This window comes from Streptomyces mabaensis, assembly GCF_053763515.1.
The window spans coordinates 57672-113383 of sequence record NZ_JBSOPZ010000009.1; the positions used below are offsets into that span (position 1 = coordinate 57672).

53 protein-coding genes, 1 tRNA gene and 1 pseudogene (2 of these 55 cut by a window edge) are annotated in these 55712 nt (G+C 71.3%); 26 read left to right on the forward strand and 29 right to left on the reverse strand.

The window, feature by feature from the left end:
- From ACWV17_RS10055 to ACWV17_RS10065, 3 genes and pseudogenes are all read left to right on the forward strand, one after another.
- Positions 1 to 324: pseudogene (locus ACWV17_RS10055) on the forward strand (pyridoxal phosphate-dependent aminotransferase); its annotated part reaches 771 nt to the left of the window's first position; the annotation flags it as partial.
- Between the two features lie 242 nt (positions 325 to 566).
- On the forward strand, positions 567 to 1790 hold the full coding sequence (locus tag ACWV17_RS10060) for an MFS transporter (RefSeq protein ID WP_455359452.1): 1224 nt from the start codon (positions 567 to 569) through the stop codon (positions 1788 to 1790).
- A 118-nt stretch (positions 1791 to 1908) separates the two neighbouring features.
- Positions 1909 to 3000, forward strand: coding sequence for an esterase-like activity of phytase family protein (locus ACWV17_RS10065; protein ID WP_455359357.1), 1092 nt, complete (start codon positions 1909 to 1911; stop codon positions 2998 to 3000).
- A gap of 126 nt (positions 3001 to 3126) precedes the next feature.
- Here ACWV17_RS10065 and ACWV17_RS10070 read toward each other — a convergent pair whose 3' ends face one another.
- The 7 genes from ACWV17_RS10070 to ACWV17_RS10100 all read right to left on the reverse strand — a co-directional run bounded on the left by ACWV17_RS10070 (position 3127) and on the right by ACWV17_RS10100 (position 12657).
- Positions 3127 to 3738, reverse strand: a complete 612-nt coding sequence (locus ACWV17_RS10070) for a peptidase inhibitor family I36 protein (protein WP_455359358.1) — start codon at positions 3736 to 3738, stop codon at positions 3127 to 3129.
- A gap of 275 nt (positions 3739 to 4013) precedes the next feature.
- Positions 4014 to 5768, reverse strand: coding sequence for a carboxyl transferase domain-containing protein (locus tag ACWV17_RS10075; RefSeq protein WP_455359359.1), 1755 nt, complete (start codon positions 5766 to 5768; stop codon positions 4014 to 4016).
- Positions 5761 to 7266: an acyl-CoA synthetase gene (locus tag ACWV17_RS10080; protein ID WP_455359360.1), complete on the reverse strand. Its 1506-nt coding sequence runs from the start codon at positions 7264 to 7266 to the stop codon at positions 5761 to 5763. The genes ACWV17_RS10075 and ACWV17_RS10080 overlap by 8 nt, the downstream gene beginning before the upstream one ends.
- A gap of 143 nt (positions 7267 to 7409) precedes the next feature.
- Positions 7410 to 10169 carry a SpoIIE family protein phosphatase gene (locus tag ACWV17_RS10085; protein WP_455359361.1) on the reverse strand — a complete coding sequence of 920 codons (2760 nt, stop codon included), beginning with the start codon at positions 10167 to 10169 and terminating at the stop codon, positions 7410 to 7412.
- A 55-nt stretch (positions 10170 to 10224) separates the two neighbouring features.
- On the reverse strand, positions 10225 to 10770 hold the full coding sequence (locus ACWV17_RS10090) for a thioredoxin family protein (protein ID WP_455359362.1): 546 nt from the start codon (positions 10768 to 10770) through the stop codon (positions 10225 to 10227).
- A 60-nt stretch (positions 10771 to 10830) separates the two neighbouring features.
- The gene (locus ACWV17_RS10095; protein ID WP_455356247.1) at positions 10831 to 11868 is read right to left on the reverse strand and encodes a rod shape-determining protein; all 1038 of its coding nucleotides are present in this window, start codon (positions 11866 to 11868) and stop codon (positions 10831 to 10833) included.
- Positions 11869 to 12072: 204 nt separating this feature from the next.
- The gene (locus tag ACWV17_RS10100) at positions 12073 to 12657 is read right to left on the reverse strand and encodes a hypothetical protein (RefSeq protein ID WP_455359363.1); all 585 of its coding nucleotides are present in this window, start codon (positions 12655 to 12657) and stop codon (positions 12073 to 12075) included.
- A gap of 103 nt (positions 12658 to 12760) precedes the next feature.
- On the opposite strand from ACWV17_RS10100, the gene ACWV17_RS10105 reads away from it, so the two are divergent.
- Entirely contained in the window at positions 12761 to 13492 is a 732-nt protein-coding gene (locus ACWV17_RS10105; RefSeq protein ID WP_455359364.1) for an SCO2400 family protein, read from the forward strand.
- A gap of 38 nt (positions 13493 to 13530) precedes the next feature.
- On the opposite strand, the gene ACWV17_RS10110 is transcribed toward ACWV17_RS10105, so the two are convergent.
- The gene (locus ACWV17_RS10110; RefSeq protein ID WP_455359365.1) at positions 13531 to 13950 is read right to left on the reverse strand and encodes a MarR family winged helix-turn-helix transcriptional regulator; all 420 of its coding nucleotides are present in this window, start codon (positions 13948 to 13950) and stop codon (positions 13531 to 13533) included.
- A 110-nt stretch (positions 13951 to 14060) separates the two neighbouring features.
- Between ACWV17_RS10110 and ACWV17_RS10115 the strand changes: the two genes are divergently transcribed.
- From ACWV17_RS10115 to ACWV17_RS10125, 3 genes are all read left to right on the forward strand, one after another.
- On the forward strand, positions 14061 to 15080 hold the full coding sequence (locus ACWV17_RS10115) for an NADP-dependent oxidoreductase (protein WP_455359366.1): 1020 nt from the start codon (positions 14061 to 14063) through the stop codon (positions 15078 to 15080).
- 63 nt (positions 15081 to 15143) lie between these two features.
- A complete protein-coding gene (locus ACWV17_RS10120; RefSeq protein WP_455356252.1) occupies positions 15144 to 15572 on the forward strand; it encodes an organic hydroperoxide resistance protein in 429 nt (142 codons plus the stop codon).
- 290 nt (positions 15573 to 15862) lie between these two features.
- Positions 15863 to 16684 carry an EI24 domain-containing protein gene (locus ACWV17_RS10125; protein ID WP_455359367.1) on the forward strand — a complete coding sequence of 274 codons (822 nt, stop codon included), beginning with the start codon at positions 15863 to 15865 and terminating at the stop codon, positions 16682 to 16684.
- On the opposite strand, the gene ACWV17_RS10130 is transcribed toward ACWV17_RS10125, so the two are convergent.
- The 4 genes from ACWV17_RS10130 to ACWV17_RS10145 all read right to left on the reverse strand — a co-directional run bounded on the left by ACWV17_RS10130 (position 16674) and on the right by ACWV17_RS10145 (position 19866).
- Positions 16674 to 17078, reverse strand: coding sequence for a DNA-binding protein (locus tag ACWV17_RS10130; protein WP_455356254.1), 405 nt, complete (start codon positions 17076 to 17078; stop codon positions 16674 to 16676). The two genes, ACWV17_RS10125 and ACWV17_RS10130, sit on opposite strands and share 11 nt — an antisense overlap.
- Positions 17075 to 17335, reverse strand: a complete 261-nt coding sequence (locus ACWV17_RS10135) for a hypothetical protein (protein ID WP_455359368.1) — start codon at positions 17333 to 17335, stop codon at positions 17075 to 17077. Before ACWV17_RS10135 ends, ACWV17_RS10130 begins: the two co-directional genes overlap by 4 nt.
- A 77-nt stretch (positions 17336 to 17412) precedes the next feature.
- Positions 17413 to 18657: a pyroglutamyl-peptidase I family protein gene (locus tag ACWV17_RS10140; RefSeq protein WP_455359369.1), complete on the reverse strand. Its 1245-nt coding sequence runs from the start codon at positions 18655 to 18657 to the stop codon at positions 17413 to 17415.
- A gap of 288 nt (positions 18658 to 18945) precedes the next feature.
- Positions 18946 to 19866 (reverse strand): SGNH/GDSL hydrolase family protein, encoded by a 921-nt coding sequence (locus tag ACWV17_RS10145; protein ID WP_455359370.1) that lies wholly within the window; start codon positions 19864 to 19866, stop codon positions 18946 to 18948.
- Positions 19867 to 20146: 280 nt separating this feature from the next.
- Here ACWV17_RS10145 and ACWV17_RS10150 point away from each other — a divergent pair, with 280 nt between their 5' ends.
- Positions 20147 to 20641: a DUF3145 domain-containing protein gene (locus ACWV17_RS10150; protein WP_455356258.1), complete on the forward strand. Its 495-nt coding sequence runs from the start codon at positions 20147 to 20149 to the stop codon at positions 20639 to 20641.
- A gap of 82 nt (positions 20642 to 20723) precedes the next feature.
- Here the strand turns inward: ACWV17_RS10150 and fabF are convergent, their stop codons facing one another.
- From fabF to ACWV17_RS10175, 5 genes are all read right to left on the reverse strand, one after another.
- Complete coding sequence (gene fabF / locus ACWV17_RS10155) at positions 20724 to 21986, reverse strand: beta-ketoacyl-ACP synthase II (RefSeq protein ID WP_455356259.1); 1263 nt, start codon at positions 21984 to 21986, stop codon at positions 20724 to 20726.
- Positions 21987 to 22065: 79 nt separating this feature from the next.
- Positions 22066 to 22323: an acyl carrier protein gene (locus ACWV17_RS10160; RefSeq protein WP_455356260.1), complete on the reverse strand. Its 258-nt coding sequence runs from the start codon at positions 22321 to 22323 to the stop codon at positions 22066 to 22068.
- Positions 22324 to 22383: 60 nt separating this feature from the next.
- A complete protein-coding gene (locus ACWV17_RS10165) occupies positions 22384 to 23385 on the reverse strand; it encodes a beta-ketoacyl-ACP synthase 3 (RefSeq protein ID WP_455356261.1) in 1002 nt (333 codons plus the stop codon).
- 14 nt (positions 23386 to 23399) lie between these two features.
- Entirely contained in the window at positions 23400 to 24335 is a 936-nt protein-coding gene (locus ACWV17_RS10170) for an ACP S-malonyltransferase (protein ID WP_455356262.1), read from the reverse strand.
- 89 nt (positions 24336 to 24424) lie between these two features.
- Positions 24425 to 25627: a PucR family transcriptional regulator gene (locus ACWV17_RS10175; protein WP_455356263.1), complete on the reverse strand. Its 1203-nt coding sequence runs from the start codon at positions 25625 to 25627 to the stop codon at positions 24425 to 24427.
- A gap of 59 nt (positions 25628 to 25686) precedes the next feature.
- Between ACWV17_RS10175 and ACWV17_RS10180 the strand changes: the two genes are divergently transcribed.
- Positions 25687 to 26355 carry a pirin family protein gene (locus tag ACWV17_RS10180; protein ID WP_455359371.1) on the forward strand — a complete coding sequence of 223 codons (669 nt, stop codon included), beginning with the start codon at positions 25687 to 25689 and terminating at the stop codon, positions 26353 to 26355.
- Here the strand turns inward: ACWV17_RS10180 and ACWV17_RS10185 are convergent.
- The gene (locus ACWV17_RS10185) at positions 26347 to 27165 is read right to left on the reverse strand and encodes a serine hydrolase domain-containing protein (protein WP_455359372.1); all 819 of its coding nucleotides are present in this window, start codon (positions 27163 to 27165) and stop codon (positions 26347 to 26349) included. The genes ACWV17_RS10180 and ACWV17_RS10185 overlap by 9 nt on opposite strands.
- A 106-nt stretch (positions 27166 to 27271) precedes the next feature.
- On the opposite strand from ACWV17_RS10185, the gene ACWV17_RS10190 reads away from it, so the two are divergent.
- A complete protein-coding gene (locus ACWV17_RS10190; protein ID WP_455359373.1) occupies positions 27272 to 27655 on the forward strand; it encodes a MerR family transcriptional regulator in 384 nt (127 codons plus the stop codon).
- A 5-nt stretch (positions 27656 to 27660) separates the two neighbouring features.
- Entirely contained in the window at positions 27661 to 28680 is a 1020-nt protein-coding gene (locus tag ACWV17_RS10195) for an aldo/keto reductase (protein WP_455359453.1), read from the forward strand.
- A 36-nt stretch (positions 28681 to 28716) separates the two neighbouring features.
- Here ACWV17_RS10195 and ACWV17_RS10200 read toward each other — a convergent pair whose 3' ends face one another.
- The 3 genes from ACWV17_RS10200 to ACWV17_RS10210 form a co-directional block, all read right to left on the reverse strand.
- Complete coding sequence (locus tag ACWV17_RS10200; RefSeq protein WP_455356290.1) at positions 28717 to 29592, reverse strand: DUF4429 domain-containing protein; 876 nt, start codon at positions 29590 to 29592, stop codon at positions 28717 to 28719.
- A 76-nt stretch (positions 29593 to 29668) separates the two neighbouring features.
- On the reverse strand, positions 29669 to 30880 hold the full coding sequence (locus tag ACWV17_RS10205) for an alpha/beta hydrolase (RefSeq protein WP_455359374.1): 1212 nt from the start codon (positions 30878 to 30880) through the stop codon (positions 29669 to 29671).
- A 108-nt stretch (positions 30881 to 30988) separates the two neighbouring features.
- Positions 30989 to 31663, reverse strand: a complete 675-nt coding sequence (locus tag ACWV17_RS10210) for a TetR family transcriptional regulator (protein WP_455359375.1) — start codon at positions 31661 to 31663, stop codon at positions 30989 to 30991.
- Between the two features lie 119 nt (positions 31664 to 31782).
- Between ACWV17_RS10210 and ACWV17_RS10215 the strand changes: the two genes are divergently transcribed.
- Positions 31783 to 33390, forward strand: coding sequence for an MFS transporter (locus tag ACWV17_RS10215; RefSeq protein WP_455359376.1), 1608 nt, complete (start codon positions 31783 to 31785; stop codon positions 33388 to 33390).
- A gap of 176 nt (positions 33391 to 33566) precedes the next feature.
- Positions 33567 to 33944 (forward strand): peptidase inhibitor family I36 protein, encoded by a 378-nt coding sequence (locus tag ACWV17_RS10220; protein WP_455356270.1) that lies wholly within the window; start codon positions 33567 to 33569, stop codon positions 33942 to 33944.
- Here the strand turns inward: ACWV17_RS10220 and ACWV17_RS10225 are convergent.
- Together ACWV17_RS10225 and aceE are read right to left on the reverse strand one after the other, a co-directional pair.
- Positions 33925 to 34728: a potassium channel family protein gene (locus tag ACWV17_RS10225; protein WP_455359377.1), complete on the reverse strand. Its 804-nt coding sequence runs from the start codon at positions 34726 to 34728 to the stop codon at positions 33925 to 33927. The two genes, ACWV17_RS10220 and ACWV17_RS10225, sit on opposite strands and share 20 nt — an antisense overlap.
- Positions 34729 to 34959: 231 nt before the next feature.
- Positions 34960 to 37692 carry a pyruvate dehydrogenase (acetyl-transferring), homodimeric type gene (gene aceE, locus ACWV17_RS10230; RefSeq protein ID WP_455359378.1) on the reverse strand — a complete coding sequence of 911 codons (2733 nt, stop codon included), beginning with the start codon at positions 37690 to 37692 and terminating at the stop codon, positions 34960 to 34962.
- A 456-nt stretch (positions 37693 to 38148) separates the two neighbouring features.
- Between aceE and ACWV17_RS10235 the strand changes: the two genes are divergently transcribed.
- From ACWV17_RS10235 to ACWV17_RS10260, 6 genes are all read left to right on the forward strand, one after another.
- A complete protein-coding gene (locus tag ACWV17_RS10235; protein ID WP_455356273.1) occupies positions 38149 to 38589 on the forward strand; it encodes a DUF3052 domain-containing protein in 441 nt (146 codons plus the stop codon).
- A gap of 108 nt (positions 38590 to 38697) precedes the next feature.
- Entirely contained in the window at positions 38698 to 39171 is a 474-nt protein-coding gene (locus ACWV17_RS10240) for a peroxiredoxin (protein WP_455359379.1), read from the forward strand.
- A 108-nt stretch (positions 39172 to 39279) separates the two neighbouring features.
- Positions 39280 to 39855, forward strand: a complete 576-nt coding sequence (locus ACWV17_RS10245) for a TerD family protein (RefSeq protein ID WP_254373981.1) — start codon at positions 39280 to 39282, stop codon at positions 39853 to 39855.
- An 89-nt stretch (positions 39856 to 39944) separates the two neighbouring features.
- On the forward strand, positions 39945 to 40520 hold the full coding sequence (locus ACWV17_RS10250; RefSeq protein ID WP_455359380.1) for a TerD family protein: 576 nt from the start codon (positions 39945 to 39947) through the stop codon (positions 40518 to 40520).
- Between the two features lie 59 nt (positions 40521 to 40579).
- Entirely contained in the window at positions 40580 to 41722 is a 1143-nt protein-coding gene (locus tag ACWV17_RS10255) for a DUF475 domain-containing protein (protein ID WP_455356276.1), read from the forward strand.
- 99 nt (positions 41723 to 41821) lie between these two features.
- Positions 41822 to 42559: a TerD family protein gene (locus tag ACWV17_RS10260; RefSeq protein WP_455356277.1), complete on the forward strand. Its 738-nt coding sequence runs from the start codon at positions 41822 to 41824 to the stop codon at positions 42557 to 42559.
- A 69-nt stretch (positions 42560 to 42628) separates the two neighbouring features.
- Here the strand turns inward: ACWV17_RS10260 and ACWV17_RS10265 are convergent, their stop codons facing one another.
- Positions 42629 to 43450 (reverse strand): TerD family protein, encoded by an 822-nt coding sequence (locus ACWV17_RS10265; RefSeq protein ID WP_455359454.1) that lies wholly within the window; start codon positions 43448 to 43450, stop codon positions 42629 to 42631.
- A 186-nt stretch (positions 43451 to 43636) separates the two neighbouring features.
- Here ACWV17_RS10265 and ACWV17_RS10270 point away from each other — a divergent pair, with 186 nt between their 5' ends.
- Genes ACWV17_RS10270 through ACWV17_RS10285 form a run of 4 tightly spaced genes read left to right on the forward strand, consistent with a single transcriptional unit; the run spans position 43637 to position 49387 of the window.
- Positions 43637 to 44800, forward strand: a complete 1164-nt coding sequence (locus ACWV17_RS10270; RefSeq protein WP_455356278.1) for an HpcH/HpaI aldolase/citrate lyase family protein — start codon at positions 43637 to 43639, stop codon at positions 44798 to 44800.
- Entirely contained in the window at positions 44801 to 47857 is a 3057-nt protein-coding gene (locus ACWV17_RS10275) for a phosphoribosyltransferase (protein ID WP_455359381.1), read from the forward strand.
- Positions 47854 to 48762: an HAD family hydrolase gene (locus ACWV17_RS10280; protein ID WP_455359382.1), complete on the forward strand. Its 909-nt coding sequence runs from the start codon at positions 47854 to 47856 to the stop codon at positions 48760 to 48762. The genes ACWV17_RS10275 and ACWV17_RS10280 overlap by 4 nt, the downstream gene beginning before the upstream one ends.
- Entirely contained in the window at positions 48728 to 49387 is a 660-nt protein-coding gene (locus tag ACWV17_RS10285) for an O-methyltransferase (RefSeq protein WP_455359383.1), read from the forward strand. Before ACWV17_RS10280 ends, ACWV17_RS10285 begins: the two co-directional genes overlap by 35 nt.
- Before the next feature lie 62 nt (positions 49388 to 49449).
- Here ACWV17_RS10285 and ACWV17_RS10290 read toward each other — a convergent pair whose 3' ends face one another.
- The 4 genes from ACWV17_RS10290 to ACWV17_RS10305 all read right to left on the reverse strand — a co-directional run bounded on the left by ACWV17_RS10290 (position 49450) and on the right by ACWV17_RS10305 (position 52613).
- Entirely contained in the window at positions 49450 to 49677 is a 228-nt protein-coding gene (locus tag ACWV17_RS10290) for an FmdB family zinc ribbon protein (protein WP_455356282.1), read from the reverse strand.
- Positions 49678 to 49720: 43 nt separating this feature from the next.
- Complete coding sequence (locus tag ACWV17_RS10295; RefSeq protein ID WP_455356283.1) at positions 49721 to 50287, reverse strand: DUF4383 domain-containing protein; 567 nt, start codon at positions 50285 to 50287, stop codon at positions 49721 to 49723.
- Positions 50288 to 50408: 121 nt separating this feature from the next.
- A complete protein-coding gene (locus tag ACWV17_RS10300) occupies positions 50409 to 51776 on the reverse strand; it encodes a hypothetical protein (protein WP_455356284.1) in 1368 nt (455 codons plus the stop codon).
- A gap of 72 nt (positions 51777 to 51848) precedes the next feature.
- Positions 51849 to 52613 carry a DUF4097 family beta strand repeat-containing protein gene (locus ACWV17_RS10305; RefSeq protein WP_455359384.1) on the reverse strand — a complete coding sequence of 255 codons (765 nt, stop codon included), beginning with the start codon at positions 52611 to 52613 and terminating at the stop codon, positions 51849 to 51851.
- A gap of 183 nt (positions 52614 to 52796) precedes the next feature.
- Here ACWV17_RS10305 and ACWV17_RS10310 point away from each other — a divergent pair.
- Positions 52797 to 52871: transfer RNA gene (locus ACWV17_RS10310), tRNA-Val, on the forward strand.
- A 147-nt stretch (positions 52872 to 53018) separates the two neighbouring features.
- Here the strand turns inward: ACWV17_RS10310 and ACWV17_RS10315 are convergent.
- Positions 53019 to 53426, reverse strand: a complete 408-nt coding sequence (locus tag ACWV17_RS10315) for a hypothetical protein (protein WP_455356137.1) — start codon at positions 53424 to 53426, stop codon at positions 53019 to 53021.
- A gap of 206 nt (positions 53427 to 53632) precedes the next feature.
- Here ACWV17_RS10315 and ACWV17_RS10320 point away from each other — a divergent pair, with 206 nt between their 5' ends.
- A complete protein-coding gene (locus ACWV17_RS10320) occupies positions 53633 to 54241 on the forward strand; it encodes a PASTA domain-containing protein (protein ID WP_455359385.1) in 609 nt (202 codons plus the stop codon).
- A 197-nt stretch (positions 54242 to 54438) separates the two neighbouring features.
- On the forward strand, positions 54439 to 55712 hold the start of the coding sequence (gene haaT, locus ACWV17_RS10325) for a cyclophane-containing RiPP biosynthesis TPR protein HaaT (protein ID WP_455359386.1). The gene runs 1498 nt beyond the window's last position; the window shows 1274 of its 2772 coding nt (coding positions 1–1274); its start codon is at positions 54439 to 54441; its stop codon lies beyond the right edge, outside the window.

Sequence of the window (55712 nt, forward strand, 5' to 3'; positions counted from 1 at the left end):
GAGAGCGTGGTCTTCATGCTCAAGGAGTACGGAGTGGAGTACCGCCAGAGCCTGGCCCTGCTCGCCCGCGACCGCGCCAACATGTCCCTCGCGCTCGCGGCGGTGCCCGGCCTCACGGTCTTCCTCTCCCAGGGCAACTTCCTCCTGGTGAAGCTGCCCGACGGAGTCGACGGGGCCGCGCTGCGCGACCGGCTGCTCACCGAGCACGGCGTCTTCATCCGCGAATGCGGGAACAAGCTGGGCAGCAGCAGCCAGTTCCTGCGGCTCGTCGTCCGGCCGCACGAGGACGTCCAGCGGCTGCTCGCCGCGCTGCAGTCCTGCCTGCCCACCGGGCCGACGACTCTGTCGCGCCAGCCGTCCCGGGGCGCCCACGCGGCTCACGCCGCCCATGCGCTGCCGACGGCGCTCGCTACCGCGCAGTAGCCCCAGCGGGCCCAAGTAGGCTGATCCGGCGGTTAGCATCCCGTGTGACCCAGACGACCTCTCAGGACAAGCGCGACGGACCGGACGGCGAGAATACGGACGGCGGCGGCGGTGCGGGCGGCAGTGCCCGGCCGCGGCCCCGGATATTCGCCGACCTGACGCCGCTGCGGACCTCACCGCACTACCGGAGGCTCTGGTTCGGCGGCACCATCTCCTGGGTCGGGCAGGCGATGACCGCCCTCGCCGTGTCGCTTCAGGTCTACGACATCACCCGGTCCAGCTTCTCCGTCGGCCTGGTCGGGCTGTGCTCGCTCGTCCCGCTCGTCGCGTTCGGACTGTACGGCGGCGCCATCGCCGACACCGTGGACCGCCGCAAGCTCGGGCTGGCCAGTTCCGCCGGGGCCGCGGCGCTCTCGGTGGGCCTCGCTGCGGCCGCCCTGGCCGACTTCCACCGGGTGTGGTTCCTCTACACGGTCGTTGCGCTGCAAGCGGTCTGCGGGGCGCTGAACTCCCCGGCCCGCAGCTCGATGATCCCCAAGCTCCTGCCGCCCGAGCAGCTGCCCGCCGCCAACGCGCTCGGCTCGATGACGACCACCTCGGGCATGATGATCGGCCCGATGCTCGGCGGGCTCATTGTCGGCCTCTGGGGCTACCAGGCCGCGTACCTCGTCGACGCCGTCGCCTTCAGCGCCGCGCTGTACGCGATGTGGCGGCTCCCCTCGATGCGGCCGGAGCGGGGAGAGGGACCGAAGCGCCGGGCATCCGTCGTGGACGGGCTGCGCTTCCTCGCCACCCGGCCCAATCTGCGGATGACCTTCTTCAGCGACATGTGCGCGATGGTCCTCGCCCACCCCCGCGCCCTCTTCCCGGCCGTGGCCGTGCTCTGGTACGGCGGCGACGCGAAGACCGTCGGGCTGCTGGTCGCCGCGCCCGCCGTCGGGGCGCTGCTCGGCGGGGTGTTCTCCGGCTGGCAGGGGCGGATACGCCGGCACGGCCTGGCGATCCTGCTGTCCGTCGCCGCGTGGGGGACGGCCGTCGCGGTCTTCGGGCTCACCCGCAACCTCTGGCTCGGACTGTTCTTCCTCGCCCTTGCCGGGTGCGCGGACACCATCAGCATGGTGTTCCGCTCCACCATGCTCCAGGCCGCGACCCCGGACGAGATGCGCGGCCGGCTGCAGGGCGTCTTCATCGTGGTGGTCGCCGGCGGCCCCCGGCTCGGTGACTTCCTGGCCGGCGCGGCCGCCGATCTCACCTCGCCGGGCGTGGCCGTGACCGGCGGCGGAATCGCCTGTGTCGTCGCGGTCGGGCTGCTCGCGATGCGCTGGCGAGGTTTCGCCCAGTACGACGCGAGGTCCCCCCAGCCCTGACCGGCACCGGCAGGCAGCAGCCTTGACGCGGGCGGGCGGCGCTCTTCCCATTGCTTTCGGTTAGGCATATGACTATTCGGAGGTTGTCCCCCCGTCTGCCGACCCGAAGAGGTTCGCCGTGCGCCTTCGTGCCCTCGTCACCACCGCAGTTGCGTCCGTCACCGCGCTGACCGCCACCGTCGTCCAGCCCGGTGTCGCGACGGGCGCCACGCCCACCGCTCCTGCGGACCACGCCTGTTCGCCGTACGTGTCCGTGACGGGCTTCTCCGACAGCCTCGACAAGACCACCACCGGGGGCCGCCTGGTCGGCGGGCTCTCCGGCCTCGCCGTGGACCGCGACGGTTCCGTCGCCGCCGTCTCCGACCGCTCGGTGCTCTTCCACCTCGGCGTACGGAACGGACGGACTCCGGATGCCGGCGCCACCGGCCTGGTGCCGCTGGCCGACGAGAACGGCGCTCCCGTGGACTCCGAGGGCATCGCCGTCGACCGGGACGGCACGTACCTCGTCACCTCCGAGACGGACCCCTCCATCCGCCGGTACAGCCGTACGGGGCGGCAGTTGGAGCAGCTCCCCGTACCCGACGCCCTGCGGGTCGCCCCGGCGGGCCGGGCCCGGCAGAACCAGACCTTCGAGAGCCTCACCCTCCTCCCCGGCGGTCGTACGCTCGTCGCCGGCCTGGAGGGACCGCTGGAAGGGGACGGCGCGGACGCCGACGGCCGGACGCTGCAGCGCGTACAGACCTGGGAGCGGCGGGGAGGCGGGCGGTTCGCGCCCGCGGAGCAGTACGGCTATGCCGTGGACCGGGGCCTGGGCCTGGTCGAGGTGGCGCCCACCCGGGATGGCCGCCTGCTCGTCCTCGAACGCGGCTTCACCAGGGAGTTCGCGATCGTCGTCCGGTTGTACGTGGCCGACTGGCGCGGCGCCACGGACACCGGCCGGGTCGAGCGCCTCGGCGGAGCGGCACCGGACGTGCGGCTGATGCGCAAGACGCTGCTCACCGACTTCGACACCTGCCCGACGCTCGGGGCGCCGTCGAAGCTCCCGCAGAACCACGCCCTGGTCGACAACATCGAAGGCATGGTGATCACCGGCGGACACGGCCGGGGCCGGCTGCGACTGCTCCTGGTCAGCGATGACAACGAACTGCCGCAGCAGATCACCCGGTTGTATCGGCTGAGCGTCACCCTGCCGCCGCGGCAGGGCTCCTGACTCCTCGACATGACAGAGCACCGGCCCCCACGTCCGCGGGGAGGCGGGCCGTGAGGGCCGGTGTCGCGCATGCCGCTCCTGGGGGGCGTAGGAGGGGTCGGCGCGGGGAGGGGACGGTTCAGGCGGTCAGCAGACCCACAGGCCGTCGGCCTTGTCGTTGTTGGCGGCGCCGACATTGGAGGAGGACGACGGGGCGGTGGACGCCCACAAAACGGCCCAGGCAGTGCCCGTCCAGTTGTAGACGGTGGTCCGGGTGCCGCGCGACTGGTTGTTGTGCCAGGAGGTGGTCTGGTCGTTGAAGCCCCAGTTGGCGAGGTTCTCGAAGTTGCAGTCCGACCAGGTCAGACGGCGGCCGTCATAGTTGGAGTGCTCGTACAGACAGGTCCAGAGGTAGCGGCAGTTGGGCGTGCCAAGCGGTCCGGCGGCCTCGCCGGCCGCGCGGGCCTGCTTCTCACCGGGTAACGGGAAGGTCATGACGGCCTTGCCGCCCCGCCAGGCGACCTGGTTGACGCCGATCTGCTTGCCGCCGGGGGTGGTGGCGAGCTGCTGGTCGATCTGCTTCTGCAGACCGGCGACCTCGCTCTTGCTGAGCCCGGCCTGCTTCGCCTCGGACGCGATGGTGGCCTCGAGTGCGGTCGGCGCGGTCGGCGCCGCCGAGGCGGAGGTCGGGCTGGCCAGACCCATGACGGCCAGGGCACCGGCGGTGGCGGCAACGGTCAATGTGGTTCTCGTGCGCACAGGAATCGTGTTCCCTTCTGATCACGAAACTCCGCGGTTGTCCGGAGCGCCCCAAACGCTAGTGACGGGGCGGCCGGGGCTCCAGAGGCTTTCTGGTCGTACCGGTCCGCGCGCCACGGAAGCCGGGGTTGCGGCCGGCATCGCGACAACGTTGCCGCCGCCTCCCGCAGGTCGGCGGGCGGGTGACCGCGCGGGAGGCGGCACGGCGTCACGCGGAGGCGGATCATCCACGGCTGTCTGCAACGCCGGTAATGAGCCAATGTGTTGATCGGCCCCTACGTTGCCGGTCCGACGATCCCCCGTGCGACGCCCAGTTCCACCAGATCCTGCGGGCGCAGGCGCAGTTGGTCCGCCGTGGCGGGGGCGTCGGCCGGCGCGCGCTTGAGGATCGCGGCCGCCGCCTCCGGGGCGATGACGGAGAAGTAACTGTCCGGCGTCACCCAGGTGTTGCCGTGGGCGGCCAGTGCCAGTGCCCCACCCGATCCGCCTTCGCCGATGAGCAGGGTGGTGACCGGGATGCGGGCGGAGGCCACGGCAGCGAAGACGTCGGCGATGGCGGCGCCCGCGCCGCTGCGCTCCGCCTCCGCGTCGTTGGCGGCGCCCGGGGTGTCGACCAGGGTGAGCACGGGGATGCCGAGCCGGTCCGCGAGCCGGATCAGCCGGGCGGCGGTGCGGTAGCCGGCCGGCAGGGTCGCGGTGCCGCACTGGGCGGCGTACGCGATGCTGCGGCCCCCGCGTAGGCCGAAGCCGCAGAGCATGCCGGCGTCGGTGCCGCCGCACCGGTCCCCGGCGACGGGCAGCCGGAGGTCGAAGTACGCGTCCAGGTAGGCCTGTGCCCGCGGCCGCCCGGCCGCGCGGGCCTGCTGTACGGCCTCCCACCCGGTACGGGGCAACGCGACGGCCCCCAACGCACCAGGAGGCACCGGAAGCTCCCACGGCCCACCCGCCACCAGCGCCTCGCGGGAGGCCGGCGGGCTTGCGGGCATCGCATGCTCCGGCGGCGGGTGCCCCGCGGGCGCGTGGCCCGGCGCCGGCGGACCCTCCGGCGCGCGCCCCGGTCCCGGCGGGCCCTCCGGTGTGCGTCCCGGTCCCGGCGGGCCTTCCGGAGTGCGCCCCGGTCCCGAAGGTCCGTCCGCCGCGTGACCCGGTCCACGCGGGCCCTCCGGCGCGTGGCCCGGTGCCGCGTCGCCTGAGGGTACGTGCTCCGGCGGGTGGTGCCCCGCGGGCGCGTGGCCCGGTCCCGGCGGGCCCTCCGGCGCGTGCCCCGGTGCCGCAGGGTCCTCCGGCGCGTGGCCCGGTGCCGCATGCCCCTCGGCCCGCTCGGTCGGGCGGGCTTCGGGCGACGCCGGCGTGGTGCCGCCGGTCAGCAGGGTCAGCCAGTTCGCCAGGGTGCCGCGCAGCTCGTCCGGGCGTATCACCGCGTCGACCTGGCCCGCGGCCAGCTGGCCCGCCGCGCTGTACGCCGCCGGGTCGGCGTCCGGCGGGCGGACCCGGGAGCCGGCGAAGCCGATCTGCGCGCCGGACAGCGCCAGGATCACATCCGCGCCCGCGCCGAGGGTGGCCCAGCCCCCGCCCGTCGTCGGATCGCGGAGTACGGAGATCTGCGGCAGCCCCGCCGCGCGCAGCAGCGCCGACTGCCGGGCCACGCGCTGGAGTTGGGTGAGGGCGAGCATGCCCTCCTGCATCCGGCTGCCGCCCGTGGCGACGAGCGAGACGAGGGGGAGCCGGTGCTCACGCGCATGCGTGTACGCCGCCTCCAGCCGGTCGCCGGTCCGCTCGCCCAGCGAGCCGCCCAGGAATCCGAACTCGAAGGAGATCAGCACGGCCGCCCGGCCGCCGATCACCGCGGTGCCGCAGACGACGGACTCCCGCTCCCCGGTCCGTTCCTCCGCGCGGGCGCGCGACGCGTCGTACCCCGCCCAGGCCAGCGGCCCGTCCGGCTGCGGCGCGTGCCGGACCGGGGCGGGGAGTTCGGTGAAGCCGTCGGCGACGACGGCAATGGCCTCGCGGGCCGTCGTGCCGTCAGACATGGAGGGCCCGCTTCATGATCTTGCCCATGTCGTTGCGGGGCAGCGCCTCCAGGAAGCGGACCGTGCGCGGCCGCTTGTGCGGGGCGAGCTGTCCGGCCACATGCGCGGCCAACTCCTCCGCCGACGGCGGGAGTCCGGGATCCACCGGCACCACCCAGGCGACGATCCGCTCGCCCAGGTCGTCGTCCGGCTCGCCGGTCACCGCGGCCTCGCGCACGCCCGGATGGTCGAGCAGCGCGTTCTCGATCTCGCCCGCGCCGATCTTGTAGCCGCCGCTCTTGATCAGGTCCGTCGCCTTGCGGCCCACGATGCGTACAGAGCCGTCCGGATCACGGGTCGCCATGTCACCCGTACGGAACCAGCCGTGATCGAAGGCCGCCGCCGTCGCGTCCGGACGGCCCAGGTACTCCGTGAAGAGGTTCGGCCCGCGCACCTGGATCTCGCCGATCGTCTCGCCGTCGTACGCGGTGACCTCGGCCCCCGCCTCGTCGACCAGCCGCAGTTCCACACCCCGCAGCGGCACCCCGACCGTCCCGCGAGAGGCGGCTTCGCCGTCGGCGCCGATACCTGCCCGGATCGAACACAGCATGAGCGTCTCCGTCATGCCGTACCGCTCGATCACCCGGCGGCCCGTGGCTGCCGCGATCCGTTCGTGGTCGTGGACCGGCAGCGCGGCCGAGCCGGAGACCAGCAGCCGCGCGCCTGCCAGCGCCTTGGCCAGCTCCGGGTCGGAACCGGCCGACTCGGCCAGCCGGTGGTACATCGTCGGCACGCCGAACAGCATCGTCCCGCCGCCCGCGAGCTCGCGCGCCACACCCTCGGTGGTGAACCGGCCCAGATGCCGTACCGAGCCGCCGCGGCGCAGCGGACCGAGGATGCCCAGGATCAGCCCGTGCACATGGAACAGCGGCAGCGCGTGGACCAGGACGTCGTCCGCGGTCCACTGCCACGCGTCCTCCAGCGCGTCCAGGGACGCGGCGATCGCGCGGCGGGACAGCACCGCCCCCTTGGGCGGGCCGGTGGTGCCGGAGGTGTAGACGATCAGGGCGGCGGACTCGGGGGAGGGTTCCGGCGGCAGCGGCACGGCCGGCCCGGGGGTCTCGACCACGACGTCGGTACGGGCCAACTCGCCCAGCAGCGGCGGCAGTTCCGCGCCAGGCTCGGCCAGCACCAGCGCCGGGGCGCTGTCGGTCAGGATGTGCGCCAGCTCGCGCTCGCCGGTCTTGGGGTTCAGAGGTACGGCGGGGACGCCGGCCAGCAGCGCGGCCACCACGCCGACGGCGGTCTCCAGGGTCGGCGTGGCCCAGACCGCGACCCGGCGCGCACCCCGCGCACCGCCCCCGCCGTGGCCGGCACCCGCACCCCCCTCCGCGCCCGCGATCCGGGCGGCCAGCGCGCCCGCTGCGGCGGCCAGCTCGGCGTAGGTCAGCGACCGGTCGCCCAAGCGCACGGCCGTACGGTCCGAACCCGCGTGCAGTGCGGGGAAAAGAGAAGCCACCCCTCGCACCCTACGTGGGCCACGGCAGCGGCAGGGCGATCTTCACCGCATACCCGCGGTGACCAGCCCGTACCCGATCCGTACCCGTTCCGTACCCGATCCGGAACGTCCACGCGCGGGCCGTCGCCGCGATCCGCGTGCCCTCACAGGGCAGGTACGTCGTCCCACATGGCCGGCAGTCCGGCGCCCTCCGCGCCGTCCGCGCCGTCCGCCGAGCCGGGACGCAGGAGTTGCTCGGCCCAGATGATCTTTCCACCGGCCGTGTGCCGCGTCCCCCACCGCTGCGCCATCTGGGCGACCAGGAACAGACCCCGTCCGCCCTCGTCCGTCGTGGCCGCCCGTCGCAGATGCGGTGAGGTGCTGCTGCCGTCGGACACCTCGCAGATCAGGCTGCGGTCATGCAGCAGCCGCACCCGGATGGGCTCGGAGCCGTACCGGATGGCATTGGTGATCAGCTCGCTGAGGATGAGCTCGGTGGTGAACCTCACCCCGTCCAGCCCCCATTCCTCCAACTGCCGGGCGCATGAGGCGCGTACCCGGCCGACCTCCGCGGGATCGTTCGGCACCTCCCAGTGGGCGACCCGGCCCGGGTCCAGCAGCCGGGTGCGGGCCACCAGCAGCGCGATGTCGTCGCTGCGTTCGGCGGGCGGCATGGTGGCGACCACCGCCTGGCAGGTTGCCTCCGGGCTCGGCTCCGCCCCCACGCCGGACAGCGCGCCGCGCAGCCGGTCCAGGCCGGTGCCGATGTCCCGGTCCGGGCCCGCGATGAGGCCGTCGGTGAACAGGACCAGCCTGCTCCCTTCGGGCAGTTGCAGCTCCGCGGTTTCGAAGGGCAGGCCGCCCAGGCCCAGCGGCGGGCTGGCGGGGATCTCGGGGAAGTCCACGGTGCCGTCGGGGCGGATCACGGCGGGCCCGGGGTGACCGGCCCGGGCCAGGGTGCAGCGGCCGGTGACCGCGTCGTAGACGGCGTACAGACACGTGGCCCCGGTGATCTGGGCGCTGTCACCGACGGCGGGCTGGTTCTCGTCGGTCCGGATGACCAGATCGTCCAGGCCGGCCAGCAGCTCGTCGGGGGCCATGTCCAGGGCGGCGAAATTGTGGATGCCGGTGCGCAGCCGGCCCATCGTGGCCACGGCCTGCAGACCGCGGCCGGTCACATCGCCGACCACCAGGGCGACCCGGGCACCCGGCAGGGGGATGACGTCGAACCAGTCGCCGCCCACCGCCTTGGCGGGCAGGTAGCGGTGGGCGATCTCCAGGGCGTCCTGGTCGGGCAGCCCGCTGGGCAGCAGGCTGTGCTGCAGCGTGACGGCCATGGTGTGCTCGCGGGTGAAGCGGCGGGCGTTGTCGATGCTCACCGCCGCGAGGGCGACCAGCTCCTCGGCGAGGGAGACGTCCTCCTCGTCGAAGGGCTCGGGCTTCCCCGAGCGCCAGAAGGAGGCCATGCCGAGGATGATGCCCCGGGCCCGGACGGGCACGGTGATCAGGGAGTGGATGCCATAGCCGACGATCTCCTCGGCCAGTGCGGGGTCCTGCTCCTGCCATCCGGAGAACGCCGGCAGCTCCGCCTCCAGCTCCGTCCGGCCGCTCGCGAAGCCGAATGCCTGCGGGGTGTTCGGCGCGATGCTGATCGGCCGGCCGAGCGGATAGAGGGGGTGGTCGCCCCGGATGCCGCTGAGGGCGATCCGGCGCATCTCCAGCCCCACCGGCTCCTCGCCGTGCAGTACGGGGTCCAGCAGATCGACGCTGGCGAAGTCGGAGAACCGCGGGACGGCCGCCTCCGTCAGCTCCACGGCGGTGCGCACCACATCGAGAGTGGTGCCGATCCGCACACTGGCGTCGTACAGCAGCTTCAGCCGCGTCCGCGCCGCCTCGGCCCGGACGGCGAGCGCCTCCAGTTCGGTGGTGTCCCGCAGTGTCGCCACGCTGCCGGGCAGACCGCCGTATGGGCCGGTCGACCGCACGCTGACGGCCAGCAGCCGCTCCCCGGCCGGGTGCAGCTCATCGGTGGGACTGCGGCCGGAGGTCAGCAGCGCGACGAGGTCCTCGTCCAGGCCCAGCTCGGTGATGCTGCGCCCCTCCGCATCCGCGGGCAGCCTGAGCAGCCGCCGCGTCTCGTCGTTGGCCAGCACCAGCCGGCCGTCCTCCCCGACGATGAGCACGCCCTCCCGGGCCGCGTGCAGGACCGCGTCATGGTGCTCGTACATACGGGCCATCTCGGCGGGGTCCAGATTGCGGGTCTGCCGCCGCAGCCGCCTGCCCACCAGCGCCGAGCCGGCGGCGCCCAGCGCGAGCACGACCGCCGCGCCCCCCAGCAGGGCCGGGAGCTGGCGGTGCACCACGGTGCTCACGCTTTGGACGGTGATCCCGACCCCCACCGTGCCGACAGCCGTGCCGTCAGCCGTGGTGACGGGGACCAGCGAGAGCACGGAGAGCCCCTCGGTGGTCTCGTCTATCTCCGTATAGGCCTGCTTCGGTACCTTGCCGGTGCCGAGGACGCGCTCCCCGATGAGGTCAGGGTCGGGGTGCGTAAAGCGGATCCCCTCCGGGGAGTACGCGACGATGAGGTCCACGCCGGTCTGCTTCCGGATCTGCTCGGCACGCGGCTGCAGCACCTCGCTGGGTTCGGAGCTCGTCATGGCCGCCGCCGTCCCCGGTGCGTGCGCGAACGTCTCGGCGACGGCCAGCGACCGGTCCCGGGCCTCACGCGTGTTCACGCCGCGCGCCTCCACCACCAGCGTCGCGACCGCGGCAGCGACCAGCAGTACCACGACCACCAGCTGCAGCAGCAGTACCTGACCGGCGACACTGCGTACCCCGAGGAAGGAGCGCCGGGGACGCCCAGGGGATCCGCGGGACGACGGGGCCGCAGACCGAACGAAACGCCCGAAACGCCCAATCATGTCCTCTTTCTATCACTCATCTGTCACTCATCGATTGCTGGAGGGCGTGCGCTGGTCATGAGCGCCACTTGACGGAACAGCCCATGCTCGGCCGATGCGGCTCGGGTACCGGCTCACCGGCCAGTACGTGGGCGATCGCGGCATCCAGCAGTTCACCGGTGACCGGCTTGCCGTTCCCCGGCGTGGACTCGTCCATCGCACCGCGGTAGGCCAGCCGGCGCCGGCCGTCGTAGAGGAAGAAATCCGGGGTGCAGGCTGCCTGGTAGGAGCGGGCGACGGTCTGGTCGGCGTCGACCAGGTAGGGGAAGGTCCACGCTGCCCGCCGGGCCTGCTCGCCCAGGCGTTCGGGCCGGTCGTCCGGATAGGCGTCGGCGTCGTTGGCGCACACGCCGACCACCGCCAGGCTCGGGTGCCGGGCGAGTAGGCTGCCGAGTCCGTCCTCGACATGGCGCACATAGGGACAGTGGTTGCACAGGAACGCGACCAGCAGCCCAGGCATGTCCGCGAAGTCGTCGCGGCGGACGGTCCGGCCGGTCAGATTGGGCAGCGCGAAGTCGGGCGCCTGCGTACCCAGGGGCACCATCTGTGAGGAGACAGCCATATCAGCAGCCTAGGGCCTGTCCGGCGGATCAGGGCCTAGTCCTGTCCGGGGCGCCGGCCGTTATTCGGGCAGGGTTTCGAACGCCATCGGGGCGATCTTGCCCTCGATCATCGCGCCCAGCCCCTGCACGGCGCACACGTCCGGCCGTTCCGCGATGCGCACGGGCATCCCGGTCGCATCGCGCAGCATCTGGTCCAGGCCCGGCAGCAGCGCGCTGCCGCCGACCATCATCAGGCCCCGGTCGGTGAGGTCGGCGACCAGATCGGGCGGGCAGTCGCGGAGCACCTTGCCGATGCTGTCGAGTACGGCGGTGAGCGGGGTGTGGATCGCGTCCCGCACGGCGGCGGTGTCGACGTGCACCGAGCGACGCATTCCGGTGGCGACGTCCCGGCCGTGGATCTCGGTGCGCGCCGGGCCCTGCGGGGTGAGGCCGTTGCCGCTCAGGGCCAGTTGCAGCGGCCGTACCGCCTGGCTCGGCAGCATCAGTTCGTGCTGGTGGCGCAGGTGCTGGACGATCGCGTGGTCGATCGCGTTGCCGCCGACCGGGATCCGCTCGGCCGTCACGATCGAGCCGAGCGAGAGCACGGCGACCTGGGTGTTGGCCGCCCCGCACACCAGGATCATCGAGGCGGTCGGCTGCTCGACGGGCAGCCCGCAGCCGACCGCCGCTGCGATCAGCGTGTCGACCAGCTCGACCCGGCTCGCCCCGAGACCCACCAGGGTCTCCACGGCGGCGTGCTGGGCGAGCGGTTCGCTGCCATGCGGGTCGCAGGCCGCGGCGCGCAGCCGCGGCTTGCGGCGCAGCGTGCGGCGGAGCTTGTCGCCGAGCAGGTGGCGGAGCATGCGTTGCGCCATCTCGATGTCGACGACGGTGCCGCCGTGGACGGGGCGTACGACACGGATGTAGTCGGGGGTACGGCCCGTCATCCGCTCGGCGAAGGCGCCGACGGCGATGAGCGCACCGGTCTTGGTGTTCACCGCGGCGACACTCGGCTCGTCGACGACGAGGCCGGCGCCCTTCACGTACACCCGGGTCCGGGCGGCCCCCATGTCGACGGCGAGGTGGCAGCGGCGCAACTGCTCAAGACTGACGGTCACGGCAGGTCCTCCCGAGAGAGCTGAGCGGACGGCCGGACGGCGTCCCTGTTACCGCATCGTGGGGCGAAGCCGGTGGAAGGCGCGCGCTGGGCTGCGCCGGTCGGGGGTGCTGCACAAGGGTGGTCCTGAGCGGGGCCGGTCCCCGGGCAGGGTCCGCGCACGGGCTACGAGAGCCCGATCGGCCCGCGCGGCCCGGGACTTGGGTCAGTGGGCCGACACCCGGTGGGTGCGCTGCAACAGGCCCCACGTGAACTCGGCCACCATCTCGTGCCGTTCACCCGCGTCGTCGGGTGCGGCGAAGGCGAGCCGCCAGCGGGTGGGGGCGGTGCCCTCCATCGGGCGGACCGGGGCGAAGGCCCGCGCCACCTCGTCGACCGTGCACGACCAGGGCCGCAGATCCGCCACCGTACGGGGCACGGACCCGGCGGCGCCCGGAGCGCGGACCAGCCACTCGTTCCACACGGCGCCGGTCGGGGCGGTCAGTACCTCAAAGCGCAGATCCGGCCAGAGCGGCACCGGCCACAGCAGCGCCTCACACTCCAGATCGCCGATTTTCCGCTGTACGGAGGACTCGGGCGCACCGAGCACCGAGCGGTAGCGCCGGGCCGCGCCGCGTCCCCGGGGCGAGCGGACCATGGCCTGCCAGCGGCGGTTGGCCTCGCGCATCTCGGTCAGGGAGGCACCGAGGTCGAGCCGCGCCTGTTCGACCAGTCCGGGCTGGTGATCCGCCATCCGGCGGAGCAGCACGAGCTGGAATTCACGCGGACCGAAAAGTGTCATGGAGTCCATCCTGCCCGGCTTGCGGACAGGCCGGGGAACCCGAGGTTCCACACAGAACCCTCACAGTCTCGGCTCCCGCTCGTGTCTGCGGGCCGCATAGCCTGCGGGCGCCATGGATTACTGCCACGCGTGCCGGAGGCACCTCAACGGCGCCCTCGCCTGTGCCGGGTGCGGAACCCCCGCTGAGGAACTCCGGCGAACCGATGCCGTAGAGCCCGCGGTTCACCACGACTTCGATCTGGGAGTCGTCGAGCCGGCGGGCCACCACCGTGCCTCCCCGCGGCCCGCCGCGACGCGGACGCGGCGGAACCCCGGGCGGGCGGCCGCGCGCTCGCGCCGCCGGCGGAACCGCAAGGTGATGCTCGGCTCGCTGGGGCTGGTCCTCGCGGCCGGCGCGCTGAGCCTTGCCGAGCTGGCGATGGAGGAGCCCGGCGAGGACCGGGCCTCGACCGTCGTACAGGAGGACGACGTGCTGCCGGACCCGCCGGTGATCGAGCCGTCGGGGATCGACGAACCCGAGCCCGTCGAGGACGTGACCGACGAACCGACGGTCAGGTCGTCGGGCAGCGCCGACGCGAGCGCTTCCGCGCCGGCGGGGCCGGGCCCCGCGGAGTCCGCCGAGGTCCTGGAGAGCCCGTCCGCCGTCCCGTCGTCCCAGGCACCGGACCCGGGTCCGGACCCGGATCCCGGCCCCGAGCCGGACACCAGTGAGTCGCGGGGCGGCCCCCGCCCCTCCTCGGACCCGAAGACGCCCAAGCCGGCTCCGCCACCGCCTCAGGCCGACCCCGAGCCGGAGCCGGAGCCGAGTGAGACCTGCGTCCGCTTCCTGTGGTGGTGCGCCTGACCGGGACCGGCTGAGGGCGGGTCGCCCCGCCCCCCGGCTCAGGCCAGCATCCGCTTGAGCAGGTCCCGCAGTACCGTCCGCTCGTCCACCGACAGCCCGGCCAGCGGCTCGCGCGCGAAGTCCAGCGAGTCCCTGAGCCGGGCCGCCGTCTCTCTGCCCTCGGCGGTGGGGGCCGCGAGCTTGATGCGGCGGTCGGCGGGGTCGGGGCGGCGCTCCACCAGGCCGCGCGCTTCGAGCCGGTCGACGATGCCGGTGACGTTCGACGGCTCGCACTTCAGTTTCTGCGCGATGCGGCGCATGGGCATCGGTTCGATGGACAGCAGTCCCAGCACCCGGGCCTGGGCGCCGGTGAGCTGGTGCTTGCCCGCCGCGTGGTCGTACTCCTCGTAGTAGCGGGCCACGACGGTGCCGATGAGCTCGACGACCTCGAGGGTCAGGGGATCTGTACGAGTGGCCATGGGGACCAGCGTACCGAGTTACTTGACAACATGAAATATCTAGGCGCATGGTTGTTTCACGTTGCGAACCATTAGCTGCGTGAAGTACCCCCGAAGGAGGCCGCACCCCCATGTCCGCACTCCCCACCACCAGCCGCGAATGGCACCTCGTCGCCCGTCCCCAGGGCTGGCCGTCTCCCGACGACTTCGCGCTGCGCGAGACCCCGGTCGCCGAGCCCGCCGCCGGCCGGATCCTGGTCCGCAACCTCCACATGTCCGTGGACCCGTACATGCGCGGCCGGATGAACGACGTGAAGTCGTACGTTCCGCCCTTCAAGCTCGACCGCCCGATGGACGGCGGCGCGGTCGGCGAGGTCATCGCCTCGAACGCGGACGGGTTCGCCGTCGGTGACCACGTCCTGCACGGCCTGGGGTGGCGCGAGTACGCCGATATGGATGCCAAGTACGCGACTAGTGTCGACGCCTCGCTCGCCCCGCTCTCCGCCTACCTCGGCGTGCTCGGCATGCCGGGCCTGACCGCCTATGCCGGCCTCTTCGAGGTCGCCTCCTTCAAGGAGGGCGACGCCGTGTTCGTCTCCGGCGCCGCGGGCGCGGTCGGCAGTCAGGTCGGCCAGATGGCCCGGCTGAGGGGCGCCTCGCGCGTCATCGGCTCGGCCGGCTCCGACGAGAAGGTCAAGCTGCTGATCGAGGAGTACGGCTTCGACGCCGCCTTCAACTACAAGCAGGGCCCCGTAGCGGACCAGCTGCGCGAGGCCGCCCCCGACGGCATCGACGTCTACTTCGACAACGTCGGCGGCGACCACCTGGAAGCGGCCATCGGCTCGCTGAACGTGCACGGCCGGGCCACGCTCTGCGGCGCCATCGCCCAGTACAACGACACCGAACCCGCCCCCGGCCCGCGCAACCTCGCGCTGGTCATCGGAAAGCGGCTGCGACTGCAGGGCGTTCTCGTCGGTGACCATGCCGCGCTGCAGCCCCGGTTCGTCCAGGACGTCTCCGGCTGGCTGCGCTCCGGCGAGCTCAAGCACGCCGAGACGGTCGTCGAGGGCATCGAGAACGGCGTGGACGCCTTCCTCGGCATGCTCCGCGGCGAGAACACCGGCAAGATGATCGTTTCTCTCACCCGATAGTCTCAACCCAGCCGCCGCGATCGTGGGCGCGAGTCGCGGCGAACCACAGGAGGAAGCTGCTACATGTCCATCGAGAACATAGCCGTCGCGTACACCGCCGTCGCCACCGCCGAGAACGGCCGTGACGGCCGCGTCGCCAGCGACGACGGCAAGCTCGAAGTGATCGTCAACCCGCCCAAGGAGCTCGGCGGCAGCGGCAACGGCACGAACCCGGAGCAGCTCTTCGCGGCCGGCTACAGCGCCTGCTTCCAGGGCGCCCTGGGCGTCGTCGCCCGCGCGGAGAAGGCCGACATCACCGGCTCGACCGTGACCGCGAAGGTCGGCATCGGCAAGACCGAGGCCGGCGGCTTCGGCCTGGAGGTCGCGATCTCGGCCAGCATCCCGAACGTGGACGAGGCCACCGCGAAGGCCCTGGTCGAGAAGGCCCACCAGGTCTGCCCGTACTCCAGCGCCACCCGCGGCAACATCAAGGTCGAGCTCTCCGTCGTCTGACGCACAGCGCCGAACCGTACGTACGGGGGCCGCATCCCGATCACGGGGTGCGGCCCCCGTCGCGTCGTCCGGCCATCAGCCGCCGGTGTGCAGCAGTGCCCGCCCGGCGGACGGGTCTGGGGATGCCCACGTGTACCTCCGGGGGAGGGAATGATCCGTACGCGGGGTCTTGCACGGTTCAACTGCTGGGCAACAAGAGGGCCTTCACGCCTCGCCGGCCACCGTGGCCCCGGCCAAGATCCGCCGGACAGGCCCTGAGCGGGTACGCGGCCTCCGGATAGGCTGGGCGCATGCGTGATCTCGGGACGGGCTTCGGCTATCTGATGAAGGGCCAGCGCTGGGTCGGCCGGCACGGCCGCTGGTTCGGCTTCGGCCTGCTGCCCGGGCTGGTCGCCCTGGCGCTGTACATCGGCGCGCTGGTCGGGCTCGGCTACGGCGCCGACGACCTCAGCGCCTGGGCCACCCCGTTCGCCGACGACTGGTCCTCGCCCTGGCAGGGCCTGTTCCGCGGCTTCCTGACCGCCCTGGTCTTCGCGCTCGGCCTGTTCCTGGCGGTGATCACCTTCACCGCGGTGACCCTGCTGATCGGCCAGCCGTTCTACGAGTCGCTCTCCGAGCAGGTCGACATCGCGGAGGGCGGCACCGCCCCGGAGTCCGGACTTCCGCTGTGGCGCGAGCTGTGGATCTCCGCCCGGGACAGCCTGCGGATCCTGCTGCGCGTCGTCGGCTTCGGCATCGCGCTCTTCGTGCTCGGCTTTATCCCGGTGGTCGGCCAGACCGTGGTCCCGGTGCTCGGCTTCTGCGTCTCCGGCTTCTTCCTCGCCCACGAGCTGACGGCCGTGGCCTTGCAGCGCCGCCGCATCGACCAGAAGGCCCGGCTCGCGATGCTGCGCGAACGCCGCATGCTGGCCCTCGGCTTCGGCGTTCCGCTGGTGCTGGCGTTCCTGGTCCCGCTGGTGGCGGTGTTCCTCATGCCGGGCGCGGTGGCGGGCGCGACGCTGATGGCCCGCGACCTGGTGAACGACACCCCCGACACTCCCGGCGCGCGCGCCCCCGGCCCGGGCACGCCCCTCACCCTGGACAAGGGCGCGCGGACACCCCCTAGATCTTGACGGTACGCACGCGGTCGCCGCACAGCTGGGCGATGTCGTCCGGGTCCGAGGTCAGTACGACCACAGGACCCGGCTGTCGCACCGCGGTCGCGCAAAGGATCGCGTCGAGCGCGTACTTGTGACCGTGCAGGCGGGCCGCGCCGAGCATTTTCGACGCGTCGCGGGCGATCTCCTCGCTGACCGGTTCGATGTCGATGCGGGAGAGAACCCAGTCGAAGCGCGTCTGGTGGACACCCGGATGACGTGCCTCCACCGTGGTGACGGCGCTCGTGACGACATGCGCGCCGTGATCGCGCGCACGCCGGACCAGCAGGGTGACCTCCCGGCCGTCGTTGACCAGCTTCGACAATCCCTCGCAGTCCAGAACAAGCGTGCCGATCCGCTGCTGGGTCACGCGGCCGACCGCCCCTCGCCGAGCTGCTGCGAGGAGATGCCGAGCAGCGCGTCCGCCCGGGCGATCTCATCCTCGGTGAATTCGCCGTTGCGGATCTCGTGATCCTCGACGAGCTCGGTCAGCCGGTCCATGGCCAGCCGGTGGCGCAGCGCCTCGGTGACGTAGGCGGAGAAGCCGCCGGGCCCTACTTGGGCGCGGACGGTCTCGGCGAGGTCCTCGGGGATGCTGATCGAGTACTTGCGTGTGACGCTGCTCATACGAGGACCATACCACCAGCGGTAGCATGAACGTTCCTGCAGCCAGAGCCGCCTCAGCGGGGCCGTGATCGCCCCCGTCAGCCGGCCGCCCCGGCCGCCACCGTCACCACCGCCCGCACCTGGGCGATGATGTCCAGCCGGTTCCGTACGAACTCGGGGTCGGTGATCTGCGTGGTGTTCCCGGCACCGAACCGCAGCACCGGAGTGTGCACATGGCCGCCCGGCAGCGCGTCGAGGCCGAGGCGGTCCCGCAGCAGAGTGGCCCGGTAGGCGATCTCGTTCGAGAGGTAGTCGCCGCCCCCGCCCGCGCGCGCCGTGGAACCGGCCGTCGGTCCGGTGGGGCTGACCACGGGGCTGGTCGCCCCCGCCGGGATCTCGGTCACCGACGTGTTGTCGTACACCGGGAAGCGCCCGGTGTCCGCCGCGACGATGGCCTCGTACGGAAGGGTGGTCGTCGTCCACTGCGGCTGCGAGGCCGGGTCGGTGACCGGGACGGTCTCGGTGCGGGAGAGGTTCTGGTTGTCAGGGAAGCCGCCGCGCCAGGCGCCGTTGAACCGCTCGATGTCGATCCGGCCGACGCGCCCCTGACTGACCGTCGTGAACAGGTCCACCTCCGGGAGGTGGGGGAGCAGGGTCCGTTCGACCGTACCGTCGGCGAAGTCCTGCCAGCGCACCGGGAACACGGCCGTCTCGATACGGGCGGGGCCGTCGGCCGTACGGACGACCGTGCCGTCCAGCGCGAGCGCCGTGGCACCGGAGGGATTGCTGATGCGGATGTCCCGGTCCAGGGTGAACGGGTCGAAACCGGTGACCAGGATCCGCTTGAGGCCCTTGCCGTGCGGATAGCGGATCGAGTCCTGGCCGCGTGAGGTCCGCTCCAGCCGGCCCAGTAGGTGGGCGTGCGCCTCCTCGGACACCCCGAAGCCCGGCTGCCACTCCCGCAGCGCCTGCGTCATGCCCAGCCGGGCCCAGTACAGCGGCCGGTCGTCGTCCCGGCTCAGGTCGCCGCGCGCCGGCCCCCGGCCCTGCGCCCGGTCCACCGCCCGCTGCCACAGCCGTGCACCGTGCCGCGCCACGGTACGGTCCGCCTCCTCGTACGACCGTGCCGTACCCAGCGCCCGCGCGAAGTCCGGTGCCACGGCGTCGAATCCGCCACGCCGAAGGATCTCCCGCGGCACGGCCCCGGCCAGCCGCTGCTCCTCGACCGTGGGCGGAGCAGCCGGTTCCGCGGCTACCCCGGGCGGCGTGGCGCCGAACGCGAGGGCGGCGGAGGTGAGGAGCGCGACGCCGACTGCGGCCGGCCGGGCGGGTATCCGGAACACGAGGGTCCTTCCGTAGGGTGCCGGAAGTATCCCGGCCCCGCGGCGGCCGCGCCAGGGCCTGTCCGGCCAGGGGCCTCAGGGCGTGTCCGGCGGATCTTGGCCGGGGTCGCGGCGTCTGGCACGGCACCTCGCCGCGTTGCCGAAATGCCCGAATAGCTCCGCTATTAGGGCACTCCGGCGCCTTGCGATGCAGCTCCGCATCCAAGGGCCTGGAAAAGAGCGGAGACGGAGCGAAGCGCAGTGCACCAGACGCCGCGACCTTTCCGGCCCTGATCCGCCGGACACGCCCTACACCGGCGGCTGGTTCGCCGTCACGTTGCGGTAGGCCAGCTCCGCCAGCCTGCTCTGGCCGTTCTTGCTGGGGTGGAACCAGTCCCACGGGCTCAACTGCTCCCCCGTGAAGCGGTAGGAGAAGACCGCTCCGCCGTCGTACCGGCAGTACAGGTCCTTCCGGCACACGTCCCCGAGCACCTGGTTGTAGTCCATGACCCGCTGCCGCACCGCGTCGCGCCGCGCGGTCGCCACGCCGTCGGTGGCGTCCGCGTCCCCCAGCATCGCCGGGCAGAGCCCGAGCTTCCATATCTGCTTGCCCAGCGGATTGCCGCGCCCCTGCGACCACAGCCGCTTCAGGTCGGGCACGCTCGTCACGTACACCTGCGCCTTCGGCAGCTCGCTGCGCAGCGTGCTCATCGCCGCCTCGAAGCCGGCGCGGAAATCGGCCACCGGCGTCATCGCGGCGACCGAGTCGCGGCAGGCGTCGTTCGCACCGACCATCACCGTGACCAGTTCCGGCCGGTTCCCGACCGCGATTCCCATCTGGGCGGCGAGATCCTCCATCCGGGCGCCGGTCTGCGCGTGGTTCCAACTCCGGGTGGCGGCGGCCGAGTCCCCCAGCAGCCGCGAGGCGAGCGAGCGCACCTGCGCGTCCGTGCCGGTGGCCCAGGACGCCTCCGGGCAGTCCGCGAGCACCGAACACGCATCGAATCCCCGGGTGATGGAGTCACCCACAGCGGCGATCGAGCCCGGGCTCGGGTCCCAGCGCGGTACCGGCCGCGGGGAGGGCCGCGCGCTCGCGGCAGACCCCTGCCGGCTCTCGCCCCCGTCGTCCTCCCCGTCGCATCCGGCAAGTGCCCCGACCAGCACAAGCGCCGTCGCCGTCGCACCCGCGACGGCGGCGCGCCGTCGGCCGCCGCGCACACTCTCCCGCATCCCCTGGCCCCCTCGTTACCGGTTCGGTGGCGTCCTGCTGAGTGAAAGCTTGGTGTTTACCGCCCCCAGGACCGACGGTACGTCACACCTCCGCCCCCGGCGCACGGTAGCTTTTCCCCGTGGCAGCCACGCCACCCGGCTCCGGTAAATTACAACACGTCACATACTGTCCGTTTTCAGGAGATTCACTCCGGATGCTGTTTACTGTTGGTGACCTCGGGAGCGGTAAGGGATCGAGGCCGCTGGGGAAGGCGAACCTCGTCCCACACTGGAGGTCCCCGTGACGACACGTGGAGTTCTGTACGTACACTCCGCCCCGCGTGCGCTGTGCCCGCACGTCGAGTGGGCGGTAGCGGGTGTCCTCGGCGTGCGGGTGAATCTCGACTGGATCAGACAGCCGGCCTCGCCCGGCACCTGGCGAGCCGAGTTCTCCTGGCAGGCCGAGTCCGGCACCGCGTCCAAGCTGGCCTCCGCACTGCGCGGCTGGCATCTGCTGCGCTTCGAGGTGACCGCCGAGCCGTGTCCCACGGCGGAGGGCGAGCGGTACAGCTCCACGCCCGAGCTGGGCATCTTCCACGCCGTCACCGGTATCCACGGCGACATCCTGATCCCCGAGGACCGGCTGCGCGCCGCCCTGGCCCGCTCGGCCCGCGGCGAGACCGACCTCGAGGCCGAGATCGCCAGGCTGCTGGGCAAGCCCTGGGACGACGAGCTGGAACCGTTCCGCTACGCGGGCGAGGGCGCCCCGGTCCGGTGGCTCCACCAGGTCGTCTGAACCGTACGAGAAGGTACGGGACGCGGGACATACGCGAAGGCCCGCCCGGTGCACCGGGCGGGCCTTCACACGTACGGCCGGATCAGACCGAACGGAACGCCAGGACCACGTTGTGGCCGCCGAAGCCGAACGAGTTGTTGATCGCGGCGATCGTTCCCTCGGGAAGCTCCCGCGGCTCGCCGCGGACCACGTCCGCCTCGACCTCCTCGTCCAGGTCGTCGACGTTGATGGTCGGCGGGGCCGTCCGGTGGTACAGCGCGAGAACCGTGGCCACGGTCTCGATGCCGCCCGCGCCGCCCAGCAGGTGGCCGGTCATCGACTTGGTGGCGGAGATCGCGACATGGTCGAGGTCGTCGCCCAGGACCTTGCGCAGCGCCTTGATCTCGGCGATGTCGCCCTGCGGGGTCGACGTCGCGTGGGCGTTGAGGTGGACCACCTCGGACGGCTTCAGGCCGGTGTTGTCCAGCAGGTTCTGCACCGCCGCCGCGACACCGCGGCCGGTCGGCTCGGGCTGCGCGATGTGGTGGCTGTCCGCGGACAGGCCCTGGCCCAGCACCTCGCAGTACACCTTGGCGCCGCGCTTGGCGGCGTGCTCGGCGGACTCCAGCACCACGACACCCGCGCCCTCACCGAGGACGAAGCCGTCACGGCCCTTGTCGTACGGACGCGAGGCCTTCTCCGGCTCGTCGTTGCTCTTGGACATCGCCATCATGTTGGCAAAGGCCGCGATCGGCAGCGGGTGGATCGCCGCCTCGGTACCGCCGGCGACCACGACATCGGCCCGGCCGGTGCGGATCATCTCGACGGCGTAGCCGATGGCTTCGGCGCCGGACGCGCAGGCGCTGACCGGAGTGTGCACGCCCGCCTGGGCGTTGACCTCCAGGCCGACGTTCGCGGACGGGCCGTTCGGCATGAGCATGGGCACGGTGTGCGGGGAGACGCGGCGTACGCCCTTCTCCTTGAGCACGTCGTACTGGTCCAGCAGAGTCGTTACGCCACCGATGCCGGAGGCGATGACGGAGCCCAGCCGCTCCGGGGCGACGGACTCGTCCGCACCCGCCGGGGCGGTGAAGCCCGCGTCGGCCCACGCCTCGCGGGCCGCGATCAGCGCGAACTGCGCCGAGCGGTCCAGCCGGCGGGCCAGCGGACGGGGGAGGACGTCACTCGGGTCGACCGCCGCGGGCGCGGCGATCCGGACCGGGAGGTCGGCGAAGCGCTCGCCCTCGAGGGGCTTTACGCCGGAGCGCCCGGCCAGCAGACCTTCCCAGGTCGAAGCGCTGTCGCCACCCAGTGGTGTGGTTGCGCCGATACCGGTGACGACCACGGTGCGATTGGTCGAGCTCACAGGAATTCTTTCTCCACGTGTAGAGGGTGCTGAATTGTCACGGCGCCACCGCCGGGTGGCGACAAACGCTCGTCAGGCTTTAGGCCTTGCCGGCCTGGTGCTTCTCGATGTAGCTCGCGGCGTCGCCGACGGTCTTCAGGTTCTTGACGTCGTCGTCCGGGATCTTGACGTCGAAGCGCTCTTCGGCGGCGACGACGACCTCGACCATGGACAGCGAGTCGACGTCCAGGTCGTCGGTGAAGGACTTGTCCAGCTGGACGTCCTCGACCGGGATACCGGCGATCTCGTTCACGATCTCGGCGAGACCGGCGACGATCTCTTCCTGAGTGGCGGCCATGTGGGCGCTCCTTCGATATGTAGCAGAGAGGGTGTGCAACGTCCGGAAGATCCGGTGTGCCTAGGGGAGGGTAACCACCGTCGCGGCGTAGACGAGACCCGCCCCGAAGCCGATGACGAGCGCGGTGTCGCCGCTCTTCGCCTGCCCGGTCGCCAGAAGCCGCTCCATCGCGAGCGGAATCGAGGCGGCCGAGGTGTTGCCGGTGGTCTCCACGTCACGGGCGACCGTGACGTGCTCCGGCAGCTTCAGAGTCTTCACCATCGAGTCGATGATCCGCATGTTTGCCTGGTGCGGAATGAAGACGTCCAGGTCGTCCGAGGTGATCCCGGCCGCGTCCAGCGCCTGCTGGGCGACCTTCGCCATCTCGAACACGGCCCAGCGGAAGACCGCCTGGCCCTCCTGCGTGATGGCCGGGAACTTCGCGACCGTGCCGTCGCGGTAGCTGTCCCACCCCACGGTCTGCTTGATGGTCTCGGACTTGTCGCCCTCGGAGCCCCAGACGGTGGGGCCGATGTGCGGCTCCTCGGAGGGGCCGACGACGACCGCGCCCGCGCCGTCACCGAACAGGAAGGCCGTCGCGCGGTCCTCCAGGTCGGTCAGGTCGGAGAGCCGCTCCACGCCGATGACCAGGACGTACTGCGCCGAGCCCTCGACCACCATGCCCTTGGCGAGCGTCAGGCCGTAACCGAAGCCGGCGCAGCCCGCGGAGATGTCGAACGCGGCGGGCTTGCCCGCACCGATCTTGTCCGCGATCTCGGTCGCGACGGCCGGAGTCTGCTTGAAGTGCGAGACGGTGGAGACGATCACCGCGTCGACCTGCTCGGGCGTGATGCCCGAGTCGGCGATCGCCTTGCCGGAAGCCTCGACGGACATCGCGGCGACGGTCTCCTCGGGGGAGGCCCAGTGCCGGGTGGCGATGCCGGAGCGGGAGCGGATCCACTCGTCGGAGGAGTCGATCGTTTCGAGGATCACCTCGTTGGGCACCACGCGCGTCGGCCGGTACCCGCCGACACCCATGATCCGCGCGTACGGAGCGCCCTTGCTGGGCTTGATCTTCGACATGCTCTCGGGGCTCCTTAGGCGGCGGAGTGCTCGGCGATGAGCGCGCGAGCCGCGTCGAGGTCGTCGGGGGTCTTGAGCGCGACCGTCTTGACCCCGGGCAGGGCGCGCTTGGCCAGACCGGTCAGCGTGCCGCCGGGGCAGGCCTCGATCAGCGCGGTGACCCCGAGCTCCTTGAAGGTCTCCATGCACAGGTCCCAGCGGACCGGGTTGGAGACCTGGCTGACCAGGCGGGCGACGACCTCGGCGCCCGTCTCCACGATCTTGCCGTCGGCGTTCGAGACGTACGTCAGCATCGGGTCGTCGACGTCCAGGTGCTGCGCGGCCTTGCCGAGCTCCGCGACCGCCGGAGCCATGTGCTCGGTGTGGAACGCACCGGCCACCTGCAGGGGTACGACGCGGCGCACGCCCTCGGGCTTGTTCTCGGCCAGCGCCGCGAGCTGCTCCGCCGTGCCGGCCGCCACGATCTGGCCGGCGCCGTTCACGTTGGCCGGGGTGAGGCCGAGCTTCTCCAGGTGCGGGACGACGACCTCGGGCTCGCCGCCGAGCAGGGCGGACATGCCCGTCTTCGTGACGGCAGCCGCCTCGGCCATGCCGAGTCCGCGGGTACGAACGAACTGCAGCGCGGCCTCCTCGGTGAGGACACCGGCGTAGGCGGCGGCGGTGATCTCGCCGACGCTGTGGCCGGCGACGACGTCGAACAGCTCACCCTCACGGTCGACGGCGGTCTGCAGCGCCTCGGTGGAGAGCAGGGCCGCGGCGACCAGCAGAGGCTGGGCCACCGACGTGTCGCGGATCTGGTCCGCGTCGGCCTGTGTGCCGTAGTGGGCAAGGTCGAGCCCGATGGCGTCGGACCAGCCGGCGAGGCGGTCGGCGGCGCCGGGGAGTTCGAGCCAGGGAGTCAGGAAGCCGGGCGTCTGGGCGCCTTGGCCGGGAGCGACGAGTACGAGCACCCTCACACTCTCTCTTGTGGACGGTCCGCGGCGCCCGTGGGGACAGGGACGAAGAACCGTCGGGGGAATTGTTGGTGTCCGACAAAATTCTAGGGCTGCGGATCTCCGTCGGCCAGACGCCCCAGGATCAGGGCGATCCGCAGGGTGAAGGCGGATCGTACATCGGAGGGTGACCAACCGGTGACGTCTGTCACACGTCGGAGCCGGTAGCGCACGGTATTGGGGTGAACGAAGAGCATCCGGGCGGCGCCTTCCAGGCTGCTCGCCTGCTCCAGATAGACACTCAGCGTCTCCAGCAGCGCCGAGCCCGCCTCCTCGAGCGGTCTGTAGATCTCCTCCACCAACTGCTCACGCGCAGCAGGGTCGGAGGCGATCGCGCGCTCCGGCAGCAGATCGTCCGCGAGAACCGGGCGCGGAGCGTCCTGCCAGGCGGAACACGCCTTGAGCCCGGCCGCCGCGGCCTGCGCGGACTTCGTGGCCGCCAGCAGGTCCGGTACGACGGGGCCGGCCACCACCGGGCCCGCGGCGAACGGACCGATCAGAGCCTTCGCGACCTGGAGCGGGTTGTCGCTGCCGCCGGCGACGACGACCAGCCGGTCGCCCAGCACCCCGGTCAGCACCTGGAGTTTCGCGTGCCGGGCAGCCCGGCGGATGGCCTCGACGGTCAGTTCGCTGTCCCCGTCGGGGGCGGTGCCGAGGACCACCGCGACATGCTCGGGGGAGTTCCAGCCGAGCGCCGCCGCGCGGGACAGGGCCCCTTCGTCGGCCTCGCCGGACAGCACCGCGTTGACGACCAGGGACTCCAGACGGGCGTCCCAGGCGCCCCGCGCCTCGGCGGCCTGTGCGTACACCTGGGCGGTCGCGAAGGCGATCTCCCGGGCGTACACGAGCAGCGCCTCGCGCAGGACCGACTCGTCGCCCGGCGCCGCGACCTCCTCGATCGCGGACTCCATCACCTCGATCGTGGTCCGCACCATCTCGACGGTCTGGCGCAGGGTGATCGCGCGGGTCAGCTCGCGCGGAGCCGTACCGAAGACGTCGGTGGAGATCGCCTGGGGAGTCTCGGGGTGCCGGAACCACTCGGTGAAGGCGGCGATACCGGCTTGGGCGACCAGGCCGATCCAGGAACGGTTCTCCGGAGGCATCGCCCGGTACCAGGGCAGCGTCTCGTCCATGCGGGCGATCGCGTTCGCGGCGAGCCGGCCGGACGACTTCTCGAGCCGGCGGAGGGTCGCGGTATGCGGATGGGCCACGGGCGCTGCGTGATGCTGCTCAGGATCGGGTTGGGGCACGTGGACAAGACTGCCTTATCGGAAGGGCTGCGCGGAGTCCCGGGTCTACCGTGACCTCCATGACGGATGTGCGGCTGGATGTACGACGCAGTGGCGAGCGGTACGAGGGCGGGGACAAGGCGGCGGGGATCTCCTCCCGGCACGCCTTCTCCTTCGGCCACTTCTACGATCCCGACAACCTCCGCTTCGGCGCCGTACTCGCCTGCAACGAGGAGCGTCTCGAACCGGGCGCCGGCTTCGAGGAGCATCCGCACAGCCATACCGAGATCATCACCTGGGTCGCGGAGGGCGAGCTCACGCACCGCGACTCGGCCGGGCACGCCACCGTGGTCCGCGCCGGGGATGTGCAGCGGCTCAGCTCGGCGTCCGGTGTGCGGCACGAGGAGCGCAACGACGGGCCGGTTCCGCTGCGCTTCGTCCAGATGTGGCTGGCCCCGCTGGAGGCGGGGGGCGATCCCGCGTACGACGTCGTCCACGGCATCGCGGACAGCACGCCGTATGCCGTCCCGGCCGCGGACGCCGTGCTGCACGTCCGGCGGCTCGCGGCGGGCGAACGCACGGCGGTGCCCGACGCGCCACGGGTGTACGCGCATGTGGTGCGGGGACGGGTCCGGCTCGGCGGCGAGCTGCTGGCCGACGGCGACTCGGCGCGGATCACGGCAGCGGAGGACCTGGAGGTGCTGGCCGCGGAACCGGCCGAGGTGCTGCTCTGGGAGCTGTCAGGCTGAGCGCAGTTCCGCGAGGACCGCGTCGGTGAAGGCCGGCCACGCCTCGATCGCCCAGGGGCCGAACGCCCGGTCCGCGAGCGCGACGCACGCCGCGCGGGCGTCCGGGTCGACCCACAGGAACGTACCGGACTGGCCGAAGTGCCCGAAGGTCCGCGGGGAGGACGAACCGCCCGTCCAGTGCGGGGACTTGGCGGCGCGGATCTCGAAGCCGAGGCCCCAGTCGTTCGGGGACTGGTGGCCGTAGCCGGGCAGTACGCCCTTGAGGCCCGGGTGGACGACCGAGGTGGCCTCGGCGACCGTACGGGGGTCGAGCAGGCGCGGGGCCTGGAGTTCCGCGGCGAACCGCACCAGGTCGTCGACGCAGGAGACGGCGTCCTTGGCGGGGGAGCCGTCGAGGGTGGTGGCGGTCATCCCGAGCGGCTCCAGGACCGCCTGGTGGAGGTACTCGGTGAACGGGATGTCCGTGGCCTTGGCGATGTGGTCGCCGAGGACCTCGAAGCCGGCGTTGGAGTAGAGCCGGCGCTCGCCGGGGGGCCCCATCACGCGGTGCTCGTCGAAGGCGAGGCCGGAGGTGTGGGCGAGCAGGTGGCGCACGGTGGAGCCGTCGGGTCCGGCCGGCTCACCGAACTCGATCGCGCCCTCTTCGTACGCGACGAGCGCCGCGTAGGCGGCGAGCGGCTTGGTGACCGAGGCCAGCGGGAACCGCTGCGAGGTGGGCCCGTGCGCCCCGGCGACGGTCCCGTCGGCGCGTACGACGGCGGCGGCCGCGGTGGGTACCGGCCAGTTCTCGATCATCCGCAGGCTGTCCATGCGTACGAGACTAAAGGGTCAGCCGGATCGCCGGACCGGGGGTGCGGGCGAAGCCGAGCGAGGTTCGCTTGCTTCGAGTGCACTCGAAGGTCATAGCGTGGTGGACATGACCGCGACGGGCTACAGCATCAGCGAGGTCGCCGCCCTCACCGGGCTGACGGCGCACACCCTGCGCTGGTACGAGCGCATCGGTCTGATGCCGCACGTGGACCGGTCGCACACCGGCCAGCGCCGCTTCACCAGCCGCGACCTGGACTGGCTCGCCTTCGTCGGCAAGCTCCGGCTGACCGGCATGCCGGTGGCGGACATGGTCCGTTACGCCGAACTCGTCCGCGAGGGCGAGCACACCGTCGCCGCGCGGCGGGAGCTGCTGGAGCAGACCCGGCGCGATGTGCGGGCGCGGATCGCGGAGTTGAACGACACGCTCGCCGTACTGGACTACAAGATCAATACCTATGCTGACGCCCGCCCGGCGTCGGAGAGGGCATGAGTCTGATGACTGACAGGGACAGCAGGATCGCCACGGTGCGGCTCGGCACGGACGGCCCGCGGGTCGGCGTGCAGGGGCTCGGCTGCATGGGCATGAGCGAGTTCTACGGAGACACGGACGAGGCGGCGGCGCGCGACACCCTGGAGGCGGCGCTGGAGGTGGGCGTCACGCTCTTCGACACCGCCGACATGTACGGAAGCGGCGCCAACGAGCGGTTCCTCGCACCCTTCGTCGCCGCGCACCGCGACGAGATCACTCTGGCCACGAAGTTCGCGGTCGAGCGGTCCGACGACGCGCAGGTCCGGGGTATCCGCAACGACGCCGCCTACATCCGCCAGGCGGCCGAGGCCAGCCTGCGGCGGCTGGACGTCGACGTCATCGACCTCTACTACATGCACCGCCGGGACCCGGACGTCCCGCTGGCCGAGTCCGTCGGCGCGATGGCCGAACTCGTCCAGCAGGGCAAGGTACGGCAGCTGGGGCTGAGCGAGGTGACCGGCGCGGAGCTGCGCGAGGCGCACGCCGTGCACCCGATCGCGGCCCTGCAGTCGGAGTGGTCGCTGTTCAGCCGCGACGTGGAGCGCAGCGCGGTGGGCGCGGCGGCGGAGCTCGGCGTGGCCTTCGTGCCGTACTCGCCGCTCGGCCGCGGCTTCCTGACCGGTTCGTTCGCGGACGCCGGCAAGGACCTCGCCGAGGGCGACTTCCGGCGGTACCAGCCGCGCTTCACGGGCGACAACGCCAGGACGAACGCGGCGCTGCTGGAACCCGTCCACAAGATCGCCGCGGCGCACGGCGCGACGGCGGCGCAGGTGGCCCTGGCGTGGGTGCAGCAGCGGGCCGAGGTGCACGGGCTCACGGTGGTCCCGATCCCGGGCACCCGCAGGCGCAGCCGCCTGCTGGAGAACGCCGCGGCCACCCGGATCACCCTGACCGCGGACGAACTGGCCCTTCTGGAACCGATAGCGGCCCAGGTGGCGGGCGACCGCTACCCGGACATGTCCTCCACGGCAACGGCCCGCGAGTAGCGGAAAGGGGCTCACGCCCCAGGTGCGGGGCCGGGGTTACAGCTCTGCCAGGAGTTCGGCCTTCTTCGTGGTGAACTCCTCGTCCGTCAGCAGGCCCGCGCCGTGCAGTTCGCCCAGGTGCCGGATGCGTTCGGCGATGTCCGCCGGGTCGCGGCGGGCGGGGGACGCGGCGGGGAGTGCGGCGCCCCGGTCCCGTACCGCACGCAGTACGGCCGCCGCGAACGGCAGCGACTCGTGGACCGGGCCGTAGCCGAGCCCGAACACCACGGCCGCCGGGTCCTGGTCCGCCTGGGCGGGCCGGGGCGGCATCGCGGGGCCGACGCCCTCGCGCCGGACCAGCCGCAGGTGGCCGTCGAACACGTCGGGGGAGCGCCACTCGACTCCGCTGAGCGTGGAGACCGGGAAACTCTGGTCGCCCGCCTTCCACTTGGCGGAGGACGCGCCCGTCCAGAACCACCGGAAGGTCACCTGCGACCCGTCGAAGGACGCCTTCCCGTCGTACGCCTTGAAGTGCTGCGGGGCGCTCGGCGCCGGAACCAGGAAGCGGTCGGCGGGCGAGCCGTCTTCGGCCGGGATCAGGGCGCGCAGCTCGTCCGCGTAGTACTCGGCGAGCGTCTCGCGCTCGGCCGGCAGGACGAGCCGGTACGGGTCGCAGCTCTCCCGCAGCTGGCCGGCCGCGGCCTCCATCAGCGGATCGGCGCCCGCTCTCGGTACCGCGCGCAGCACCACCGTGCCCCGCTTGCCGGGGGCGAGGGTCACAGCCGCCAACGCCTCGTGGGGGATGCGCCGTTCGCCGAGCGCCTGGAAGAGCCTCGGCGTGCGGATCCCCCGTTCGAAGCGGATGAGCACGGAGTCCGCGTCGAACTCCCAGGCGGCATGAATTCCGGCCAGCACATCACCCATGCGGCTCATCGTATGCGGCGCGTGCACCGGCGTCCCCCTTGCCACCGGCCGCGACTTCCGCGCCCGCGGGCGGTCTCTACGCGCGTCAGATGCCTTCCGCGCCGTAAATTCCGCTGCCGCACGCCGTATTGGCGCTCGCGCAGGTCACCGTGGCGTACGAGCCGACGCCGATGCGCGCGAGGTTCGCGAGGCTCCCGGTGTGCGGCTCGAAATAGCCGGCGTGGCCCGTCGCGCCGTCCGCGGACAGTATCCGCGCGCCGAAGGCGGGGGTGACCGGGTCGGCGCCGTGGCCGAGTCCGCCGACCGCCAGGTAGGGCACGTCGCCGATCCAGTCGTCGGCGTCGCGCATGGCCCACACCCGAGCCCGCGTCCCCAGCTCCGCGGCCTTCTCGACCCGCATGCCGGGGCTGCCCGCGACCGCGATGTCCGTGACCCGGGCAGGTAGCTCGGCGGCGGCGACGCCGCACACCACGGAGCCGTAGCTGTGGCAGAAGAGGGCGACGCTCGGCCGGCCGGGCAGGGCTCCGACCAGGGAGGCGAGCCGCTCCGCGCCGTCCGCGGCGAGCCGGCCGATGGCCGCGTCCATGCCGAGGCCGACGGGCGCGGTGTAGTCGGCCCACGCGATGACGGCGGTCCTGGTGCGGGGGCTCGCCGAGCGCTCGGCCGCGTACAGCGACTGCGCCATGCCGACCGGTGCGGCGTAGCGGCGCCGGGTCTTCTCGAAGGTCAGCAGGTTGGTGTCGACCCCGGGCACGACCACGGAGACCCGCTCGGCGCGGTCGAGATCGCCGAAGACCTCGGCGGCCCGGCCGGCCCCGGTCGGGTCGAAGGACAGGATCTGCCGGCCGCCGCGCAGGAGTGACTCGATACGGTGCTGCCGGCGCCCGGCCTCGTGCCGTCCGGCGGGCGACAGCCGCGGATCGCGGGCGCGCCGCTCCTCCTTCTCGCGGGCCATGGCGAGCGCCTGCCGGTTGGCCCGGTAGCGCAGGGTGACCGGAGCGCCGTCCAGATTGCCGACGACCAGGGGATGCCGGTCGGCGAGCCGGGTCTGCTGGTGTCCGCCGAGGCTGTCGAAGAAACGGTCCACCGCGTCCGGCGGCGACAGCGCGTCCGGCAGGTCCCGTCCGTCTATCGAACCGCGCTCCCACTCCGCGAGTGCGGCCGGGCGGGGCGAGCTGTCGACCCGCTGGTGGCGTACGGCCGTCCAGCCGGTCGTCGCCAGCATCACGAAGACCACGGCGAGGGCGAGCAGCGCGCGCCACAGGATGAGGGTGGGGGAGGGGTCGGAGTAAGTCACTGCTGGACACCCTAGGAGACGTGCGCCGGAGTCCACGCATCCGGTGACCGAGGTCACGTTTCCCCGGGGGTGATCAGGGAAGTTCGGGGTACTGCATCCGGGATCGCGTCACTCTTCGTGCGTGGCGGTCCCGTCCGGCGTACGCCAGTTCGCCGTGAGCGAGGGTCCGAGATGGTCGAGGTAACTCGCCGTCAGACCCCGGATCGCCTCCATGCTCGCGTCCTCGCCCTGCCCCCACAGGCGTCCGGTCACCCGCATCACCCCGCTGAAGGCCGCGACCGCGATGCGAGGACGCGGGTCGGTGTCCACGTCCAGGCCCTCGCGGACCGCGATCAGCCTGGCGATCTTCTCCTCCAGCTCGGTCGAGCGGCGCAGGTGTACGGCGAGGAGGGCGGGCGTCGACTCGATCAACTGGTAGGTGCGCATGTGCAGTTCGAGCGGCACCACCTCGGAGATGGCCTCGCCGATGGTGTCCCACGAGCTGAGGACGGCGTTGCGCATCGCCTCGAAGGGGCCCTCCGCGGCGGGCCGTTCGAGCAGCGAGGTGTAGAAGTGCGACTCGACCAGATCCTGGACCGCGAAGGCGGCCTCTTCCTTGTTCGCGAAGTAGCGGAAGAACGTGCGCTGGGAGACCTCGACCGCGCCGGCGATCTCGTCGACGGTCGTCTCCTCGTATCCCTTGGTGGTGAAGAGTTCGAGCGCCACGCGCAGCAGCGCGTCGCGGGTGCGCTGCTTCTTGAGCTCGCGCAGCCCGTGCGGTGGGGCCGCCGGCTGGTCCGTCATCACCGCATGGTCCTCTTCTCGCCACTTCGGCTGGCTCACGATACCTGTGAGCGACGTGACAGTTACCGACTCATGAATCAGTTTGTCAATTGTCAGTCGCTGTCACTAGCCTCGTTGGTATGACTAGTCAGATCACTGCCGTCGACAAGGCGCCGGAACCCCCCGTTGCCGGGCCGGCCAAGGGGCTGCGCGGCCATCCCTGGTTGACCCTGGTGGCCGTCGCGGTCGGCGTGATGATGGTCGCGCTCGACGGCACGATCGTGGCCATCGCCAATCCGGCCATCCAGAGGGACCTGGGCGCCTCGCTCGCCGACGTCCAGTGGATCACCAATGGCTATCTGCTGGCCCTCGCCGTCGCCCTGATCACGGCAGGCAAGCTCGGTGACCGCTTCGGCCACCGCCAGACCTTCCTGATCGGCATCGCGGGCTTCGCCCTCGCCTCCGGCGCCATCGGCCTGTCCGACTCGATCTCCCTGGTGATCGCCTTCCGCGTCCTCCAGGGACTGTTCGGCGCGCTGCTGATGCCGGCCGCGCTCGGCCTGCTGCGCGCCACGTTCCCCGCCGAGAAGCTGAACATGGCCATCGGCATCTGGGGCATGGTCATCGGCGCCTCGACCGCGGGCGGCCCGATCGTCGGCGGCCTCCTGGTCGAACACGTCAGCTGGCAGTCGGTGTTCTTCATCAACGTGCCGGTCGGTGTGGTCGCGCTCGTCTTCGGCCTGGTCATCCTCCGGGACCACCGCGCCGCGAAGGCGCCGAGGTCCTTCGACGTCCTGGGCATCCTGCTGCTCTCCGGCGCCATGGCGTCCCTCATCTGGGGGATCATCAAGGCCGGTGAGTCGTGGGGCTGGGGCAGCGCCAACACCTGGGGCTTCCTGGCCGGTGCGGCCCTGCTCTTCATGCTCTTCGCCTTCTGGGAGACCAAGGTGAAGGAGCCGCTCATCCCGCTGGGCATGTTCCGGTCCGTGCCCCTCTCCGCCGGTGTCGTGCTGATGGTCCTGATGGCTTTCGCCTTCATGGGCGGCCTGTTCTTCGTGACGTTCTACCTCCAGGGCGTCAAGGGCCTCAGCCCGGTCGACAGCGGCCTGCACCTGCTGCCGCTGACGGCCATGATGATCGTCTCCTCGCCGCTCGCCGGCGCGCTGATCACCAAGTTCGGCCCGCGCATCCCGCTGGTCGGCGGCATGGTCTGCACGGCCGCCGCGATGTTCGGCATGATCACTCTTTCGACGGACACCGGCACGCTCGCGACGTCCCTCTGGTTCGCCCTGCTCGGCCTCGGCCTCGCGCCGGTCATGGTCGGCGCCACCGAGGTCATCGTCGGCAACGCCCCGCTGGAGCTCTCCGGGGTCGCGGGCGGCCTCCAGCAGGCCGCGATGCAGGTCGGCGGCGCGCTCGGTACGGCCGTACTGGGCGCCGTCATGTCCGCGAAGGTCAGCGCCGACTTCGCCGGCAACTGGCAGGCGGCCGGCATTCCCGGCCCGGCCGATCCGGGACTGGAGCAGGCCGCCGAGTTCGGCATCGTTCCGGCCGAGCTCGGCAAGGCCCCGGGGATGACGCCCGACCTGACCGACCGGATCGGCGGAGTCATCCACGACACGTTCATGTCCGGCATGGGACTGGCGTTCACGGTGGCGGGCGTGGTCGCGGTGATCGCCGCGGTCGTCGCGCTGTTCACCAAGCGCGGACTGAACGCCGACGCGGGCGCGGGCGCCGCCCACATCTGATGCGGACCCCCGGCGCCGTCCCGGCGTCAACTCCGTACGTACGACAGCCCCGCCCGGCGGTTCCGGCGGGGCTGTCGCCTATCCGGGTGGACCCGGCCGGGAGGGGCTTCCGCCGGTGCAGCCGGGCAGGTCAGGGTGCGGACAACTGATCCGTACGACCACGGGGGTTGATCCGTATGCGACGCGTGACCGTCACAGCCGCTGCCGCACTTGTCCTGGCCACCACCGCACTGCTGCCGCAGGAGGCCCGCGCCGCCGCCTCGCCGCCCCGGCTCGGGGCCTGCGGGGCGGGCCAGCTCTGTGTCTGGGCGAAACCGGACTTCAAGGGCGCCCGGCAGACGTACGAACTGACCGGCGTCGACGTCGAGAGCTGTGTGCCCCTCCCGGCGGGCACCACCGCACAGGCACTCGCGAACCGCACCGGCCGGCCCGTCACCACCTACCAGTCCGCCGAGTGCGCGGAGACGGGTGAGTTCGAGACGTACCCGGGCGGCGGCACGTGGCTGCCCCAGTCCCCGTACCAGATCAGGGCGTTCAAGGTCTGGGAGAGCTGAACGGGGGCTGCACCGGCCGCTCCGGGGCCGGAGCCGGTGCCGCCTGAGCGGGCAGGTGCGTGGCTCCGGAGAGCCGGCCGACCTCCGCGCGCAGCGCCTTGACCTCCTCGGTCAGGGCGGCGATCGCGGCGGTCTGCCGGCGCTCCTCCACGTCGTCCCGCTCGAAGCGGGCGATGAACCAGGCGGCGATGTTGGCGGTGACCACACCGAGCAGGGCGATGCCGGAGAGCATCAGCCCGACGGCGAGCACCCGGCCGAGCCCGGTGGTCGGCGCGTGGTCCCCGTAGCCGACCGTCGTCATCGTCGTGAACGACCACCACACCGCGTCGCCCAGGTTCTTGATGTTGCCGCCCGGCGCGTCCCGTTCGACGCTGAGCACGGCCAGCGAGCCGAACATCAGCAGTCCCACCACCGAGCCGGCGACATACGTGGTCAGCCGAATCTGCGGGGCCATCCTGGCCCGCCGCCCGACCAGCATCAGCGTCGCGACCACGCGCAGCAGCCGCAGCGGCTGGATGAGCGGGAGCAGCACCGCGAGCAGGTCCAGCCAGTGGCTGCGTACGAAGAACCACCGGTCGCGCGTGAGCGCCAGCCGCACCAGATAGTCGGCCGCGAACGCGCCCCACACCACCCATTCGGTGACCGTGCAGGCGCTGAGCACCGCGGCATCGGCGTCGGGCGCGACGATCGGCACGGCGTAGGCGATGCCGAACGCCACCGCGAGCGCCAGCAGCGGCGTCTGCGTACGCCGCTCCCACCGCATCTGTGCTGGTTGCTGCTTCATGAGCCGCATCGTAAAGCGCCGAGGGGGGGGGGGGGGGGGGGGGGGGGGGGGTACCCCCCCCCCCCCCCCCAACCAACGAAAACACCACCAACCACCCCCCCCAAACCAACCACCCCCCCCCCCCCCCTTTTTTTTTCTTTTTGTCTTCGGATACCTGATGGGAAGGTGTGGGGGGGACGCGGCCCTCGTTTCCCCCCCTTCCCCTCACCTCACCCAGCCAGCAGTGCCGAGCTACGCGTCGCCGCCCGCGGCGCCCGGGTCCGCCGCCGCCACGTTCAGCAGCTGGTAGCGGTCGACGGCCGTCTTCAGCACCGAGCGGTCGATCCTGCCCTCCTTGGCGAGCTCGGTGAGCACCGCCAGGACGATCGACTGGGCGTCGATGTGGAAGTAGCGGCGCGCCGCACCCCGCGTGTCGGCGAAGCCGAAGCCGTCCGCGCCGAGCGAGGTGTACGAGCCGGGGATCCAGCGCGAGATCTGGTCCGGGACCGAGCGCATCCAGTCCGAGACCGCCACGAACGGACCCTCGGCGCCGGAGAGCTTCTGCGTCACGTACGGGACGCGCTGGTCCTCCTCCGGGTGGAGCAGGTTGTGCTCCTCCACCTCGACGGCCTCGCGGCGCAGCTCGTTCCAGGAGGTCGCCGACCAGACGTCCGCCCTGACGTTCCACTCCTCGGCGAGGATCCGCTGCGCCTCGACGGCCCACGGCACGGCGACACCGGACGCCATGATCTGCGCCGGGATCTCACCCGACTCGCCCGCCTTGAAGCGGTGGATGCCCTTGAGGATGCCGTCGACATCCACGTCGGCCGGCTCGGCCGGGTGCTGGATCGGCTCGTTGTAGACGGTCAGGTAGTAGAAGACGTCCTCGGCGTCGGGGCCGTACATCCTGCGCAGACCGTCCTTGACGATGTGCGCGATCTCGTACCCGAAGGCCGGGTCGTACGCGACGCAACCCGGGTTGGTCGAGGCCAGCAGCTGCGAGTGGCCGTCCGCGTGCTGCAGCCCCTCACCGGTCAGGGTCGTACGGCCGGCGGTCGCACCCAGTACGAAACCGCGCGCGAGCTGGTCGGCCATCTGCCAGAACTGGTCACCGGTCCGCTGGAACCCGAACATCGAGTAGAAGACGTAGACCGGGATCAGCGGCTCGCCGTGCGTCGCGTACGCCGAACCGGCGGCGATCAGCGACGCGGTGCAGCCGGCCTCGGAGATGCCGTCGTGCAGCATCTGGCCGGTCGGCGACTCCTTGTACGCGAGCAGCAGCTCACGGTCGACCGACTCGTACTGCTGGCCCAGCGGGTTGTAGATCTTCGCGCTCGGGAAGAACGCGTCCATACCGAAGGTGCGGTACTCGTCCGGGGCGATCAGCACGAAACGCTTGCCGATCTCCTTGTCCCGCATCAGGTCCTTCAGGATCCGGACGAAGGCCATGGTGGTGGCGATCGACTGCTGGCCCGAGCCCTTCTTCGCGGCCGCGTACGTCTTCTCGTCGGGCAGCACCAGCGGCTTCGCGCGCACCACACGGGTCGGGACGTACCCGCCCAGGCCCTTGCGGCGGTCATGCATGTACTGGATCTCTTCGGAGTCCCGGCCCGGGTGGTAGTACGGCGGCGCGCCGTTCTCCAGCTGCTGGTCCGTGATCGGGATGTGCAGCCGGTCGCGGAAGCGCTTGAGGTCCTCGACCGTCAGCTTCTTCATCTGGTGGGTCGCGTTGCGGCCCTCGAAGTTCGGGCCGAGCGTCCAGCCCTTGACCGTCTGCGCCAGGATGACGGTCGGCTGTCCCTTGTGGGCCTTGGCCGCCGCGTACGCCGCGTACACCTTCTTGTGGTCGTGACCGCCGCGGCCGAGGTGCAGGATCTGCTCGTCGGTCATGTTCGCGACCATGGCACGCAGCCGGTGGTCGTCGCCGAAGAAGTGCTCGCGGATGTACGCGCCGGTCTCGGTCGCGTACGTCTGGAACTGGCCGTCCGGCGTGATGTTCAGCTTGTTGACCAGGATGCCGTCGCGGTCCTGCGCGAGCAGCGGGTCCCACGAGCGGTCCCAGACCAGCTTGATGACGTTCCAGCCGGCGCCGCGGAACTGCGACTCCAGCTCCTGGATGACCTTGCCGTTGCCGCGCACCGGGCCGTCGAGGCGCTGGAGGTTGCAGTTGACGACGAAGGTCAGGTTGTCGAGCCCCTCGCGGGCGGCGATGGACAGCTGCCCGAGCGACTCCGGCTCGTCCATCTCGCCGTCGCCGAGGTACGCCCATACGTGTGACTTGGAGGTGTCGGCGATGCCGCGCGCCTCCATGTAGCGGTTCATCCGGGCCTGGTAGATCGCGCCGATCGGGCCGAGGCCCATCGAGACGGTCGGGAACTCCCAGAAGTCCGGCATCAGCCGCGGGTGCGGGTAGCTGGAGAGGCCGTACGGGGCCTTCGACTTCTCCTGGCGGAACGCGTCGAGCTGCTGCTCGGAGAGCCGGTCCAGCAGGTAGGCGCGCGCGTAGACACCGGGGGAGGCATGCCCCTGGAAGAAGATCTGGTCGCCGCCGTCGCCCTCGTCCTTGCCCCGGAAGAAGTGGTTGAAGCCCACGTCGTAGAGGGAGGCGGAGGACGCGAAGGTGGCGATGTGGCCGCCGACGCCGATGCCCGGGCGCTGAGCGCGGGAGACCATGACGGCCGCGTTCCAGCGGGTCGCGTTGAGGACCTTGCGCTCGATCTCCTCGTTGCCGGGGAAGAAGGGCTCGTCCTTGGTGGCGATGGTGTTGACGTAGTCCGAGCTGCGCATCTCGGGCACGGCCACGCGCTTCTCGCGCGCACGCTCGATCAGGCGGAGCATCAGGTAACGGGCGCGTTCACGGCCACGCTCGTCCACGGCGGCGTCGAGGGAGTCGAGCCACTCCTGGGTCTCCTCGGGATCGAAGTCCGGGACTTGACTCGGAAGGCCGCCAATGATGATCGGATTGCGATCGGATCCGGAAGCCACGCTGTTCCTTCGCTGTCAGGTCGTGCTCTGCACGCCAATGGATTCGTCGTCCTACGGGGTTCTACGAGCGGTAGTACGGGGGTGTCGCGCCGCCTCCCATCGTGTACCGCGGGGGACGGAAACGTCACCTCTACCGAGGGGTAACCACGGACGTGACCGGCCAAATCGCAACCTTACGCCCAACAGGTTTATCTGGTTCGTAAGGCCGTTCGCACTCGAATGGCGTACCGATGGTCCGGGAGGTGGCAAAGCATCCCAAAGGGGGGTGAGGTGGATCACTGGAACGTGCTGGAACCGTGCCTGGAGTTGCGGCGACACGGCCGTAAACGTCACCGTTTCGGCGGTCTCGGGGGCCGGGTACTTGCGCGATCCGCCGCGCCCGTGTGGACTACGCCCAATGCTGCGCGTACGCGCGTGGCTGAAGGCAATCCCCAAAACATGATCAGGAGGCAAGCCGTGAGCGCGACCGCGGACCACGCGGAGGAGCGGACCAACCCTGCCGCGAGGCTGGGTTTCCAGCCCGAGCAGGTGGTCCAGGAGATCGGCTACGACGACGATGTCGATCAGGAGCTCCGCGAGGCCATCGAGGAACTCATTGGCACCGAGCTCGTCGACGAGGAGTACGACGATGTGGCCGATGCAGTGGTGCTGTGGTTCCGAGAGGACGACGGTGACCTGACGGACGCGCTGGTCGATGCCACCCAGCTGATCGAAGAGGGCGGGCCGCTCTGGCTGCTCACCCCCAAGACCGGCCGCGACGGGTACGTCGAACCGAGCGACATCAACGAGGCCGCGCAGACCGCGGGCCTGTCCCAGACCAAGAGCGTGAACGTCGGCAAGGACTGGAACGGCAGCCGTCTGGTGACCCCCAAGGCGGCCAAGTCCGGCAAGCGCTGAGCCGCAGGCTCCGCCCAGAGCGACGAGGGGCCCCCGCCGACACCTGTCGGAGGGGGCCCTTTGCGTACCCTGGATCTCCCAACGGCCCAGTGAAGGGATACGCGACTCATGGCGATCGAGGTCGGCGCGATCGAGGTCGGCGACAAAGCACCGGACTTCGAGCTCAGGGACAACCACGGCGCGACCGTGCGGCTCTCGGACTTCAAGGGCGAGAAGAACGTGGTGCTGCTCTTCTACCCGTTCGCCTTCACCGGCGTGTGCACGGGCGAACTGTGCGCCCTGCGCGACGAGCTGCCGAAGTTCGTCAACGACGACGTCCAGCTGCTCGCCGTCTCCAACGACTCGATGCACACCCTGCGCGTCTTCGCCGACCAGGAGGGCCTGGACTACCCGCTGCTGTCCGACTTCTGGCCGCACGGCGAGGCCTCGCGCGCGTACGGGGTCTTCGACGAGGAGAAGGGCTGCGCGGTGCGCGGCACCTTCATCATCGACAAGGACGGTGTGGTGCGCTGGACCGTCGTCAACGCGCTTCCCGACGCGCGGGACCTGAACGAGTACCTCGCGGCGCTCGACACCCTGTGAACCTTTCTGAAGAGGGTGTTTCGGCGGGGAACCGGTCACTAGGATCGGCACGTTGATCCGAATACCACGCACGACGGGGCCCAGCCCCTCGAAACCTATGGAGGACTCGTGGGAGTCAGCCTCAGCAAGGGCGGCAACGTCTCGCTGACCAAGGCCGCCCCCAACCTGACGGCGGTCATCGTCGGTCTGGGCTGGGACGCTCGTACCACCACCGGTGGCGACTTCGACCTCGACGCCAGCGCGATCCTCACGAACGACGCGGGCAAGGTCGCCAACGACTCGAACTTCGTCTTCTTCAACAACCTCAAGAGCCCGGACGGCTCGGTCGAGCACACCGGTGACAACCTCACCGGTGAGGGCGAGGGCGACGACGAGGTCATCAAGGTGAACCTCGCCGGCGTGCCGGCCGACGTCGCCAAGATCGTCTTCCCGGTCTCGATCTACGAGGCCGAGAGCCGCCAGCAGAGCTTCGGCCAGGTGCGCAACGCCTACATCCGCGTCGTGAACTCGGCGGACAACAACGAGCTGGCCCGTTACGACCTGAGCGAGGACGCCTCGACGGAGACCGCGATGGTCTTTGGCGAGCTCTACCGCAACGGGGCGGAGTGGAAGTTCCGCGCCATCGGCCAGGGCTACGCCTCGGGCCTGCGCGGCATCGCGCAGGACTTCGGCGTCAACGTCTGAGCAGGCCGTATTCCGTCCGGCGCCGCACTCCGAGTGCGGCGCCGGACGTGCCTGTGCATCCACACCGCCAGCTGGGGAGGACATAGATCATGGGCGTCACGCTCGCCAAGGGAGGCAATGTCTCCCTCTCCAAGGCCGCACCGAACCTCACCCAGGTGATGATCGGGCTCGGCTGGGACGCGCGCTCCACCACCGGGGCCGACTTCGACCTCGACGCCAGCGCCCTGCTGTGCAACGCGGGGCGCGTCCTGGGCGACGAGTACTTCGTCTTCTACAACAACCTCAAGAGCCCGGACGGCTCGGTCGAGCACACCGGTGACAACCTCACCGGTGAGGGCGACGGCGACGACGAGTCGATCCTGCTGGACCTCTCCAAGGTGCCGGCCAACGTCGACAAGATCGTCTTCCCGGTCTCGATCCACGAGGCCGACAACCGCGGTCAGACCTTCGGCCAGGTCACCAACGCGTTCATCCGGGTGGTGAACCAGGCGGACGGCCAGGAGCTGGCCCGCTACGACCTCTCCGAGGACGCCTCCAGCGAGACGGCGATGATCTTCGGCGAGGTGTACCGCTACGGCGGCGAGTGGAAGTTCAGGGCGGTAGGACAGGGGTACGCGTCGGGGCTGCGGGGCATCGCCCTAGACTTCGGAGTCAACGTTTCGTAAAGCCGCGCACGGCGCGGGGGAGACCCGGGGAGACCCGTACACACATGATTGGGTAGCCAGTGGTTCTGAAAACCTTCGGCTGGTCGTTCGCGGTCACCGCGCTCGGTCTGGTCGCAGCGGTGTTCTACGGCGGGTGGGCCGCCTTCGGGCTCGTGGCGATCCTGTCCGTCCTCGAGATCTCGCTGTCCTTCGACAACGCGGTGGTCAACGCCGGAATCCTGAAGAAGATGAGTGCCTTCTGGCAGAAGATCTTCCTCACCATCGGCATCCTGATCGCCGTCTTCGGTATGCGGCTGGTCTTCCCGGTCGTCATCGTCGCCATCAGCGCCCAGCTCGGCCCGATCGAGGCCGTCGACCTGGCGCTGACCGACAAGGAGATGTACCAGCAGCTGGTGACCGACGCGCACCCGTCGATCGCCTCGTTCGGTGGCATGTTCCTGCTGATGATCTTCCTCGACTTCATCTTCGAGGACCGGGACATCAAGTGGCTCGGCTGGCTGGAGCGGCCGCTGGCCAAGCTCGGCAAGATCGACATGCTCTCGGCCTGTATCGCGCTGATCGTCCTGCTGGTCGCCGCCGTCACCGTGGCGACCCAGGCCCACCAGCACGGCGGCGCGCACGTCGACAAGTCGGCGACCGTGATGCTCTCCGGCATCGCGGGCCTGATCACCTACCTCGTCGTCGGCGGTCTCTCCGGCTTCTTCGAGAACAAGCTCGAGGAAGAGGAGGAGCGCGAGCACGAGGCCGAGGAGGAGGCCAAGAAGAGCGGCAAGCCCGTCCCGGCCATCGTCCTCGTCGGCAAGGCCGCGTTCTTCATGTTCCTCTACCTCGAGGTCCTCGACGCGTCCTTCTCCTTCGACGGTGTCATCGGCGCCTTCGCCATCACCAACGACATCGTGCTGATGGCGCTCGGCCTCGGCATCGGCGCCATGTACGTCCGGTCGCTCACGGTCTACCTGGTCCGCCAGGGCACCCTCGACGAGTACGTCTACCTGGAGCACGGCGCGCACTACGCGATCGGCGCGCTCGCGGTGATCCTGCTGGTCACCATCCAGTACGAGATCAGCGAGTTCATCACCGGCCTCGTCGGTGTCTTCCTGATCGCCTGGTCCTTCTGGTCCTCGGTCCGCCGCAACAAGCGGATCGCCGCCGAGGGCGGCGGAGGCCTCGGCGACAAGGAACAGGTTCCGTCCGGGGTGTGACCCGGACGGGATTGCGGAACGCTCTACGCGGGGCGGCCACACGGGTTCGGTGCCCGGAGGCCGCCCCGCGGCTTTTGATCCACACACCTGGGGGGTGGGATGGGCTTCTGGGACGGTCTGTTTCCGCGGAGGGCGGCGCAGTTCGAGTCGGGCAGCGCGTCGTCCAACGCCATCGAGCTGACCAAGCGGCACACCACGGTCTCGCTCAGCAAGCAGGGCGCGGTGAGCGGCAATCTGCGCGTCAACCTCTCCTGGCAGATGAGGACCTCCGACATCGGCGGGAGGTCCCGGCAGAGCGGTCAGCTGCTGCGGCACCCGTTCAAGCTGTTCAAGCCCGAGGTGGTGCAGGCGCACACCCACGGCATGGTGAACGTCGACCTCGACATCGGCTGTCTGTACGAGCTGACGGACGGCAGCCGGGGCGTGGTGCAGCCGCTGGGCAACTTCTTCGGGAGCCTCAACGCGCCGCCGTACGTCAAGCTCAGCGGCGACGACCGGTTCGGTGCCCCGTCGGGCGAGACGATCTTCGTCAATCTCGACCACGCCGAGCAGATCAAGCGGCTGCTGGTGTTCGTCTACATATACGACCAGACGCCGGCCTTCGACCGGACACATGCCGTGGTGACGCTGTACCCGAGCAACGGCCCGCGCATCGAGGTGGCGCTGGACGAGCGGGCACCGCAGGCGCGCTCGTGCGCCGTGGTCTCGATCGAGAACGTCAAGGGGGAGCTGATCGTCCGCCGCGAGGTGAAGTTCGTGTACGGCTTCCAGGCCGAGCTGGACCGGCTGTACGGGTGGGGCCTGCAGTGGGGCAGGGGTTACAAGACGAAGGTCTGAGGCGGGCGAGCCGGCGGGGGCCGGCGGGGGCCGGCGGGTTGGTCCGGCGGGGCGGTCCGGTGAAGCCGGTCAGCGGGGGAGGAACTGCGGTCCCTGCGGCGGCAGCATGAAGTCGGGGTCGGCCGCGGGCCCCGCCGCCGCGGCCGGCTGCGGATAGCCGTACGCGGGCTGCGCCGAGGCGGGCTGGGGGTAGCCGTACGCGGGCGGGTTGGCGGGCGGCGGCGGCACCTGCGGGTACCCGTAGGCAGGCTGCGCCTGGCCCGGGACCTGCGCCTGATCGGGGACCTGCGCCTGATCGGGGACCTGCGCCTGATCGGGTGCCGTGGCCGCTTCGCCCTGGCCATCGCCCTCGTCCACCGAGATGCCGTGGTTCGTGGCCAGGCCGACCAGGCCGTTGGAGTAGCCCTCGCCCAGCGCGCGGAACTTCCAGCCGTCGCCCCGCCGGTACAGCTCGCCGCAGATCAGCGCGGTCTCCGCGCCGGTCTCGGGGCGTACGTCGAAGTAGGCGAGCGGCTCGCCGCTGCCCTGCGCCGTGGCGTCGTACACGAGGATGCGCAGGTCACGTACCCGCTCGAAGGGGACGTCCTCGGCGGAGGCCACGATCAGCACCCGGTCCACCGCGGTTTCGAGGGCAGCGAGGTCCGCCTGGACCGCGTCCGTCACGCCGTCCGCCAGACGCTTCTTCCCCAGCCGCCACACCAGCCCCGAGGGGTGCCGCGGCTGGTTGTAGAACACGAAGTCCTCGTCGGACCGCACCCGGCCGTCGGCGCCCACCAGGAGGGCAGAGGCGTCCACGTCCGGGACGTCCGGGCCGGGGGTCCAGCGCAGCACGGCCCTGACCGCCGTGGCATCAAGGGGGACGTTCGAGCCCTTCAGCATCGCGTGCGTCATGCCGGTCATCCTGCCTTCCCTGGTTCGGTCGGGACAACGCGGGGCACTTGTTCTCTGCGCACGACATAGGCATGGTGCAAGCGGGTTACCTGGATTTCATGTGTTTGGGGAACTCTTGACATGCATTCGTACGTACTATTACCGGCCACGTCCGATCGGGACGCCAAGGCAGTACGGGGGAAATAAATGCGTCATTTCGGGCATCTTTCGCCTGCCGTCCGGGCGGGTCTTTTCCACCGGGAGCCGTGCGCTTTCTCCGCCGCCTCCCCGGCCCGTACGCTCGCCGCTGCCCTCGGCGCCACGCTGTACAGTCCCGCCACCCGGCCCAGGCTCGCCGACGACGTACTCAAGCAGGCCGGCCGCGGGGTCGTCTCCATGGTGCTCTGCCTGGAGGATTCGATCGACGACGCCGATGTGGCCGACGGCGAGGAGAATCTGGTCCGGCAGTTCGCCGACCTCGACGCGCGCGACGCGGAGGTGCCGCTGCTCTTCATCAGGGTCCGCGCGGCGGGGCAGATCCCGGATCTGGTGCGGCGGCTCGGCCCCTCGGTGCGACTGCTGTCCGGATTCGTCCTCCCGAAGTTCACGGAGGAGCGTGGCGTTCCGTTTCTGGAGGCCCTCGCGGCGGCGGAGGCGGCGAGCGGACACCGGCTCTTCGCCATGCCCGTCCTCGAATCGCCCGAGCTGCTGCATCTCGAAACGCGCGCCGAGACGCTGACCGGAATCGCCCGCACGGTGGACAAGTACCGCGAGCGGGTCCTGGCGCTCCGGCTCGGGGTCACGGACTTCTGCTCGGCGTACGGACTGCGCCGGTCGCCGGACATGACGGCGTACGACGTCCAGATCGTCGCGGCGGTGATCGCCGACGTGGTCAACATGCTGGGGCGGGCGGACGGCACCGGCTTCACCGTCACCGGGCCGGTGTGGGAGTACTTCCGGCTCCAGGAGCGCATGTTCAAGCCGCAGCTGCGCCGCAGCCCCTTCATGGAGGGCCGGGCGGAGGCGCTGCGCGCCACGCTCATCGAGCACGACCTGGACGGACTGCTCAGGGAGATCGAGCTCGACCGGGTCAATGGCCTGCTGGGCAAGACCTGCATCCACCCGTCGCACGTCCTGCCCGTGCACGCGCTGTCGGTGGTCAGTCACGAGGAGTTCAGCGACGCGCAGGACATCCTGCGGCCCGAGCGGGAGGGCGGCGGGGTGCTTCGTTCGGCCTACACGAACAAAATGAATGAAGTGAAGCCGCATCGGGCCTGGGCCGAGCGCACGCTGCTACGGGCCGAGGTCTTCGGCGTGGCGAAGGAAGAGGTCGGCTTCGTGGAACTGCTCACGGCCGGGCTCCCCGGCTGAATGACGAGGGAAGAGATAGTCAACGTGGTGTGGTCGGGAACGTGGGTCGCGGAGCGGCTCGGCGTCGGACTCGAAGGTGACGAGCGGCTGAGCGAGCTGCTGGGACTGGCCCTGCGCCGCAATCCCAAGCGCGCGCACCTGCTGGTGTCGAACGTGCTCGGCAAGCACGTGCCGCAGTCGCCCGCGGTCGTGTACGACGCGGGCTTCGCGCTCGGCGAGCGGGTGCGGGAGCTGCTGGGCGACGCGGAGGCGGCGCGCGCGGTCGTGCTCGGATACGCCGAGACGGCGACCGGCCTCGGCCACGCGGTCGCGGACGGCGTGGGCCTCGCGCCGTACCTGCACTCGACCCGCCGCCCGGTCGCCGGCGTCGCGCAGGCGGGCGGCTTCGAGGAGTCGCACTCGCACGCGACCTCGCATCTGCTGCTGCCCGAGGATCCCGGCCTGCTGGCCGGCGACGGCACGCTGGTCCTGGTGGACGACGAGTTCTCCACCGGCAACACGGTGCTGAACACGATCCGCACCCTGCATGAGCGCTACCCGCGCAAGCGGTACGTCGTGGTCGCCCTGGTGGACATGCGCTCTCCGGCGGACCTGAACCGCCTGGAGACGCTGGCCGCGCAGCTGCCGGCCCGGATAGACCTGATAACCCTGGCCCGCGGAACGGTCCGGCTCCCGGAGGGAGTCCTGGAAAAGGGCCAGCGGCTGGTAGCGGAACAGGAGGCGGCGGCGCTGCGCTCGGCGCCGGTGGAGGCGCCCGAACCGGCGGACACGCCGGCGGCGCAGGCCGCGGGGGCGGTCTCCGGGACCGCGGCCGCGGTCGCCACCGAGGCCGGCACGGCCGCCGCGGTCTCCGGAGCGGCGGCCGGGACGAGGGACGCGGCGGTTGCGCGCCCGGCGGCCTCTGCGCGCCCGGCGGCGGGGGTGGACGCGGAGCAGGTGTCGGCCTTGGTGTCGCCGGCCCCGGTGACCACGGAGGCCGGCACGGCCGCTGCCGCGGGCTCCGGAGCGGCGGCCGGGACGGGGGACGCGGCGGTTGCGCGCCCGGCGGCGGGGGTGGACGCGGAGCAGGTGTCGGCGTTGGCGTCGCCGGCCCCGGTGACCACCGAGGCCGACACGGCGTCGGCCTCTGCGCGCCCGGTCGCGGGAGCGGACTCGGAGCAGGTGTCGGCCGCGGCGGCCCACGCGGTGTCGGCCGCCGCTATGGCCGCGGGTCCCGGTGGCCAGGCCGCTGGTGCCGAGGCGGGTGGCGGGCGGGCTCAGGCGTCGGCGGCGCGTGCCGTCGCCGACGACGGCTTGCCCGGTGGTCCGGGTGGAGCCGGGGCGGGGCCCGCGGGCGCCTGTGAGCGGGTCGAGCTCGGGTGGCCCCAGGGCCTGCCCGATGGGGGGCGGCACGGGTTCACGCCCGCGCACCGCGCGGAGCTGGAGGCCGCGCTGCCGCACATGGCCGCGCGCATCGCCGACGCGCTCCGCGCGTCCACGGCGGCCGCCCAGCCCCGCCGCGTCCTCGTCCTCGGCTTCGAGGAGCTGATGTACGCCCCGCTCAGGCTGGCCCACGCCCTGGAGCGCGCCGGAGCCGTACCCGAGGTGCGGTACTCGACCACCACCCGGTCACCCGTCCTCGCCGTGGACGACCCCGGGTACGCCATACGCAGCCGGATCGTCTTCCCCGCGCACGACGCCCCGGCCGACGGCCCCGGCGAGCGCTACGCGTACAACGTCGCCGGTGCCGGCTTCGACGCCATCGTGGCCGTCGTCGACTCCACCGCCGACACCCCCGAACTGCACGCCCCCGACGGCCTGCTGGCCCAGCTCGCCGCCCACGCGCCGCGTGTGGTGCTGGCCGTCGTCCCCTCGTACGTACCAGCGCACACATCTCCGCACACATCTCCGCACGCTTCTCAACGGCAGGAGCCGTCGATGCCCGAGCCCCTGCGCGGCCCCGCCTTCTCCTCGTACGCCCCGGACGAGGTCGGCTGGCTGCTCCAGGACCTCTCCGACGTGGAACTCGAAGCCCCCACCGAGGAGCGCGAGGAGGCGATCCAGGCAGGCGGCGCGCACTACGCCGAGTCGCTGCCCGTCGAGTACCAGCCGACCGCCGCGTACCAGGAGCTCTTCCACGCCGCCCTGGAGGCATCCGCGGCCCGGATCGCGCGGGCCGTCGGCGCGGTCACCGAGACCGTGCTCGCCGAGCGGTCGCCCCGCCCGGTCCTGGTGTCACTGGCCCGCGCCGGCACCCCCGTCGGCGTACTGATGCGCCGCTGGGCGCAGTACCGGCACGGCCTGGACCTGCCGCACTACGCGGTCTCCATCGTGCGCGGACGCGGCATCGACACCACCGCGATGCGCTGGCTCGCCGCCCACCACGACCCGGCCGACATCGTGTTCGTCGACGGCTGGACCGGCAAGGGTGCGATCACCCGTGAACTGGCCGACGCGCTCGCGCAGTTCGACGGCTTCGACCCCGAGATCGCGGTCCTCGCCGACCCCGGCGGCTGCGTCCGTACGTACGGCACCCGCGAGGACTTCCTCATTCCCTCCGCGTGCCTCAACTCCACCGTCTCCGGGCTGATATCGCGTACCGTCCTGCGCGCCGACCTCGTCGGTCCCGACGACTTCCACGGCGCGAAGTTCTACCGCGAGCTGGCCGGCGCCGATGTCTCGGGGCACTTCCTGGACTCCGTCGCGGCCCGCTTCGACGAGGTCACGGACGCCGTCGACGCCGACGTGAAGGAGCTGCTCGCGACGGACCGCGCGCCCACCTGGGAGGGCTGGGCGGCCGTCGAGCGGATCAGCGAGGAGTACGGCATCCACGACGTCAACCTCGTCAAGCCGGGCGTCGGCGAGACGACCCGCGTCCTGCTGCGCCGCGTGCCCTGGAAGATCCTCGCCAAGCGCGGAGCCGGTGCCGACCTCGACCATGTGCGGCTGCTCGCCGAGCAGCGCGGCGTACCGGTCGAGGAGGTCGTCGAACTGCCCTACACCTGCGTGGGGTTGATCCACCCCAAGTACACGCGTGGTGCGACGGGGGCCGACGGCAGGGCGGTGGCTGCCCAGTGAGCGTCTTCCCGTCGCCTGCCACCGCCCCCGCAGCGGGGCGCCCCGCGCCGCACCGCACACTCATCGCCAGCGACCTCGACCGTACGCTGATCTACTCGGCTGCCGCGCTCGGCCTGACCATGCCCGACGCGGAGGCGCCGCGCCTGCTCTGCGTCGAGGTGTACGAGCGCAAGCCGCTGTCGTACATGACGGAGAGCGCGGTGGAGCTCCTGACACAGCTCACCGCAGACACGGTGTTCGTCCCGACGACGACCCGCACCCGCGAGCAGTACCTGCGCATCCGGCTGCCCGGCACCTCCTCGAAGTACGCGATATGCGCGAACGGCGGGCACATCCTCGTCGACGGTGTCTCCGACCAGGACTGGCGCTCCCAGGTGGCTGCGACCCTGGCCGACCAGTGCGCTCCGCTGGATGAGATCCGCGCGCACCTGACCGCCACGGCCGACCCGGTGTGGCTGCGCAAGGAGCGGATCGCGGAGGACCTCTTCGCGTACCTCGTCGTCGAGCGTGCCCTGCTGCCCCAGGACTGGGTCAAGGAACTCGGGGAGTGGGCGGAGCCGCTCGGCTGGACGGTCTCGCTCCAGGGACGCAAGATCTACGCAGTACCGAAACCGCTCACGAAGAGCGCGGCCGTACGGGAAGTGGCGCGCCGCACCGGCGCCACGCTCACCCTCGCCGCCGGCGACTCGCTGCTCGACGCGGACCTGCTGATGGCCGCGGACCGCGGCTGGCGCCCGGGCCACGGCGAGCTGGCGGAGGCCGGCTGGAAGGCGCCGCACCTCACCGTACTGCCTCAGCAGGGCGTCGCGGCGGGGGAGGAGATCCTGCGGGAATTCGGCCGCGCCGCGGCCCTGGTCCGGGAGTGCGCACATGAGCAAGGGCAACACCACGAAGATCACCGATGAGCTGTACGCGTACATGCTCGCCCACAATCCGCCGCTGAGCGACGTCCAGCGCGAGCTGGTCGCCACGACTTACGCGCAGCTCCCGGAACACGCCGGCATGCAGTCGGCCGAGGAGCAGGGCCCGCTGCTCGCGTTCCTCGTCCGTCTGACGGGGGCGCGGCTGGTGGTGGAGATCGGCACCTTCACCGGCTTCTCCGCGCTGGCGATGGCCGAGGCGCTGCCGGCCGACGGCACGCTGATCGCCTGTGACGTGTCGGAGGAGTGGACGGCGTACGGACGCGAGGCATGGGCGAAGGCGGGCGTCGCGGACCGGGTCGACCTGCGGATCGCGCCGGCGCTGAAGACGCTGCGAGCCATGCCGGCCGAGCCGCGCATCGACCTGGCGTACCTGGACGCGGACAAGAGCAGCTACATCGCGTACTGGGAGGAGCTGGTGCCGCGGATGCGGCAGGGCGGGCTGATCGTCACGGACAATGTGCTGTTCCACGGCGCGGTGACCGACCCCGGGGCCACCGGGGCCGCGGCGGCCATCAAGGAGTTCAACGCGCATGTCGCGGCGGACGGGCGCATGGACAGCGTGATGCTGACGGTCGCGGACGGGCTGACGCTCTCGCGCAAGCGGTAGCCGGGGCCTGTGGGGTGCCGGAGGCGGGGCCGGGTGGGGGGCCGCGGGGCGGCGCGCCGGGCTCAGCCGCAGCAGCCGCCTCCGCAGCAGCCCCCGCCGCCACCGCCGCCCGCTCCGCCGCTCGGGGCGGGCGCCGATGACCGGCTCCCGCCGACCGCGACGGCGGACAGCAGCTTGACCGTGTCGTCGTGACCGCCGGGGCAGGCGGCGGGCGCGGAGGACTCGGCCATCGGGCGGCTGAGCTCGAAGGTGTCGTCGCAGGTCCGGCAGCGGTATTCGTAACGAGGCATGGGCCAAGGCTATCCGCTGCCCGCGCCGACGCGGGCGCGCCGCCTACGCGGACGTCAGCCGCTTCCTCCTGGCCCCGGATCCGGCCAGCTCCCGTTGCTCACGGGCTGCCTGGTCCGGGTGACGGGCTCGCCAGTACGGGTTGTCGTGCGGCAGAGCGCTGCCGACCCGCCCGTACATCCCGAAGAACATCAGCATCAGGCCGACCACGAAGCTGAACAGCACGTTCTGGATCCGGAAGGCAAGGAAGTTGAAGTCCGTCTCCAGCAGCGCCATGTTCACGAAGCCGCTCAGGATGAAGGCGATGCCGAGGATCATGTTCAGGCTGGAGGCGAAGTTGCCGCCGACGACCATCCCGGCGAAGAGCAGCAGGCCGACGCAGATGGAGAGCACGCTCAGCGCGCCGTTGGTGTTCAGGCCCGCGACCGTGTCACCGCCGGTGTCGAACATGCCGATCCTGTTGATCAGCCCGAGGATGCCGAACGCGACCAGTACCAGGCCCATCAGGCCGGCGCCGACCCGGTAGAACTGGCTGAGGCGGTGATCGACGGGCAGATGCTCGTCGAGGCGAATGCGGCGGCGGGGATGGGAGTGGAGTACCTGGCCGGCCATCTCGGCCTCCTTGCTCAGCGCTCAGCCGTGCGAACCACGTCTTTCCAGGATCCGCCCGCGCTCGACGGGCGACAACTCAGTCCTGCCCGTCCCTCCCTTTCCCTCTTTCACCCGTCGCCGCTCAGCTCCCCGCACCCCGCTCCTCGCGGATGTCGGCCACGACCCGCGCCGCGGCCCGCCGTACCGCTTCCGTCTCGGTCAGGAAGTGCCAGTAGTCGGGGTGCCGGCCCTCCAGGCCGGTGACGGCGCGCTCCAGCCGGGCCACGGAGTCGTCGAGGGGCCGGGCGTGCCGCGGGTCGGGGGTGTTGCGGCCGGCCATCGCCAGCCGCTGTGCGTCGCGGATCGCGAAGCGCGTGCGCTGGATCTCCTGCTGCGGATCCTTCGACACGGCGTTGAGGCGCTGCAGCCGGTCGCCGGCCGCGGAGACCGCCTCGTCGGTGGAGTTCAGCAGCGCCCTGACCGTACTGAGCAGGGCGGTCGCGTCCGCCCAGCGCTGCTCCTCGCGGGCCTTCCCCGCCTCGCGCAGCTTCTCCTCCGCCTGCCGTACCGCCCCGGCCGCATGCTCCGGGACGGGCTGCAGGTCCTGCCAGCAGGCGGCGGTGAAGCGGCGGCGCAGCTCGCTGAGGACGGGGTCGACCTGGCCGGTCCGGGTGGTGAGGGCTTGCGCGCGCGTCCTGAGCGAGACGAGGCGGCGGTCGATCTCGGCGGCGCGCTCGGGGAGTCGCTCGGCCTCGGTCCGTATGGCTTCCGCGTCACGTAGTACCCGGTCGGCGCGTTGGAGCGTCTCCGATACGCCGTGCCGGCCCGCGCCCTGGTTGAGTTTGGTCAGTTCGGGGGCGAGGGCGGCCAGCCGCGCGGCCAGATCGTCCGCCCGCATTCCGGACTGGCGGACCGAATCGAGAGCATTGCTCGCGGCGAGGAGCGCCTGTCGCGCCCGTTCGACCGCCGGGGCGAGCCGGGCGAGCTGCGTCTCGGCCGTGTCCAGCAGCGGCCCGAGCCCCTGCGCGAAGCGGTCCAGCTCCCCCTTGACCCGTACCAACTCGTCCTTGGCCCGGTCCAGCTCGGCCCGCGCCCGGACGGCGACGGACGCCTCCAGACCGTCCCGGTCCAGATCGTGCGCGTCGACGGCGGTGATGTACCCGCGGCTCACCTCGTCGATCCGGCGGCCGAGTGCGGCGAAGTCCTCCACGGCCCTGCGGGCCCCGGGCGAACTGTCCACTGCCGTGATCGTCTCGATCGAGATCCGCAGATCGCGCTGCGCCGTGTCCAGCTCGTAGAAGGCGGCGGCCGCGGCGTCCTTCGCGGCCTGCGCTTCGGCCCGCCGACTGTCGTCCCGCCCGCCGAACCAGCGCCGCGTACCTCCGCCGGCGACGGCGAGGGGAAGGGCGGCCGACAGCACTACGGGAAGCAGCACCGGCAGCAGCATCAGCTCGACGACACCCCGGACAGCACCCACTTTCGTGTACGGCTGCGCGCGTCTGGCCGTCACAATCCCTCTCCCGTGCTGTGTCCGCCCTGCCCGGTCATTCTCCCACCAGGTAAGGACGAACACACGGGCCGGTTAGTTCGCGCTTCGCACCGTCACTTCCCCGTTGTCGCTCCGGGCCGTGACCACGTGCGCACTGCTCTCGCTACGGTCCACCTTGACGTCGACGTCCCCGTTGTCGCTCTCGGCCGTCACCTTGTACGCGGCCCGGGGCAGCTCGACAGTCACGTCCCCGTTGTCGGTCGCGGTCTCCACCCGCCCGGGCACCTTCTCCAGTGCCAGCCGGACGTCCCCGTTGTCGGACCGCGCCACGACCTGCGGGGACGTGACGCCGCTGACCCGCAGATTCCCGTTGTCCGTCTTCAGGTCCAGCGCGCCGCTGACGTCCTTGACGGTGACGTCGCCGTTGTCCGTACGGACCGTGAGCGTGTTGTCGAACCCGGACGCGACCACGCTCCCGTTGTCGTCCACCACCTTCACGACGACGCCCCGGGGCACCTTGATCCGGTGCTTGACCGCGCAGTCGTTGATCAGCGCGTCGCACTCGGTCCGCAGCTTGAGCGTGCTCCCGTCAAGGGCCCAGGTCACCTTCGGATCCTCCCCGAGCGCGGTCCACCCACTGAACCACCGGGTCACCTCCAGCTCCTTCACGTCGGCGGGCGCGATCTCGATGTCGGAGCCGTCCGAGTCGACGGTCAGCGTCGTGCCGCTCAGCGCGAACGCGCGGGTCTCCGGCTCCTTGTCGTCGGACACGGCGGAACCGGAACCACACCCGGTCACCACCAGCGCGGCCACCAGGGCCCCGCCGGCGGCGAGGAGCGTACGCGTACGGAGAGCCATGGTGATCCCCCAAGATCATCAACGGGCGCCGCGGCCGTGTGCCGAGCCCAAGGTCGACCCTAAGAACGCCCCCGCCGGACCAGGATCCGGCCGCCCACCGAATCCCGGGTGGGGCTAGCCCCCGCCCGGCAGACGGGTTTGCGTCAGTGGTGCCGGTGCAAGGTAGGCTGTCCACTCATCCACGGGTGCGTAGCTCAGGGGTAGAGCGCTGCTCTTACAAAGCAGATGTCGGCGGTTCGAAACCGTCCGCGCCCACCAGTGGGAAGGCCCCCAGCCGATCACGGCTGGGGGCCTTTGACATCCACATCTGCATCCGGTTCAGATGGCTCACTGCCTCACGCTGTGTGTCCTGGACGACGTGGGCGTAGATGTTCATCGTGGGCAACCGCCGGGCGCCGCACCCAGCTAAGCGGCGACCGTCGGGGGGCCTTGGCCTCGTTTCACAGAGGCGATCACGGCGGAAACGGCGGCGGTCACGACGAGGCTCCCCACCATGACCATCCCCACGCCGACCATAAAGAGGCCGCTGGAGTCGTCCGACCAGTCGTAATAGGCGGCAACGGTCAGACCGACCGTGATGCCGAGCACAGCGCCTGCGCTGTAGCGCCGGGATGCCGCCCAGTACACCGGCGCCAGCAGGGTCAGCACCAGCCCGATGACCTGCCACGCTTCGTACGGGCCGGTCGTCGTGCCGTCAGGTTGCACGTCACGATGCTGGTCCCAGCCCAGCCAGGCAGCCCACACCGCTAGCGTCACCACAGCCAGCACGAGGACCAACAGCTGGGGAACGAGTTTCATTAGTCGTTGTCGCATGGCCCAAGCGTTCCGGCTCACCCCAGAACCGACCAGAGCGCAAGTACTCAACTTTCCCCGGGTAGTTCAGCCACGATCGTGATCTACTCATGCCTGCCTCATCGCCTACAGCCTGTGCCCGATGCGTGCCCGATGGGGCGAGGAACACCGGGTTACAGGTAGGACACATCGCCACCAAACGCGCCGCTGGTCGCGATCCTTGGTCGATGCGCACCCTCACCACTGCTGCGACGCTCGCGGCCGCCGCCGTTCTCAGCCTCACCGCCTGCAACGACAACAAGCCGGCCGTACCCGGCGACAAGCCGGCGGCGCCATCGGTTACCGCTTCCCCGGCCGCCGAGACCGCGGTGCTTCCCAGCCTCGTCGGCAAAGGCCTCCAGGCCGCGCAGGACGAAGCGCAGGCCGCCGGGTTCTACGGCCTGACGTCACACGACGCGCTCGGCCGCGGCCGTCTGCAAGCGCTCGACCGGAACTGGAAGGTCTGCACGCAGACCCCGCAGCCCGGCACCCATGCCACGGACGTCACCGTCGACTTCGGTGCCGTCAAGCTGGAAGAGGCCTGCCCGGCGTCCGACGCCGGTGAGCCCGAGGCCGCAGGCGACACCATGCCGGACCTGGTCGGCAAGTCGGTGAAGGTGGCCCGGCAGACGCTGCCCTCGAGCACCAGTCTGAGCGTGCGGGACAGCACCGAACTGGACCGGCTCATTCTCGTCGAATCCAACTGGAAGGTCTGCCGCCTGAGCCCGGCGGCAGGCGCGAAGCTCGACGGCCGGCCCGTGGTGATCGACGCGGTGAAGTTCGACGAGGACTGCTGAACCGCTCCCGCCCCCCGCGCTTCCCTTCGCGTGTCCGGACCGGGCGCCGGAGTATGTACTTGACTGACAGTCACTTATGCTGGTGCGCTTGGTAGTTGAGTACAGTCGCGTCGTCTCAATGGGAGAACATACGTGTCCCAGTCGGATCTGCGCCCCGCATGCTCGGCGGCGGTGCCCGCATGAGTATGCGCCGGGGCGTGGCCATCGCTGTCCTCGCCGGCGGTGGTGCGGCGACGACCATGCTGGTCGGGCTCGTCACCAATGCCGTCTCGGAGCAGTCGCACTGGCCGTCCTGGCTCGGCTGGATCCAGCGGCATCCATGGCTGTCGTTCGCCCTGGTGGGTGCGGTGATGGTCGGTCTGACGGCGCTGCTCGCCGCCCTCGCCGACTCCGGAACGTCCGAGAACGGCCCGGAGCCGCTGGTACGGCCGGACGACGGGGCGGGGCCGCCCGGTGCGGCTCTGGTGCTGCGCTCGCTGCCGCGGGACACCGCGGCCTTCACCAACCGTTCCGTGGAACTCGAGCGGTTGCTGAACTCGGTGGACGTTTCTCAGGAGAACGGGGAGCCGCTGCCGGTCCATGTGATCGACGGGATGCCCGGCGTCGGCAAGACGGCCTTCGCGGTCCGCGCCGGCCACGTGCTCTCGGAGCGGTTTCCCGACGGGCAGCTCTTTGTGAACCTGAACGGTCACACCCCGGGCCGGAACCCGGTGGAGGCGACCGATGCGCTGGCCTCGTTGCTGGCGGCCACCGGGGTGCCCGCGCAGCGGATCCCGGTGGGCGACGACGCGGGGGTGGTAACGGAGGCGAGGGCTGCCATGTGGCGGACCCGGCTGGCGGACAAGAAGGCGCTGCTCATCCTCGACAACGCCGCCAGTTATGGGCAGTTGGAGCCACTGCTTCCCGGCGGAAACGGCTGCCTCGTCCTGGTGACGAGCCGCAAGCGGCTGGCGGCGCACGAGGAGGTGGTCCTGGCGGTGGAAGCTCTGCCACCCGATCACGCGATCTCGCTGTTCACACAGCTCAGCCGACGGCCGGCGGGCAGTTTCGACCCGGCCGTACTGGAGGAGTTGGTGCGCCTCTGCGGCTGCCTCCCGCTCGGGGTCTCGCTGCTTGCCGCCCGCCTGCGGCACCATCCGTCCTGGAGCGCCGACGACCTGCTGGGGCGGCTGCGCGAGGCACGCGGCCGCTTGGGGGAAATGCGGGCCGGAGATCGCGCGGTGGCCGCGACATTCGATCTCTCCTACCAGGATCTTCCGCCGGATCGGAAGCGGTTCTTCCGGAGCCTGGGCTTCTTCCCGGGTACGGATATCGACGTGTACGCCGGTGCTGCGCTCGGCGCCATCCCGGTGTCCTCAGCGCGTCGCCACCTCGATGACCTCTATGACGACCATCTGATCGACGAGAACCCCGGCGGCCGCTACCGGCTCCATGACCTCTTACGCGACTACGCCCGCGCTCTCGCCGACGA

Excerpts from the sequence above, each read along its gene's own strand:
- ACWV17_RS10075 (WP_455359359.1), bottom strand. The coding sequence starts at position 5,768 with ATGTCTGACGGCACGACGGCCCGCGAGGCCATTGCCGTCGTCGCCGAC.
- ACWV17_RS10085 (WP_455359361.1), bottom strand. The coding sequence starts at position 10,169 with ATGATTGGGCGTTTCGGGCGTTTCGTTCGGTCTGCGGCCCCGTCGTCC.
- ACWV17_RS10090 (WP_455359362.1), bottom strand. The coding sequence starts at position 10,770 with ATGGCTGTCTCCTCACAGATGGTGCCCCTGGGTACGCAGGCGCCCGAC.
- ACWV17_RS10100 (WP_455359363.1), bottom strand. The coding sequence starts at position 12,657 with ATGGACTCCATGACACTTTTCGGTCCGCGTGAATTCCAGCTCGTGCTG.
- ACWV17_RS10105 (WP_455359364.1), top strand. The coding sequence starts at position 12,761 with ATGGATTACTGCCACGCGTGCCGGAGGCACCTCAACGGCGCCCTCGCC.
- ACWV17_RS10110 (WP_455359365.1), bottom strand. The coding sequence starts at position 13,950 with ATGGCCACTCGTACAGATCCCCTGACCCTCGAGGTCGTCGAGCTCATC.
- ACWV17_RS10115 (WP_455359366.1), top strand. The coding sequence starts at position 14,061 with ATGTCCGCACTCCCCACCACCAGCCGCGAATGGCACCTCGTCGCCCGT.
- ACWV17_RS10120 (WP_455356252.1), top strand. The coding sequence starts at position 15,144 with ATGTCCATCGAGAACATAGCCGTCGCGTACACCGCCGTCGCCACCGCC.
- ACWV17_RS10125 (WP_455359367.1), top strand. The coding sequence starts at position 15,863 with ATGCGTGATCTCGGGACGGGCTTCGGCTATCTGATGAAGGGCCAGCGC.
- ACWV17_RS10135 (WP_455359368.1), bottom strand. The coding sequence starts at position 17,335 with ATGAGCAGCGTCACACGCAAGTACTCGATCAGCATCCCCGAGGACCTC.
- ACWV17_RS10145 (WP_455359370.1), bottom strand. The coding sequence starts at position 19,866 with ATGCGGGAGAGTGTGCGCGGCGGCCGACGGCGCGCCGCCGTCGCGGGT.
- ACWV17_RS10160 (WP_455356260.1), bottom strand. The coding sequence starts at position 22,323 with ATGGCCGCCACTCAGGAAGAGATCGTCGCCGGTCTCGCCGAGATCGTG.
- ACWV17_RS10165 (WP_455356261.1), bottom strand. The coding sequence starts at position 23,385 with ATGTCGAAGATCAAGCCCAGCAAGGGCGCTCCGTACGCGCGGATCATG.
- ACWV17_RS10180 (WP_455359371.1), top strand. The coding sequence starts at position 25,687 with ATGACGGATGTGCGGCTGGATGTACGACGCAGTGGCGAGCGGTACGAG.
- ACWV17_RS10185 (WP_455359372.1), bottom strand. The coding sequence starts at position 27,165 with ATGGACAGCCTGCGGATGATCGAGAACTGGCCGGTACCCACCGCGGCC.
- ACWV17_RS10190 (WP_455359373.1), top strand. The coding sequence starts at position 27,272 with ATGACCGCGACGGGCTACAGCATCAGCGAGGTCGCCGCCCTCACCGGG.
- ACWV17_RS10195 (WP_455359453.1), top strand. The coding sequence starts at position 27,661 with ATGACTGACAGGGACAGCAGGATCGCCACGGTGCGGCTCGGCACGGAC.
- ACWV17_RS10200 (WP_455356290.1), bottom strand. The coding sequence starts at position 29,592 with ATGAGCCGCATGGGTGATGTGCTGGCCGGAATTCATGCCGCCTGGGAG.
- ACWV17_RS10210 (WP_455359375.1), bottom strand. The coding sequence starts at position 31,663 with ATGACGGACCAGCCGGCGGCCCCACCGCACGGGCTGCGCGAGCTCAAG.
- ACWV17_RS10215 (WP_455359376.1), top strand. The coding sequence starts at position 31,783 with ATGACTAGTCAGATCACTGCCGTCGACAAGGCGCCGGAACCCCCCGTT.
- ACWV17_RS10220 (WP_455356270.1), top strand. The coding sequence starts at position 33,567 with ATGCGACGCGTGACCGTCACAGCCGCTGCCGCACTTGTCCTGGCCACC.
- ACWV17_RS10225 (WP_455359377.1), bottom strand. The coding sequence starts at position 34,728 with ATGAAGCAGCAACCAGCACAGATGCGGTGGGAGCGGCGTACGCAGACG.
- ACWV17_RS10240 (WP_455359379.1), top strand. The coding sequence starts at position 38,698 with ATGGCGATCGAGGTCGGCGCGATCGAGGTCGGCGACAAAGCACCGGAC.
- ACWV17_RS10250 (WP_455359380.1), top strand. The coding sequence starts at position 39,945 with ATGGGCGTCACGCTCGCCAAGGGAGGCAATGTCTCCCTCTCCAAGGCC.
- ACWV17_RS10260 (WP_455356277.1), top strand. The coding sequence starts at position 41,822 with ATGGGCTTCTGGGACGGTCTGTTTCCGCGGAGGGCGGCGCAGTTCGAG.
- ACWV17_RS10265 (WP_455359454.1), bottom strand. The coding sequence starts at position 43,450 with ATGACGCACGCGATGCTGAAGGGCTCGAACGTCCCCCTTGATGCCACG.
- ACWV17_RS10270 (WP_455356278.1), top strand. The coding sequence starts at position 43,637 with ATGCGTCATTTCGGGCATCTTTCGCCTGCCGTCCGGGCGGGTCTTTTC.
- ACWV17_RS10275 (WP_455359381.1), top strand. The coding sequence starts at position 44,801 with ATGACGAGGGAAGAGATAGTCAACGTGGTGTGGTCGGGAACGTGGGTC.
- ACWV17_RS10285 (WP_455359383.1), top strand. The coding sequence starts at position 48,728 with ATGAGCAAGGGCAACACCACGAAGATCACCGATGAGCTGTACGCGTAC.
- ACWV17_RS10290 (WP_455356282.1), bottom strand. The coding sequence starts at position 49,677 with ATGCCTCGTTACGAATACCGCTGCCGGACCTGCGACGACACCTTCGAG.
- ACWV17_RS10295 (WP_455356283.1), bottom strand. The coding sequence starts at position 50,287 with ATGGCCGGCCAGGTACTCCACTCCCATCCCCGCCGCCGCATTCGCCTC.
- ACWV17_RS10305 (WP_455359384.1), bottom strand. The coding sequence starts at position 52,613 with ATGGCTCTCCGTACGCGTACGCTCCTCGCCGCCGGCGGGGCCCTGGTG.
- ACWV17_RS10315 (WP_455356137.1), bottom strand. The coding sequence starts at position 53,426 with ATGCGACAACGACTAATGAAACTCGTTCCCCAGCTGTTGGTCCTCGTG.
- ACWV17_RS10320 (WP_455359385.1), top strand. The coding sequence starts at position 53,633 with ATGCGCACCCTCACCACTGCTGCGACGCTCGCGGCCGCCGCCGTTCTC.